Source organism: Rhizobium sp. NPDC090279, from assembly GCF_044769665.1.
GTDB lineage: Bacteria > Pseudomonadota > Alphaproteobacteria > Rhizobiales > Rhizobiaceae > Rhizobium.
On the sequence record NZ_JBIVYI010000014.1, the window covers coordinates 57,451 to 115,121 of the forward strand.

Sequence of the window (57,671 nt, forward strand, 5' to 3'; positions counted from 1 at the left end):
CCGGATCGCACCGGCCGACAAGGCATAGCCGCTACTGTCCTTGCCGGGATAGGTACTGCCGTGCGCGGCCGCGAAGATCACCACACGCGGCAGGCAACCATCGTCAAGGCGATCCGGAAAACCGAGAAAGGAAGGAGAGGCAGTCATTTTCAATGGCCCTGGAGACGGTTTCGCAGAGAGTCGCGTCGGGATGCGGAAATCAATCGATCGGCTGTCGCCCGGAAAGCACGGCCTGGGCGATGGCGCTCGCGCTGGTGACATGATCCATCGCCGCCTGATAGGCACCCTCGCCGTCACCGCGCCGGATGGCATCGACGATACGAGCCATCTGCGCTGGACCCTGGACATCGCGATTTTGCGTCTTAATCGTCATGGAGCGCAGATGATTGATGCGCACGGTCAGAAGGTTGACGACACCCCAGGCCACATGGCGGTCGACCATGCTGAACAGCGTCTGATAGAAGGACGATGTGTGGGCGAGCACGCCGGCCATGTCCTTCTCGCGATAGCTGTGCTTTATATCTTCCAGCGACTTGTCGAGGGCATCGGCGATCGCGGGATTGTTCTGCTCGGCGCAAAGCCGCGCCGCCATCCCTTCGAGCGCCGCACGGATCTCGTAGATCTGCTTGGCCTCGTCATGATTGAGCTGCGCGACGATCGGCCCCTTGTTCGGAAGGTTGGCGACGAGACCTTCAGATTCGAGGTGGCGCAGCACCTCGCGTACGATGGTGCGGCTGACGCCGAGCTGGGCGCAGAGATCACGCTCGACCAGCCGGTCGCCGGGGCGGAAATAGCCGTTGATGATTGCCTCTCGCACCTTGTCGAGGGCGAGCTCACGCAGCGTCTTGGCCGGACGCTCCACGCGAATTGCGGCGCTGTGCGCATCATCATTCATTTCCGCACCCTCGATCTTCGGATACCATAATATGGCCTACCAAGATCATCCATTGTCGGAATGAAGTCAATGCGGCAGAGCGAAGCTCAGAGCAAGGCCTGCTCCTGGATGCCGAGATGGTCCTTCAGCATCTTCCAGCCTTTCGGCGTGACGTCAACGGCGCGGGACGAAGGTGACCGCCTTATGCAGCCCTCGGCAAAGAGGAGGTTGGTAAAATGAACGCCGAGCGGTCCGGCAAGATGATGTTGCCGTTCCGTCCAGTCCAGGCACTGCCTGGCAAGCCCATAGCGCGTCGGTCTGATCCCGGCCGTGTTCACACCCATACGGCCGAACCACTCGGCGCCGGCCGGCGTCAGTTCGAACCGTTTCTGTTCGGCGGCGACGAGGAAGCCCTTCTCCAGCATCCCATGGGTTACGGCAATTCCGACGCGGCCGGCCAGATGATCATAACAGCAGCGAGCAAACCGGAGCTTGTGCGCTTCACGGGTCAGCGGCTTTCGTCGCACCGGCTCCGCCGGGCCGATCGAGGCAAGCGTCTCGAGGGCAAGCGCGACATGGGGGCCGGCGAGACGAAAGTAGCGGTGCCGACCTTCGGTTTCGACCGCCAGCAGACCACCGGTCAGAAGCTTTCCCAGATGCGAACTCGCCGTCTGCGCCGTCACGCCGGCGGCATAGGCAAGTTCACCCGCCGGCCGCGCCCGACCGTCAAGCAGCGCCGACAGCATGGCGACGCGCGCGGGATCTGCGATCAGAAAGGCGACGGCGGCAATATTTGGCTGTGGCATCATGTTCCGGCCTCCTTATATCCAGCATGATAGCACCGAAATAGTTCGCATGTTTCGACACACATCGAAACATCGGGCCGATTGCCGCCTTAAACTGGAATTGCACGCAATTGCCATGGAACCCGGTTATGACGAACACAACACTTGCTTTCCTCACCGACGCTCACCTCGGCCAGGCACTGGTTGCCAAAAGCGAAATCGCCGGCGACAAGATGGGCTACGAGGAAACACCGCGAGAGCACGAGCATCACCTGCGCGTGGTCCTCGACGACATCGCCCGCAAGGGCATCTCCAAGATCGTCTTTGGCGGCGATATCGGCACGGCGCCGTCGGTCGGCCGCTTCTTTGAACTTCTGCGCGACTATGCCTTCGAGATGTCGCTTATCCTCGGCAACCACGATACCTATGGCAATGTCGCGCAGTATTGCGATCCGGGTGAAAATATCGTCGACGGCAAGCTATGCTTCTCACAGCATGACCCGCATCTGAAACGGATCTTTCTCGATACGTCCGACAACATCCTTGGCGACAGCCAGCGCAAATGGCTCGCGCGCGAACTCGAGGGTGTGAAGAAGGCGGCAATCTTTCTGCATCACCCGATCCTGCCGATCGACACGCCCGTGGATCGAACCGGTGCCGCCCTGCGCGACCGGGACGATGTCAGGTCGCTTCTGATCGCCACCGGTTGCGAGATATCGGTGTTCTGCGGCCACTACCACATGCTCGACGAGGCCCGGGAGGCAAACATTCGGCAGCATGTCACGCCGGCGGTCTCCTACCAGATCATCAAGCAAACCGAGCGGCTTGAGGCCGATACCAAGACATTCGGCTATCGCATTCTGGAGATAGAGGATGCGGAGATCCAAACGCAGGTCGTCTTGTTTACGACGGCCTAGCCCGCGTAGCTACCTTGCGACAGCATGGGCAAAAGCACGTTCACTTCAGCGCGATGACATTATATCGTGGCGAAGCACCGTGGAATCGCGGGTTGATTTGAGGGATATGACAATGGGCATGCTTCTTTCTCCCGAACTCACGGTTTGTGGCATCGAGGAGCTGCCCGATCAGCGCGCGCGAAACGTTACGCACGTGCTTTCCCTCCTCGATCCGGAATATCCCGAGCTCGATGTGTTTCATTCCTATGCCAAGCATCATCGCACGACGATGCGCTTTCACGATATCATAGCAACGGCTCCGGGGCGGCTGATGCCGCAGCCGGAACATGTCGAAACGATCCTGAAATTCGGCTCCGAGTTTCAGGCACAACAAGATCCAGGGGCTTCGCGCCACCTGCTGGTGCATTGCCATATGGGCGTGTCGCGCTCGACGGCTGCCATGCTGTCGCTGATGGCGCAGGCCAATCCGGACGAGCCTGGCGAGAGCCTGTTCAGCCGCCTGGTGGCCATCCGTCCACAGGCCTGGCCGAACTCTCAAATGATCGGCTTCGCCGACGAGCAACTCGGCAGGAAGGGCGATTTGAAGACCGCGCTCGCCCGTCACTATGGCCGGCAGATCAAGCTGCGGCCGGACTTCGTCGAATGGATGACGCGTCTCGGACGTCAGGCGGAACTCGAAATGGCGGCTCCCGCATGAGGAGCGCGTCTCTGGCCTAAACACGGCCCACCCGCGCGAGACGACCGCACTATACATCTTCTTCCGGCGTGACAGTTCCCTGACAGGAATCGATGTCACCTTCGCTGCAATCTGTAGAGGACAGAGACGGTCGGCTCGTGAGCCGGCTGGCCATTGGGGAGGAGATATCATGAAAACCGCGCTCGGCCGCGACTAGCGCCTGTCGTTCGGCAATCGGCGCCGGCCACCATCAGCCCATCACATCCTATTCAACGGCCCTCCGTCAGGAGCGCCGCGCCGTCTGTGCATGTCCTTACGTCGGGGATGCAAACGGCAGTCAGACCCATGCAGCAGTCAACAGGGAGGAAACCAAATGTCACTGCTATTCAGAAAACTCAGCATTGCAGCCACGATCGCGATCGGCATCAACGGCACAGCCTTTGCGGCAAGCGAGGATCTGATCGCCGCCGCCAAGAAGGAAGGCGTGATCGCCGTCTACGCAGCGACCGATCTGTCACAGGCCCAGGCACTGCTCGACGCCTTCACCAAGAAATATCCGGGCATCCGCATCGACTATAACGATATCGGCACCAACGGCGTCTATAACCGCATCATCTCGGAGGCCGCAGCCGGCCAGGTCGGCGGGGATCTTGTCTGGACATCGGCGATGGACCAGACGGTCAAGCTTGCCGCCGACGGCTATCTCGCCTCCTATGCCTCGACGGAAATCGGCGCGCTGCCGAGCTGGGCCGTCTATGACAAGACGGTCTACGCCACGACGCTCGAGCCGATCGGCATGATCTATAACAAGATTGCCCTGAAGGAGAGCGATGTGCCGCGCACGCGCGCAGCCCTCATCGAGTTTCTCGGTAAACAGGATGTCGCCGGCAAGGTCGCGACCTTCGATCCGGAAAAGTCCGGCGTCGGCTTCATGATCCAGACGAACGACTCCAAGCAGCGCAACGACTATTGGGATCTGGTCACGGCATTCGGAACCGCCAAGGGCAAGACCTATTCCTCGACCGGTTCCATGCGCGAAACGGTGGTTTCGGGCGAAAACGTCATCGCCTTCAACCTCATCGGTTCCTATGCGCTCGATTGGGTGAAGAGCGCTTCCAATCTCGGCGTCGCCTTCGGTTCGGACTATACGCCGGCCTTCTCGCGCGTCGCGGCCGTCATCAAGAATGCGCCGCACCCCAATGCCGCCCAGCTCTTCCTCGACTTCATGCTGTCCCAGGAAGGCCAGAACGCCATCGCATCGAAGGGCATGCCGTCTCTGCGCACCGACGTCGACCAGGGATACAACCTCAACACCATCAACGCGCTGGTCGGCGGCAACCTCAAGCCCATCGCGCTCGACGACTCGCGCCTGGAGTTCATGGACCCCGCGAAGCGCCTCGACTTCCTCAAGAAGTGGCGCGGCTCGGTCAAGAGCTGACGCGACGCCTAATCGCCCGAGAGCATTTCCAGGAAAAGTGCGCAGCGGTTTTCCGTGCGGAATGCACTGTGAAACAAGAAGATAGAGCATTTTCGCCATTCGAATGAAGGCGAAAGTGCTCGAGAACAACAACCATCGAGAAGGAGGCGCGCCGATGTCGGCACCGTCGACGCCAGTATCGACCCTGTCTCACGCCGGGCGACCAGCGGCTCATGCGAGCCCAACATTCACATCGATTCCGCAGCCAGCCAATGCCCTCGGCTTCAGGCGTATCGTCATCGGTCTGCTTGCCATCGTCGTGCTGGCGCCGATCGTGCTCATCATCTACCAGAGCCTGCTCGATGGACCGTTCTTTGCGCCGAAAAGCAAGCTCTCCATCGAGGCCTATCGCTATATCCTGACCGACGAAATGTTCTACGACGCGCTCTGGAACACGGTCATCATGGCGGTCGGCATGGTGGCGATCGCAGTGCCGCTCGGCGCCGCGCTCTCCTTCCTTCTGACGAGGACCGATGTCAAGTTCCGCAAGGCGCTCGAAGTCGTCGTCCTCGTACCGATGTTCATTTCGGCCATCGTGCTTGCCTTCGGCTATACCGTTTCCGTCGGCCCGGCTGGCTTCATCACCATGCTGTCGCGCGACATCTTCGGGGCAGCACCTTGGAACCTCTATTCCCTGACGGGGATCGTCATCGTCACGGGGCTTGCGCATGTGCCGCATGTCTATCTCTATGTGTCGGCCGCCATGCGCAACCTGCCCTCCGATCTGGAAGAGGCGGCAAGGTCGATGGGGTCGCCGATCTGGCGTGTCTGCCTCGACGTGACGCTGCCCATGGTCTTGCCGGCGCTCGTCTTTGCCACCGCATTGAACCTCTTGATCGGCTTCGAGATGTTCGGCGTTCCCTACGTGCTCGGCGATCCGAGCGGCATCATCGTGCTCACCACCTATGTCTACAAGCTCACGACGCTGTTCGGGGTGCCGACCTACCAGCTGATGGCCGTCGTCGTCGTCCTGCTCGTGCTGCTGACGCTGCCGCTCGTCGGGTATCAGCGGCGTCTGCTGCGCCATAGCCGCCGCTATGCCGCCCTCGGAGGCAAGGGCGCACGCACAACCGTCATGCGGCTTGGAGCCACCGGCCAAGTCATCGCGTTGTCCTTCATCGGCTTCTGGCTCTTCGTTTCGGTACTGCTGCCGATCGGCGGCATCGTATTGCGCGCCTTCGTCGATGCCTGGGGCCAGGGGGTCAATCCACTGGCGCATCTGACCGTCGCGCATTTCGCGACGCTACTGGAGGTGCCGACACTGTTTCGCGGCATCGTCAACACCGTCATCCTCTCCGTCGTCGGCGGAGCTGCGGCCGTCGCGATCTATCTCCTGATCGGCCTTGCCGGGCACCGTCACAGAGGCATGTCCAACACCGTGCTGGACTATATGGTGCTTTTGCCGCGCGCCATGCCGAGCCTCATCATCGGTCTTGCCTTCTTCTGGCTGTTCCTGTTCGTGCCCTTCCTCATTCCGCTGAGAACGACGCTCATCAGCCTGTTCGCAGCCTATGTGATCGTCGGCCTTTCCTACGGGCTGCGCCTGCTGCAGGGAACGCTGATCCAGGTCAGCCCCGAGCTGGAAGAAGCCGCACGCACCACGGGCGCGACCATCGGCCGGAGCTGGCGCGACATCGTCATCCCGATCATCCGACCGGGTCTCGTCGGCGCCTGGGCGCTCATCATGATCGTGTTCCTGCGCGACTACGCCACCGGCATCTATCTGATGAGCGCCGGCACCGAGGTCATCGGCTCGCTCATGATGGCGCAACTCCAGTCCGGCGCCATGGATACGATCGCAGCCCTCGCTTTTGTCAGCATCCTTCTTACCGGCGGTGGCCTTGCCCTCGCCCTTCGTCTCGGAGCCAAGATCCATGACTGATCTCATCGTTCAAAACGTGCATAAATATCTCGGTGGCCTGCATATCCTTCAGGGCGCCTCGTTTACCGCCAATCGCGGATCGATCGTCTCGCTGCTCGGTGCCTCAGGCAGCGGCAAGACGACCCTCCTGCGCTGCATTGCCGGCCTCGAACAGCCCGAAGTCGGACAAATCAAGATTAGCGGTTCGGTGGTCTTCGACGGCGAAAAACGCACCACCGTCGCACCGGAAGGCCGCAATATCGGGTTGGTCTTCCAGTCCTATGCCCTGTGGCCGCACCGCTCCGTCGCGGAAAATGTCGCCTATGGCCTGAAGCTGCGTGGCGTCAACAAGGCGGATGCAGAAAAGCGCGTCCTCGACACGCTCGGCAAGATCGGCCTCGGCCACCTTGCCGAACGTTATCCGGATCAGCTTTCGGGCGGCCAGCAGCAGCGCGTCGCCATCTGCCGCGCCCTCGTCTACGAGCCGAAGATCCTGCTCATGGACGAGCCTCTTTCGAATCTGGATGCGAAACTGCGCGAAGAAGCCCGTTACTGGATTCGCAAGCTCGTTCTCGATCTCGGCATTTGCGGCGTGCTCGTGACGCACGATCAGGCCGAAGCGCTGGCGGCCTCGGACAATATCCTGCTGCTGCGCAACGGAAAGGTTGCACAGGAAGGCCCGCCGCAGGATATCTATTCGAAACCTTCGAGCTTCTACGTCGCCGATTTTCTTGGCGCGAACAATGTTGCCGCTGGACGCATCAAACGCGATGGCGCCGCGGCCAGCATCCATGGTAGCAACTGGCAGCTCGATGGCGTGATGATGGGGGATGGAGCGGAGAGCGAGGGCAAAGCCGTCATTCGCGTCGAGCAGGTGGCCGTTCACGATCAGCCGGCACCGGGCCGCATCGAGATGCAGCTGGAGGCATGCCTCTTCCTCGGCGATCGCTGGGAGTATCGCCTGTCCTACGGCGACTTCAAGGCCAAGGCGTTCGGTCCGAAGCTGATGGCGGCGGGCACAGTTTGGGCCGAGATACCGCGCGAGAGCGTCTGGCTCTACCCGGAAGCGGCCTAAAACAATACGAAAGCGGTTCGGAGATTCGGTGAAGAGCCGAACCGCTCGAGAAAGGGAGAAACTTTGCGTCTGCAATTCATGAGGATCGGGCAAGACCGCTGCCATGCGCATTCTGCTCGTTGAAGATACGCAGGATGTCGGCGAGGCTATCTGCCGGCGCTTCCAGGCGACGGGCCACACCGTCGACTGGCAGACAGATGGCGCCGTCGCGGCCGAGATCCTCGCCTTCACGGAGTACGACCTCGTCATCCTCGACGTGATGCTGCCCGGTCTCAACGGCTTCGAAATCCTGAAAGGCTTGCGGCGCGCCCGCGTCACAACGCCGGTCCTGATGCTGACAGCACGTTCCGAGGTAGACGATCGCGTCGGCGCCCTCGACCTCGGTGCAGACGACTATCTCGTCAAGCCCTTCGACTTTCGCGAGCTTGAAGCCCGCGCCCGGGTGCTGCTACGTAGGCGCAGCGGCGACGCCACCAATTTCGTCACCTGCGGTGACATCGTGCTCGATCGGGCCAGCCGCTCGGTGAAGGTCGGCAAGCGCGAGGTGCAACTGAAGCGCAGGGAGATGACGCTACTGGAAATCTTTGCTTCCCGGCCTGGACGTGTGTTCAGCAAGCAGGAGCTGCTCGACCAGCTCTACGGCTTCGACGAGGCCGTCAGCGCCAATGCGATCGAGCTCTATGTCGGGCGACTGCGCAAGAAGCTCGAAGGGGCGAAGGCCCGCATCGTCACGCTGCATGGCATCGGCTATCAGCTGGTCTCCGATGATACTTGAACGCTCGCTCTTTGCCCGCCTGGCGGTCGTCATGTCGGTTCTCCTGACAGCCGGCGCGGCGGTACTCATAACCGCAAGCTGGTATTCCGCACGCACCGCGGCCAACGATGCCTATGACCGCGTGCTGGTCGGCGCCGCATTGCAGATCGCCGACGGCCTTGCCGTGCAGGAAGGTGCCCTGATCGTCGATCTGAGAGCCTCGGCATTCGAAATGCTGGGGCTGGCCGACCGCGACCGCATCTTCTACCGCATCGTCGATCCCACGGGAAAGACGCTCACCGGTCACCGCGATCTGGAGACGGACATTGACCTCGCCACCGTTCACCGGGAGCCGATCCTGAGTTCCGGCCTCTACAAGGGCGAAGCGGTGCGTATCGCCGTCGTCGGGCGGGCTCTCTCGGACCCGGCAGCCTCGGGCTGGGCGCACGTGATCCTCGCCCAGACCGTCGAGGCACGCCGGGGGCTGACGCATGAGCTGACGCTCGGCGCGGCGATCACCATCGTCATCATGTGCTTCCTGGCGCTGGGGGTGATGATCCTCTCCATCCGCCAGGCACTGCGGCCGGTCAACCTATTGGGCGGGGCTCTTCGCCGCCGCGACCCTCAGGATCTGACGCCGCTTTCCGTCTCGGTGCCGCGGGAACTCCGCCCCTTCGTCGGCTCCATCAATCATTTCATGGGCCGTCTCAATGAACGTGTCGTCCTGCTGCAGCGTTTCATCGCGGATGCGGCACACCAGATACGAACGCCGCTGACGGCACTTACCGCCCAGCTCGATCTACTGAACAATGATAGGCTGAACGAAACGGACAGGCAGCATCTCGGGCGCGTGCAGCAGCGCGCCGACGAGCTGGCAAGGCTGACCAACCAGTTGCTGAGCCACGCCATGGTCATCCACCGTGCCGAATCCGTGCAGCTCGAACCCGTCGATCTCAACGAAATCGCCAGACGCGCCTTTCGCGTCGCGGTGCCGATCACGGTGGACCCCGATATCGTCGTCTCCTTTGAGGAGGCGGATACCGAACTGGTCGTCCTCGGCGATCCCGTTAGCCTGCGCGAGGCGATCGTCAACGTCATCGACAATGCCCTTCGCCACGGAACCCTCTCCAGGCTCGAGGTCCGGGTGCGCGATGCCGGCTCCTTTGCCCATGTCGAGGTCGAAGATGATGGCCCCGGCATTCCCTCGGAGGAATGGCCGCGCGTTACGCAACGCTTTCAGACCTCGAAGGCCGGCGAAGGAAGTGCCGGGCTGGGTTTTGCCATCGCCTCGGAAGTCGCGGCCGCCCATGGCGGCTCGCTGCAGTTTCGCGCCAAGGGTGAGGATGCGCACGGCTTTACCGTCCTCCTTGCGCTCCCACGCATTCACAGGGAGGGAAAATGAAACCTCGGCACCTCCTCGCTTCCTGTCTGGGCTTTGCGACCCTCGTTTTCGCACCGACTCTGGCAATGGCCGTCGAGGGCACGACAAAGCTCTTCCCGGCCGCCCATGCCGAGATGGCCCGCCTCTCAATCCACGGTGCGGCCGATCTTCGGGCCATGGAACCGCTGATCCGGGATTTTCAGGAGACGGCGCCGGATATTGCCATCGAATATTCCGACTATGTCACGAACGAGCTGCACCAGAAGGCAAGCGCCGCCTGCGAGCAAAACATGCCGCTTGGCGATCTATGGCTTTCCTCCTCGCTCGACCAGCTCGTCAGCCTGGCCAACAACGGCTGTGCCTCCGCCTACAATTCGTCGGAGACCGCCCAGGTGCCCAAATGGGCCAATTGGCGCGACGAGGTCTTCGGCTTCACTTTCGAGCCGGCGGTCTTCGTCTACAATGCGCGCTACGTGCCACCGGGCGACGTTCCGCGCACCCGCGCCGAGTTTGCCGATCTCCTGCGGCGCCGGCTCGATTATTATGAAGGGCGAGTGGGGACCTTCGACATCAGGACCTCCGGGGTCGGCTATCTTCTCGCCTTCAGCGATGCGCGCCAGGCAACCGCGACCTATGGCCGCCTTCTCGAAAGCATGAGCCGCGCCGACGTGAAGGTCAGCTGCTGCACCGGGTCAATTCTGCAGGAGATTGCCAGCGGACGGATCTATCTCGCCTACAATATGATCGGGTCCTACTCCTATGCCGCCGCCAAAGCCGATCCCGATCTGAAGGTCGTCATCCCGCGCGATTATACGCTGATCCTGAGCCGTGGCGTGCTGATCCCGAAGACCTCACAGCGGCCGGACCTCGCCCGGCGCTTTCTCGACTATCTTCTCTCCAAACGCGGTCAGGACGTTGCGAGGCGCAAGGCTTTTTTCTTTGCCGAGAAAGGAAGCATTCCGGAAGGGGTCGACGGCCCGTCGACCCTCGGAGAATTGAGCTTCGTCCAGCCGATCCGGATAGGCCCGGCACTGCTTGCCGCGCAGGACGAGGCGCAACGGCGGCGCTTCATAGACGACTGGAGCCATTCGATGCTGAGCCGTCCGGCATCGTCGCCCTGAGCAGGGAGATGATGCCGCTCGCCTACGCGCTCACGCAAACGATACCGGACGCAACACAAATTCCCGTTGAACCCGGTCGGGTTTGATTGTACCTCTCACGCCATGGGTAAAGCCTATCGAATCGCACTGAGCAAGTTGCTCCTTCTTGTGCGGCTGGCGATCATCGTATCGCTGGCGGGCTATACTATGTCCAATGCAAACGCAGCCATGCATGGCTCGGCATTTCCCGAGCCTCGTGCCGAAAAGCTTGTCGACCACGGCGATCATCATGCCATGCAGGCTGATGCCGACAACAATCATCACGACGATGCCTCGGGATTGGCGAAGGACAAGATCGGCAAGCAAGAATGCTGCAAGGATTTCTGCATCGGCTTCGGCATCATCTGCAATGGCTATGACGTCGGCGGATTTGCCGTCTCCTCCATCCGTCAATTCATCGACGATCGGCACGCGCTCGGTGAGCAGCCCAATCTCGATCGCCCTCCGAATATCTGAATAGGATCTGCCCGCATCTGACGGGTTCGCGTGGCTTTTGCCGGGATTTTCCCCGCGAAGGCCATTGGCAATCTCCTATTCGGATTTCTAAAGATGAAACCTTCCATAGTCGTGGTGGGGCTGCCCCTGTTCGTGGGCGGCTGCGCATCCACCTTTCCTCCTGACGTCGTCGCGTCATCGGATGTCGAACAGACGCGCTCTGTCGCTCCCTTCCAATTTAGTTCTCCTGTCTCGGGTTATGTGCCGCGCAAACCGGTTGATCCAAAACCCTGGCGCCAGCAGAACGATCAGCAGTCTCCAGCCAAGGGGGATGCGTCATGAGCTCACTTCGAACACTTGCAGCGGTTGCCGCATTTCCGATCATTCTCAGTGGCTGCGTCAGCGGCGCCGAATATGCCGGAAAGGAAGCCGGCTTTTCCACCGTGTCGACGACAACCAGATCCGTTATCGCAAGGAACGCCGTCTGGGTGCAAAACCAAGAGCAGGCAAAGGCGCTGTCCGCGCAGACCAGGGCTCTGCTTTCACACGAGAAGACGCTGGATGCCGATACGGCGGTGCAGATCGCGCTTCTCAACAACAAGGGTCTTCAGGCGAGCTATGCCGATCTCGGCGACAGCGCGGCCGATGCGTGGCAGACGACCATGCTCTTCAATCCGACGGCCTCCATCGGTCTGAATGGCATCGGCACGCCCGAGCTTGAAGCGTTCAAGGCAATCGAGGGGGTGCTGACCGCGAACATCCTCGCGCTCATGACCAAGAAACGCGATATCGCACTGGCCGATACGCGGTTCCGGCAGGCGCAACTCAATGCGGCGATCGAGACGCTGCGTCTCGCCGCCGATACGCGCCGCGCCTGGATCACCGCCGTTGCAGCCGACGAGAATGTCGCCGGGCTCCAGCGCGCTCAGACGGCCGCGGACGCGGCCTCGGAACTGGCGGAAAAGCTCGGGGAAACCGGAGCAATGGCAAAGGGCGCACAGGCTCGCGAACATGCGTTCGCCGCCGAGCTTGCCGCGGAAACCGCCAAGGCGCGGCTGACCGCCCGCCTTGCCCGGGAGGAACTGACCCGACGGCTCGGACTTTGGGGTTCGGACGCGAAATATCGGCTACCGAACCGCCTGCCGCCTTTGCCGAAGACGATAGCAAAGCGCGACAGCATCGAGGCGGATGCGCTTCGCAACCGGATCGATCTGAAGGTTGCGAGACTGGAGCTGGAGGCCGCGGCACAATCCTACGGCCTGACGGAGGCGACCCGCTATGTCACGGATCTGGAGCTTGCGACCGGGCTGGAGGCCGAGCGTAGCCGCGAGGACGGAGCCAGGAAACTCGATTTCGCGGGATCGGCTGACATCGGTTTTACCATTCCGATTTTCGATAGCGGCAAGGCCCGGATGAGGAAGGCGGAGCTCGCTTACATGCGCTCGGCCAACAAACTTGCGGAAAAGGCGGTGAACGTCCGCTCCGAGGCAAGATCGGCCTATGAGGCCTATCGCTCGAGCCTCGATATCGCGCGTCACTATCGCAACAATGTCGTGCCGCTGCGCACCAGGGTCGAGGAGCAGTCGCTGCTGACCTACAACGGCATGATCACCAACACCTTCGAGCTGCTGACCGACACGCGCGAGAAGATCAACGCCCTCGTGCAGTCCGTCGACGCCAAACGCGACTTCTGGCTCGCGGACGCCGGTCTCGCACCTGCCATCTATGGCGGCGGCTCTTCCTCCGGTGCCTCGGAAACCGCAACGACCGGCTCAGACGAGTAGAAAGGAAACCTCGATGTTCAACAGAAGACAGTTCTTCGGAGCGGGAGCGGTCATGCTCGCCGCCGGCGCATGGACCAAGACCTCAGCCATGGGATTGCCCGAGGCTCCCTCCATGGCCTCGGCCGACATGCAGCCGCCCGTTCATCCGTCATCGGGACCGGACTACCAGCCCGTCGTGACGCTCAACGGCTGGACCCTGCCCCACCGCATCAACAACGGCATCAAGGAGTTCCATCTTGTCGCCGAACCGGTCGAGCGCGAGATGGCAAACGGCATGACGGCCTATCTCTGGGGCTATAACGGCCAATCGCCAGGCCCGACGATCGAGGCGGTCGAAGGCGACCGGGTACGCATCTTCGTCACCAACAGGCTGCCGGAGCATACGACCGTCCACTGGCACGGCATGATCCTGCCCTCGGGCATGGATGGCGTCGGCGGCCTCAGCCAGCCGCATATCCCGGTCGGCAAGACCTTCGTCTACGAGTTCGATCTCGTGAAGTCGGGCACCTTCATGTACCACCCGCATTCGGACGAGATGGTGCAGATGGCGATGGGCATGATGGGCTTCTTCGTCGTCCATCCGAAGGACCCGAAATTCATGCGGGTCGACCGTGATTTCGTGTTCCTGCTCAATGCCTACGACATCGATCCCGGTTCCTATGTGCCGCGCGTCATGGAAATGACCGACTTCAACATGTGGTGCTGGAACAGCCGCGTCTTTCCGGACATCACGCCGCTGGTCGTTTCCAAGAACGACCGCGTCCGCGTGCGCGTCGGCAACCTGACAATGACCAACCATCCGATCCATATGCATGGCTACGACTTCGAAGTGACTTGCACCGATGGCGGCTGGGTGCGGCCCGAGGCTCGCTGGCCGGAGGTCAGCATCGATATCCCCGTCGGCGCCATGCGGGCCTATGAGTTCGATGCCAAATATGTGGGCGACTGGGCGATCCATTGCCACAAGTCGCATCACACGATGAACGCCATGGGGCACGACATCCCGACCTTCATCGGCGCCGACAAATCGAGGCTCGCCGCCAAAATCCGAAAACTTCAACCCGATTACATGCCCATGGGCACCAAGGGCATGGCCGATATGGGCGAAATGGAAATGCCCATACCCGAGAACACCGTCCCCATGATGACCGGCTGGGGTCCGCATGGCCCCATCGAAATGGGCGGCATGTTCTCGGTCGTGAAGGTCCGCGAGGGCATCGCCGCGGACGATTACACCGATCCGGGCTGGTACGAGAACCCGCCCGGGACGCAGGCCTTCGAATGGACCGGCGACATGCCCGACCAGACCAGGGCCAGGGATGCCGAAACCGGCATCACCCCGAAACCGACCCATCAATGACGATCAGACATCGATCAACTGCAAAGGAACTCACAGTGAAGCAACTCGCAATCGCACTTCTCATCGCAACGCTTGCCGGCCCCGCTTTCGCCTCGGGAAGCCATGCCGGTGGCCATGACGAAAAGCTCGCCGTCGGCGAACCCGGCGACAAGAGCAAGGTGACGCAGACGATCCGCGTGACCATGAAGGAAACCGAAGACGGCAGGATGCTGTTCCAGCCGGCCGTCATCAAGGTCCGCAAGGGGCAGACGGTGAAGATCGTGCTCAGCAATGCCGGCCAAAGTGACCACGAATTCGTCCTCGACGGGGAGGAGAAGATCCTCGAGCACAAGGCTGTCATGGCGAAGTTCCCGGAAATGGAACATGCCGACGCCAATTCGATCCGGCTTGCGGCCGGTGAATCCGGCGAGATCGTCTGGAAGTTCACCAATGACGGCGCGTTCAAATTCGCCTGCCTCATCCCCGGCCACTACGAGGCGGGCATGCATGGCGACGTGTCTGTGGCAACCAATTGAAACCTTGGATATCAGGAGAAGCCAACATGAAGAATCTCGCTGGAATTACCCTTGCTGCCATCCTCGCCATCGGCGCCGCCACAGGCGTCCATGCGGAGGAATTCACAAAAGGCGTGATCAACAAGATCGACGCCAAGACGAACAAGGTCACCATCAAGCACGAGGAACTGAAGAACCTCGACATGCCGGCCATGACGATGGTGTTTCGCGTCGAAGATCCCGCTATCCGTGCCAAGCTGAAGGAAGGCGCGGCGATTGAATTCGTCGCCGAGCGCGTGAATGGCAAGCTGACAGTGACGCAGATGAAGTAGGCAGCGGTCGCGGTCGGGCTCCCGGGGGAGCCCGACCAGCCATTGCGCTTCGAGCCCAAGATTTAACGAATTGCCCCACCCAGAAATGAATTCCCCTTGCCTGTTCGGGGTTGCTATCGCAGGTGTTCTATTTCGCGACGGTACGGGCCACCCGCACTCCTTTCCCGCTAACTCATCGTTCCAATTACACTATTAGCTTTAGATTTTTTAGTTGATACGAATCTTATGCCGTGCTCTTAGTTGCATGGGCGAGCGATCCATCGGCTGGAAACGGCTGGTGATGTTGGGGGGACACGATGCGCCATATCCAGAATCCAGGTGCGAAATCCGCCGTCATTTCCTTGAAGGCTGCGCTTGTGCTCGGAACAAGCCTCGTCGCGCCCGAGATGGCTCAGGCAGCGTGCACGAGCTTTACGCCAGCGAGCGGCCAGACGGCGACCTGCGATGCGACGGCGCCCAATCCGGTCACCACGGGCATCTATGGAGCTGCGGGAAGTTCCAATGTCACCATCGACATTCTCGGCGGCGCGATCGTCACCATTGCCCGCTCGCCGACCGCCAATGCCGGCGCTCGCGTCGCAGATTCCAGCGCCATCGTCAATTCCGGCGCCATCTCTCTCACCGGTTCCGGCAGCAGCGGCCTCAATCGCGGCGCAGGGCTGGTCGGCACCGGCAGCAACAACACCATCACCAATAACGGCTCGATCAGCACCACAGGCCAGTACAATGATGGCATGGCTGCCGACGGCAGCGGCAATACTTTGATTAACAACGGCTCGATTACGACGACGGGGCCGAATGCATACGGGATGACGGCGAGCTGGGGCCAGAGCGGCGGCGGTTCGCCCAACAACACCATTATCAACAACGGCTCCGTCTCGACCGGCGGCAGCAATGCGCGCGCGGTGTCGATCCTCGGCGCAAACGGCAGCGTTACCAACACGGGAACACTGACCACGACCGGAAACAGCGCGCCGACCGTCTACATTCAGGGCGGCAATGGCAGCCTGATCAACAGCGGCACGATCCACGCAAGCGGCGGCGCGGCTTCGGGCGGCCTGCCGTCGGACGGCGTCTTCTCCAACACGCTCGGCTCGACCTTCAATGCGACGATCGTCAATCTTGCCGGCGGACAGATCATCAGCGACCAGGGGCCTGCCATCCGCACGCTCAACGGCCAGACCTCCATCACCAATGCCGGCCTGCTGAGTGGCGGCAACGGCTTTGCCATCAGCGGCGGCAACGGCAATATCTCTCTGACCCTGCAAACCGGTTCGAAAATGATCGGAACGGCCAACGGCGGCGGCGGCAGCAACACCGTCACGCTGCAGGGACAGGGCGTGATCGACAACGCCTTCACCAATTTCCAGACGCTCTACATGACCGGAACGGACTGGACCTGGGCCGGCACCGGCGACTTTCATGACAGCTTCATCCAGAACGGCACCTTTCAGCTGCAGCGTGACCTGACCGGGAATGTGACGGTCTCGTCCGGCGCCAGCCTGCTTGCCGGTGGTGGCTTCAATCCTTCGATCACTCCCTATCCGGGCGGCCCTGCCGTGACGCTCACCAATTCGGGTGCGATCGATCTGACCAATGGCGGCTCCCAAACCACGAATAGCCTGACCGTGGTCGGAAACTATGTCGGTTCGGGCGGCTCCCTCCTTCTCGATACGGTGCTCGGCGGCGATGGCTCGGCCTCCGACAAACTGGTGATCAATGGAGGGACGGCGTCTGGCTCGACAAGCATCACGGTCACCAATTTCGGCGGCGGCGGCGCGGCTACCATGCTCGACGGTATCAACGTCGTCGAGGCCACCAATGGCGCTACCGCTACAAGCAACGCCTTCTACCTGAATGGCCGGGCCGCCGCCGGCGCCTATGAATATTACCTTTTCAAGGGCGGCGTCAGCGCCGGAACGAGCAACAACTGGTATCTGCGCTCGGCCTATGTCGCGCCGGTCCCAACACCCACCGATCCCGATCCGGAAGCCCCTATTCTGGTCACGCCTCCGGATGGAACCGGGGGTATCCAGCCGCCGCTGGTGACACCCAACAATCCAACGCCAACGCCGCCGAACCCCGGCGCAACCCCGGTCTCGCCGGAAATCATGAACATCGGCGGTGTCGACGTCGAGGTCATTCCGCTTATCCGGCCCGAGGTCGCGACCTATACGGCCGTGCCGCCGGCGGCCCAGATCGCAACCCTGACCACGCTCGGAACGTTTCACGAGCGCCGCGGCGAGCAAAGCATGGTGAATTCGGGCAATATAGCCTCGTCCGCCTGGGGCCGCGTCTTCGGCGAACATGTCGAACAGGGCTGGTCGGGTACGGTATCGCCATCGATCGACGGATCGCTTTGGGGTCTGCAAACCGGCGTCGACATTCTCGGCCATGAGAGCGGCAACGGTCATCGCGACGTTGCGGGCCTGTTCTTCGGCTACGCCGATCTCAGAGCCGATGTCACCGGCCAGGCTGTCGGCTGGAACAACGTCAAGACCGGCAAGTTCAACCTCGATGCCACAAGCGTCGGCGCCTATTGGACCCATATCGGCCCCACCGGCTGGTATCTCGACAGCGTGCTGATGGGGACCTGGTTCAGCGGCGATGCCCACTCGATCGGCGGCACCGGGATCGATATCGGCGGCAGCGGGATCACCGCATCGCTGGAAGGCGGCTATCCGATCGCGCTTGGCGGTGACTGGTCCCTCGAACCGCAGGCGCAGCTGATCTGGCAGAATATCTCGCTCGACGACAAGCGCGACGCCTTTTCAACGGTTTCGTTCGGCACCGATACGAGCTGGACCGGACGGATCGGCGCGCGCCTGCAGGGCAATTTTCAAACCTCCGCCGGCCTGCTTCAACCCTATCTGAAGACCAATATCTGGCACGATTTCGACACGACGGATACGGTGCGTTTCGGTACGGATGCCATGAATACTTCGCTCAAGGGTACATCCGTGGAAGTCGGCGGCGGCGTTGTCTACGCCTTCAACACATCATGGAGTGCCTTCGCGACAGCCGACTACAGGTTCGACGTCAGCGGCGAGCACCAACGCATGTTTCAGGGCAATGTCGGGGTGCGGTTGAAGTGGTAGGCTGAACGGCCGGCTGAAGCAATTCCGGGCAAAATGTGCAGCTACGTTCCGTCCGGAATTGCGTAAAATAATAGGATGCAACGGTTCCGTCATGCCATGAAACGCGGGGTCGTTTTGGATTGCCGACGGGTGTTCCATGCCGCAATGGGCAGCGAAACAGGGGGCGCCATGCGCTTACAGGCGCGTCGGCCGGAAGCTGGGCACCCCCTTTGCCTTGAGCTTCGTCCTGGCGACGGTAACATAGAAATAGTCCTTGAGTTCGGTCAGGCACGCTTTCACATTGCCTTCGACCGCATTGCGGTCCCAAGCCAGCGTTTCGATATCGCCATCGTGAAGTCTGACCAATTGATCGATGTTCTGATCGCAATCGGTCATGCGCTTCTGCAGATCGTCGGTCTTGCGCGCGGAAGCGATCGGCCATCTGGTAAACGCGCCGCTGGCTAACAGGACAACGCAAATCCCAGCGACGATCATCTTTAGAATGCCGGTCATCATCCCTCGCTAGAACCAGTATCAAATCGGTCGTTTGGCCGGCATTGATAGCACAATCCGGGCGATTTGAAGATCGACGCCACCAATCGCAAGCTTCAGAATTTCCCGATCGGCATCGTTCTCGTGCAGAGGCATGACTGATGCAACCTTCGCTGCAACAGGCAGCAATGCCCGCCCTATGCTCCTGTGGCATCGATAGGCGGGCCACGCCTCGGCCGGATCGCAATAGATAGCTACGCCGGCCGGCTCACTCAGTGCGTGGGGGCCGGCTCTGCTTCTGTTTCGGGCGCATCCTGCTTGTGGTGGTCCTCAGCCAGCAGCATGTAGACCGCGGGCACGACGAAGAGCGTGAACAGCGTACCAATGGCCAACCCCGTGGCAATCACCAGGCCCATGTTGTAGCGGGCTGCAGCACCGGCGCCGGTCGCCAGGATCAGCGGCACGACGCCCAGCACCATGGCGCCCGTCGTCATCAGGATCGGACGCAAGCGGATGCCACAGGCGCCCTCGATCGCTTCGCGCTTGGTTTTTCCGGACGCCTGCAGCGTGTTTGCCACTTCGACGATCAGGATACCGTGCTTGCTGATCAGCCCCATCAGCGTCACCAGGCCGACCTGCGTATAGATGTTCATCGTCGCGCCGCCGATACCGAGGCTGATGAAGGCGAGAGCGCCCGCGATCGACATTGGCACCGACACGAGGATGATGAACGGGTCGCGGAAGCTGTTGAACTGCGCCGACAGTGCCAGGAACACGATAATCAGGGCGAGGGCGAAGGTGGTCGCCATGCCGCTCGATTCCTGCACGTACTGACGCGACTGCCCGCCATAATCGACCGAATAACCCTGCGGCAGCGTCCGCGCCGCGATCGACTTGAGCGTATTCAGCGCATCGCCGACGGCAACGCCCGGCGCCGGCACACCGGAGATGGTGGCCGAATTCAATTGCTGGAAGTGCGCGACCGAGCGCGGCGTGGCCTCGAGTTTCGCGGTCGCGATCGCCGAAAGCGGAATCTTGTTACCGTTCACGTTTGCGATCGGATAGTTCATGATCTGATCGATGGTCTGGCGTGACCGCTGCTCCACCTGCGGGATGACCTGATACGAGCGGTTGTCGATACTGAAATAATTGACGTAGCCGCCGCCCAGCATGGCGGCGAGCGCCGAACCGACATTGTTCATGGACAGGCCGAGAGCCGAGGCCTTGCTGCGGTCGATCTGGATCGAATATTGCGGATTGTCGACGTAGAGATCCTTTGTGATGAAGATGAACTGGCCGGATTTCTGCGCTTCCTGCAGGAAGGTGTTCGACACTTCGTTGAGCTGTTCGAAGCCGCTGGTGCTGCCGATGGCGAACTGCACGGGCAGGCCGCTGGCGCCCGGCAGCGGCGGTATCTGGAAGACCACGGACTGTCCGCCTGCGATCTTTGCCAGATCGGCCTGCACCAGAGGCTGAAGCTGGTCCGCCGTTCTCGTGCGCTGATCCCAAGGCTTCAGCACCATGCCCTCGAAGGACGTGCCCGGCACCTCAACCTGCAAGGTCTTGTCGGTCTCGGGGAAACTGCGGAAGATCTTGGTGACCTGGTCGGAATTGAGCAACTTTTGCTGAAGCGTCGCGTTGGGGGCGTTCGTCACCTGCGCGGCGAGGAAGCCCTGGTCTTCGTTGGGAGCCAGTTCGCTCTTGGCGCTGGTATAGAGGAAATAGATACTGCCCAGCACGATTGCGGCAAAGACGAGCGCCACGGGTATGGTGTTCAGGCTGCCATGCAGCATGCGAACATAGGGGCGGTGAATCTCCGCAAAGCGGCGGTCGATGAAATCGGAGACGCGCTCTTCCCAGCCGCTGCGATCCGTCAAATGCGGCTTCAGGATGCGCGAGCACATCATCGGCGTCAGGGTCAGGGCGATGATCATCGACACGGTGACGGCGCCAACCAGCGTGAAGGCAAATTCGGTAAACAACGCGCCCGTCAGGCCGCCCTGGAAGCCGATCGGCACATAGACGGCGATCAGCACCACGGTCATGGCGAGAATCGGTCCGACCAGCTCGTGCGCGGCATCCAGCGCCGCCCTCATAGGCGTCGAGCCCTCTTCGATATGACGGTTGACGTTCTCCACCACGATGATGGCGTCGTCCACGACAAGGCCGATCGCCAGCACCAGCGCAAGCAGCGTCAGAAGATTGATCGAGAAGCCGAAGATCAGCATCATCGCGAAGGTGCCGACCAGCGACAGCGGTATGGCGACGACGGGAATGGCGACCGATCGCGGCGAACCGAGAAAGGCGAACACCACGAAGATGACGATCACCAGAGCTTCGAGCAGGCTCTTCACCACTTCGTTGATCGACGTGGTGACGAAGGTGCTGGAATCATAGACGATGTAGCCTTCGAGCCCCTGCGGCAATTGTTGCTGGATGGCCGGAAACACCGCGCGCACACCGGCGATCACGTCGAGCAGATTGGCCGTCGGCGCGATCTGGATACCCATGAACACACCGTCCTGCCCATCGAATCCGATCTGGACATCGGGGTTCTGAGATCCGAGCGCGACGGTGGCGACATCCTTCAGGCGCACGATCGTGCTGCCGATCTGCTTGACCACCATCTCCCTGAATTCGTCCGTCGAATGCAGATCGGTCTGCGCCGTCAGCACCGTCTGCGTCATCTGGCCACGCGTGGTGCCAATGCCGGAGATATAGTTGTTGGTCGTAAGTGCGGTCGAAACATCGCCGGCCGTCAGGCCATAAGCGGCGAGCTTGTCGGGCTGCAGCCAGGCTCTCAACGCAAAGGTTCGCGCACCAAGGATTTCGGCCGTCTGAACGCCGTTGACCGCCTGCAATTTAGGCTGCACCACACGCGTCAGATAGTCGGTGATCTGGTTACTGGCCAAAACGTCGCTGCGGAAGCCGATATACATGGCGTCGATCGACTGGCCGATGGAAACCGTCATGATGGGCTGCTGCGTGCCCGTAGGCAGCTGGTTGAGAACAGACGATACCTTGGCGTTGATTTCCGTCATCGCCGCGTCGGCACTGTAGTTGAGGCGCAGGTTGACGGTGATCGTCGACGTACCGCTGGTGCTCGACGAGGTCATGTAATCGATGCCGTTCGCCTGCGCGATGGCGTTTTCAAGCGGCGTGGTAATGAAGCCGGCGATGACGTCGGGCGCCGCACCCGGATAGGTCGTCGACACCGTGACCACGGCGTTCTGGGTCTGCGGATACTGGCGCACGGTCAGCGTGCGGAACGACTGGTAGCCGATCACGATAATCAACGCGCTTACCACGAGGGCAAGGACGGGGCGCCGGATGAAGATATCGGTGATATTCATCGCCACACCTTAGTTGGGGTTTGCCGGATTCGCATTGGGATCGTTCGACGGCTGCACCGAATTGTTGATGATGACAGGCGAACCGTTGTTGAGCTTCAGCTGGCCGGAGGTCACCACCACTTCGCCCGCATTGATCCCCTTTGTCACCGAGATCTGATCGCCGCGCGCCTGCCCGGTACTGACGAACTTCTGATTGGCGACAAGCTGCGGCTTTCCATCCGCGCCGCTGCCCTTGTCGGTGACCACATAGACGACATTGCCGTAAGGATTGATGGTGACGGCGGTCTGCGGCAGGGAGATGTACTCTTTGGGTTCTCCGACCACCACCGTTATGTTGCCGAACATGCCGGGCAGCAGCTTGCGGTCAGGATTGGGGAAGGTCGCCCGAATGGTGATGTTGCGGCTCTGCGTGTCCACCAGCGGGCTGATTGCCGTGATCTTGCCGTCGAAGGTCTGGTTCCCATAGGCATCGACGGTTGCCGTCACAGCCTGTCCGACCTTCAGCTGCGACAGAGCCTGTTGCGGCATCGAAAAATCAAACTGGATCGGATTGAGCGACTGCAAGGTCACGACGGCCGTTCCCGCGGACAGATACTCGCCAAGGCTGACCAGCCTGATACCGAGGTGGCCATCGAAGGGCGCGCGGATCGAATATTGATCGATCAATGCCTGCTGCGACGCGACCTGTGCCTGCGCCGCCTTCCAGGTCGCCAGATCGCTGTCGACCTGGCTTTGCGCAATGGTGTTCGCCTTGATCAGCTTGGAGTCGCGATCATAGGCGATTTGCGCATTGGCCATCGTCGCTTTGTATTGATCCAGCGTTGCGATCTGCTGATCGGCAAGCAACTGCACGATGAGATCGCCCTTCTTGACATCCTGACCATCCTCGAAGCCGATCTTCTGGACGATGCCCTGGACCTGCGCTGAAAGGTTGGCGCCTTCGACGGCGTTGAAGCTGCCAATCGATTGCAGCGTCGTCTGCCACGGGCTCATTGCCGCGGTAAGGGTCGACACCGTCTGCGGTGGCGACTTGAGGTTAGCCAGATACGCCGCGATCATGCGGTTCTTGAATGCCTGGAAGCCGAAGATCCCGCCAAGGATCAGGCCTATGACGATCAGCATGATGATCATGCGTTTTATCATGAGTGTTAGCTCTACTCTTCGGTAACAGGTCGATAGGAGTTGTTATGATGTGGGTGCCGCTGGATCTTATGGCAACCCTTCGGCGCCATGGGGGTCGCACGCATACTCTGGCTTGCAAACAGCGAAAGCGTGACAACCGATTATTGACGGGATTGGTAAGATCGAACGGGTAAACTGTCGGGCAAGGCAACTCATCACAAGACAGTGCTTCGCCGTCATTGAAGGCGGTTCCTATGTCGTGATGATTGGAACTGGCGGCGTTCCGTGCGGCCATCCTCTGCAAACCTCACCAGTCAAACGCCATCGGCCTGCCTCGATTTTGGTCAAGCATAAGTTGTTATTGCTCGGTCCACAACAGCCGATTTGTCATGCGGAATTCATATTTAGTAGAGTCTTGGACAAAAGCAATGCGGATGCCGCTGCGGCAGCCATGCTAAATCAGCATGGCCAGAGCATCGGCTACTCCGATAGCAAGGCGCCTTTCGCATCATCAATCTCAGCCGCGTCGAGCCGCTTCTATCCTTGCAACATCGATCTTCTGCATGGTCATCATCGCGTCGAAAGCACGCTTTGCCTCGCCGCCGCCTGCGCGCAGCGCCTCCATCAGTGTACGCGGCGTGATCTGCCAGGACACGCCCCATTTGTCCTTGCACCAGCCGCATTCGCTTTCCTGGCCGCCATTACCGACGATGGCGTTCCAATAGCGATCCGTCTCTTCCTGATCTGCGGTGTAGATCTGAAATGAAAAGGCTTCGTTATGTTTGAACACCGGACCGCCGTTCAAGCCGACGCAAGAGACGCCGGCGACGGTAAATTCAACCACCAGCACATCCCCCTGCTTGCCTTCCGGATAGTTTCCAGGAGCGCGGATGATCGCACCCATGGCGCTGTCGGGGAAAGTCTCGACATAAAATTTGGCGGCGGCCTCTGCATCCTTGTCGTACCATAGGCAGATCGCGTTCTTTGCCATCGCTTCACTCCTCTTGCGCGTCGTTTCCCATCTTCCTTGTCAATTAGGCGCGGAATCACACTTCTCCACCCCATCAAAATGCTATTTCAGCTGGGCAAAGGCCGGGCTCCCATCGTAGCCTCGACATCCGACGGGCTGTGAAGCGCCCGGCATGTCGGGGTCGCGCCACGGAAGGTTACGGCAAGGCCGCCAAGCAGGCATCATTCCAACCAGCCAAGCCCGATTGGAGCTTGCAATGCTAATCAACATAAGCGGATGGCCGGGTGTCGGCAAGTTGACGACCGGGCGTGAGTTGCAAGCAATCATGGGCGGAAAGCTCCTCGACAACCATACTATCTTGAATGTGGGACGCGCCTTGGCCGAGGGTGGAACATCCGAGTATTACGATTTGGTCCGTGCCGTCAGATCTGTCGCATTCGCGGCAATTCTAAAACTGCCATCAACTCTGCCCGTCATTTTGACAAGTGTTGTTGCCCGCGGGGGAACAAGCGGATTTCTCGAGGAGAACTGGCAAGCGGTCATCGACTTGGCGCAAGCGCGAAATTGCCCGCTCTTTTCTGTTACGCTGATTTGCTCTCCTGACGAGAATGCCCGTCGCATCGTGAGCGAAGATCGGGGCAACCGCGGAAAAAGTCGGAAAGCGGAGATTTTAAACAGGCTTGTTGTCGAGCGCTCGCTTTTCGACGATGGAGCGACACATCGGATGACTGTCGATAATACGAACTCATCTCCCCTGCAAACAGCGCAGCATATTCAAGACTGGATCGAGACTTTCCGATAAGGGACGTGGATCGTAGGTAGCCATATGCGGAAGAACGACCTTGGCCGGCAAATCCAGCCACTTGACTTTGATGCCGGCCAGACGACTGAGCGCCCAGCAAGATTGCAATGATGATAAACGTCGAAGAAATCCGGAATAGCCTGGACAGTCCAACCAAGGACAGCATCTGGCTTAACCTTCGGGATGGATATCATTTGATATGATGATTGGCGCGAACTGAAGCGCGGAGGTTGCTCCTTTGGTTTTTTGGATAGCGAGCATGGCCGGATTGGTTATCGCCTATCTTATCGGCTCCACGCCCACGGGCTATTTGGCGGGCAAACTGCTTGCTGGTATCGATATCCGCGAGCACGGCTCCAGATCCACTGGAGCGACAAACGTGTTGCGTACGTTGGGCAAGTGGCCGGCGTTGGCGGTTCTCGCGGTAGATGTGCTGAAAGGTGCTGCGGCGATCGTCTTTGCTTACTGGTTTTACCCCTGGCTTTCTGCATCGCAGGCTGTCACGCTGCCGACAGGGTTCGATCCGCAGGGCTGGGGAGCCTGGGCCGTTTGTCTGGCAGGACTTGCCGTGCTGTTGGGGCACGGACGTTCGATCTGGCTGAATTTTACCGGTGGCAAATCCGCGGCTACGGGACTGGGTGTCTTGCTGGCGATGTCATGGCCGGTCGGCCTCGGCGCAGTTGCAGCCTTTGGCATCATCCTGGCGATATCCAGAATTGTTTCCATCAGCTCGATGCTTGCCGCTTTAACTGCCATTGCGCTCGTTCTCGCCCTGGAGCAACCTTTGCCCTATCGGCTATTGGTGATGGCCGGCGGCGCCTATGTGATTGTGCGCCATCGCGCCAACATCCAGCGGCTGCGGGCTGGAACGGAGCCACGTTTGGGCCAAAGCAGCCCGAAGCGCAAAGCATCATCCGATATCCCGGCCTAGGAGCCAGCGATATCCTTCGGGTTGCTGGCCGGATCGTGGCTGTGGTTGCGGACGATCGCGGAACGTTCGTAGTCGCTGCGGCGTCAATGCCGTAGTCATTGTGATAATCGCGAAACATTGCTCTGCGACATCGCAACATCTCGCAGAGCATGCAATTGTGCCCTATCGCCAACGTGAGATGAAAACCCGTTTCTCGCGAAAACATTCGCGAGAAACGTGCTCCCTTGTCCGTGATCTGCGCAACGAAGACCTCCCGTAGTGGCGATAGAGCGGCTCGCGCCATGGGCACGCATTCATCAGGACGAAAGCCTAATGCCTATCATGGCCGCCGCCATGGCCATGGTCATGACCGTCGCCGTGAGTGGGCTGCGAGGTGGATGACGTAAACAGGCCAACATTGCCTGAATCAACCGAGTCAGCAGAGGAAGCGGTACGGGCAAGCAGTCCGTCGACTCGATCCAGGTCTCCCTCGCATCGTCCCTCCTGCCTATTGCGATGTGCGTCGATCGCGGCGGAATAAAGTCCCATCGCGTCTCTCTTCTGTTGATCCATCGGAGCATCACGCAACTCCACTCCGGTCAGCTGAAGACTTTCCACACAGCTCAACGCAGCGAAACTCGGAACGGATGAGACTGCAAGAGCAGTAAAGGTCGTTCCGAGCACGGCAAACATGATCGTCGGTTTGGGCATTTTGAACATTTCAACCTCCATCAGGAGCAAACGCCGGCTCTATCGAACAAGCGTGGTTTTAAGTTTCCGGACGCGCGGCGGTTGATGAGAAAGCCGGCGTGCTTGACTCTGAGCCTCCGCATGCCGCCTCGATATGATTTGGATCAATGGATTTGAACCTTTTGACGTCACAAATTCCAACCGGCGCCCGAAGTTGATCTGCCGTTAGCCGCCAAATCGATCCCGCGTGGCCGCTAAGGCCGTAGCATTGCTCATGGCGCGCGGCATCGGCAGCAGCCCGCAACGCTGCCTTATGTGTTGTTTTTGATACGAAACTTTCCTCGGCACAAACCGAAAGGCCTACGGGCGCCGAATAGCCTGATATCGATCGGCTCTTTTCCCGCTGTTGTGTGCCGCGACACTGCTTGTAAGCAGACCATCACAACCGCTTCACCAACAAGTGCTTGGCTCGTGATATCCCCCGCCTGCGCCGATAACATCCCTAAGCCGTTATAATATTTAAGAAAAACTTCAAATCATCGCGAAAGAGACGGCTTGCCTCCGCTCAATTGTTAATCCGAGTTAAGTTTTGGAAAGAGCAATGTCCGTTATAATGTTTTCCATAAGGGGTAGTGTGCCGATCTCGAACCTTGAAGGCATCACTTATGCCACATGATCTGTTCATGCCCGAAGACAAAGCTGGCGTTTCCTCTAGCTCCACAGGCCGAAATTTACGTTATCTTGTCTCCCATAGTACCTATTTGGCTGCGATTGGAAAAATTCCGGATACGCTTCCCACTCACAAGCGCACCTTCATGAAAGGCCATGATCTCATTCATGAAGGTCAACGGGGACAAAATGCATATCTACTCAGGGATGGCTGGGCTTGTTCCTATAGGATTTTGCATGACGGAACACGGCAAATCATCAACTTCCATATACCAGGTGATCTTGTCGGCATTCGACGACTTATAACCTTTGCTTCCGATGATAATCTATGCGCCATAACACGCATGGAAGCAGAAGAGATATCCGTCGATGATCTGTCTATAGCTCTCCGTGGTAATAGTTGCCTTGCCATGTCGATCCTTTGGTCGGCGTTTCGGGATGAGGCGATTGTAACTCAACACCTGATTGATGTCGGTCGTCGTCATCCCATCAATAGAGCAGCCCATCTCTTTCTTGAACTCGGCTCCAGATTGAATCTGGCTGGTCTCGGCACGAAGACCGCATTTGAGTGTCCGTTGACTCAGTCGCTGGTTGCCGATGCATTGAGTCTGACCACCGTTCATTTCAATCGCGTTCTCAGGCAATTGCGCGAGCTGAATGCCATGACATTTCATGATGGTCGAGTTGCGTTTCTCGATAGCAGAAAGCTGGAGCATCTGGCTGATTTCGACTCGTCGTACCTGCGATAACCGATACTCGTGCATGTCGATCGACCGGCGGCCGTCACCCTATATGTAACGTGGACAATGAAGCCACACCGTGAAACTGCGGTTCCATCGAACACCAGCTAGACCGTTCCTGACTTTCGATAGTCGATCCCGTTTGCCGAAAATTGTTCCCGAAGCCATTTCGCCGCCGGACCGGCCGGGCGCTGCTTGTGCCAGACGAGTTCAAGCGCGACCGGATGCGCACCTTCGTCGAATTGCAGCACCGGGGTCGCCAAGCTCGAAGTAAGCGGCGAATTTTCAAGAATATGGGCGGGGATCAGCGCCCATCCGATCCCCTGCTGCAGGATCTGCAAAATGACCCAATGGCTTTCGACCCACCAGACCTCGGCGGCAACACGCAATCGGTGGGTCTCCATGCCGTCGCTCCGTTTCGTCACCATGATCTGGCGGTGGCGCTTGAGCTCCTCCCAGGTGACGGGGAACCGCGCCAACGGGTGGTCGCGGCCGCACACCAGAATGAGGGGCACCCAGCCGATCGTGTGAAAGCCGAGCATGGGCGGAAGATCTTCCTGCCTCCACATAACGCCGAGATCGGCCTTACCATCCAGAACCAGCCCGACGACATCCTTGGTCGGCGGAAACAGCAGCTCCAGTTCGACATGCGGGAAACACTCGGCAAAAGCGGCAAACAGCGCTCCGGTCGACGGCTCTGGGTACAATTCGTCGATCGCGACGACAAGCCGCGTCTCGACATGTTCCTCGAAGCTCCTCGCAACGCCGATCAGATGCTCGCGACGGTCGAGAAGCAGCCTCGCCTCCGGCAACAGCCGCTTGCCCGCCGCAGTCAATGTCGGGTTTCGTGTCGCCCTGCTGAAAAGCTTGATGCCGAGATCGTCCTCCAATGTCGAGACGAGAAGGCTTACCGCCGACTGCGCCTTGCGCAGATGCCGCGCAGCCGCCGAAAACGAGCCTGTTTCCACGGCAGTGACGAAGGCCTCCAATTGTTCAAGCGAAACACTCATCTATCAGATTTCCAGATACTATCTAACTTTACCTATCATAAATATCAGATAGAACAGCCATCGACAACAACAGAGGACTTTGAAATGCGTAGCTTTAAAGACCGCGTCCGACATGCGGTCATGTTCGAACTCATCGGCTTGGCGATATTCACGCCGAGCGCCGCTTTGCTGTTCGATCAGCCCGTTGAGCATATGGGCATTGTCGGCATCATCTCCGCCACGGCGGCGACGGTGTGGAATTTCATCTACAATTTCGGATTCGACAAGGCGATGTTACGCATCCGGGGCAGCGTGAAGAAGACCATCCCCATCCGCATCGCCCACACCGCCCTGTTCGAGGCGGGCCTGATCATCGTGCTCATCCCCTTCATCGCCTGGTATCTCGGGATCAGCCTGATGGCCGCACTGGCGATGGATATCGCGATCGTCGCGTTTTACCTGGTATACGCCTTCGTCTTCAACATCGCGTATGACCGCGTGTATCCGATTGGAATGCAGCCGATGCCGCAGGCGTCGTGAGATGCCGGCCCACTCCGTGACGGGAGATGACGCGCTTGGCTAGCGCGTCGTCCAGCCGCCATCCAGGATGAGGTTGGCACCCGCCATGAAGCTTGATTCATCGCTGGCAAGGAAGAGTGCCGCATCCGCGCACTCTTCCGGCGTGCCCAGGCGGTTGAGAATCATGCGTTGCTCGAAACTGCGCCGCATTCCTTCAGGATCGTCACTTGCCAGGAACACATCCTCCAGCAGTTTGGTTGCGACAGGTCCGGGGCAAAGGCAATTGACGCGAATGCCCTCGGGGCCGTGGTCGATCGCCATGGCCTTGCTCAACATGACGACGCCGCCCTTGGAGGCGCAATAGGCTGCCACATTCGCCTCGCCGACCACGCCCAATTCGGAGGCGACGTTGACGATGACGCCGCCGGATTGCCGCATCGCTGGAATGGCCGCCTTCGAGCACAGGAAGACACCCTTGAGGTTCACCCTCATCAGCCGATCCCACTCGTCCTCGGTCGTCGTTGTCACCGGCTTATAAAATTCAATGCCGGCATTGTTGACGAGGACGTCGATCCGGCCATGCTCGGCAATGACGGCATCGACCATGCTTTTGACATCGCGCTCGGAACCGACATCGGTTTTGATGAAACGAGCTCTATTTGCCCCTGCCGCAGAGAGCGAAGCCGCTTCCTCCGCTGCATTGCCGATATCCGCGATGATGACATGAGCGCCTTCGCATGCGAACTTCCGCGCAATGGCAAAACCTATTCCTCTCTGCCCGCCGGTGACGATGGCAACCTTGTCCCGCAATCTCATCAAACCACTCCCAAATGCAGCATAGATGACGCGGTGCTAACATGATGGGCAACACCCCTCAAGCAGTCGATGACGAAAGGAAACAGGCGGCAGGCATGGATTGACAGGCGCTCTGGTGTGACGGTTCGCTGGTTGAGGTCTGTCTGCTGGCTAGATTGCCGAAGAAGCAGGCGATTGGCATCGACGCGGAGAAGACGGGACGATAGATTAGGCGCATTTTCCGCGATAGTCTTGTGCGGTGGAACGCGGCAATCCCGGGGGGGAACAGATGACGGACAGGCTCAAAGGCAAGATTGCCATCATTTCAGGCGGCGCGACCGGCATGGGAGGCGCGGCATCGCGCCTGTTTGCGGCGGAAGGTGCGAAAGTCGCGATCGTCGATAGAAACGGCGATGCGGCAGCAGAGACTGTGCGCGCCATCCGCGATGCCGGTGGCACCGCCGACCATTGGGTTGCCGATGTCTCGGACGAAACAGCCGTCAACGCCGCGGTCAAAGACATCGAGGACCGTTTCGGTGCGGTGACCGTGCTCTTCAACCACGCCGGCACCATCGTCATCAAGCCGTTTCTCGAAACGACGCTCAAGGAATGGGAGTGGCTGCACGGCGTCAACGTGCGATCGATGTTCCTGATGACCAGAGCCGTGCTGCCGGGCATGATCGCTGCGGGTGGCGGTTCCATCGTCTGCACGTCATCCATCTCGGCAGTTGCCGCGACGCCGATGGAGGTGCTCTATGACACGACAAAGGGGGCAGTCCACATGTTTGCCCGCGCCATCGCCGTCGAATTCCGCGATCGCAATATTCGCTGCAATGCCGTTTGCCCCGGCTTCATCCGCACACCGCACGGACTGCGCGAGGTGGCCGAGTTGCAGGCCCTTGGCGTCGATGTCTCGGATGCGGCGATCGCGGCGCAGCAGGGCCGGATCGGCGAACCCGAGGACGTGGCCCGCGCCGCCCTCTATCTTGCGTCTGACGAATCCAACTTCGTCAACGGCATCCATCTCTTCGTCGACAATGGCTTTACCGCCATCTGACTGCGGGCAGTATCTCCTTTCGATGCATATGCAGATCGGTGTGAAATCAGCGACCTGCCCAATGGGCTGATCGCGGTTCACATGGCGAGCGCGTATGTCGCCTGCTCGGCCCGAAGATGCTCCAGCATCCGCGCAATCCCCTCCTCCAGACCGACCAAGGGGGTCAGCCCATAGGAGCGCTGCAGGGCCGTGTCTCCGCAACGATAGAAAACTCCTTCCGGCTGGCTCGACCGGCCGGTGACGGCCGGTTGCCAGCCAATCTGCCGGCTGATCGTCTCGGCCAGTTCGATAAAGGAGGTGGCAGTGCCGGTCGATAGATTGAGGCTTGCCCCGTCCGGAAGCAGTTCCCTCGTCTGCCAGATGAATTCGATACAGTCCGAAATATGGATGAAGTCCCGACATTGCCGGCCTGAGCCCCACACGAAGACTTCGGGCGCACCCTTTTCCGCAAGCAACCGGCGGCAAATTGCCGGGAATGGATAGGCAAGATCCTGGTCTTCGCCATAGCCGCTGAACGGTCTGTAGGCGATAGCCCGTCGACCATAACGCTCGACATAGAGTTTCATCAGATATTCGCCGGTCAACTTCGCCCAGCCGTAGCTGAGATCCGGGACGCCGACGACAGCGTCGAAATTGATCATATCCTCCGACAGCAGCCGATGATTGGCGGCCGTCTGCAAAGACACCGGATAGGCCGCGCTGGAACTGAAGAATATCACCGAACCCGGCCTGGCGTGCGATGCCCACTGCCACAGTTCCGCATCGACTGCCAGGTCCTCGGCGACATCGAGCGCCCGCGTCTCGAGCGTCAAACGGCCGCCGACGAGCGCGGCCAGATGGAAGACATAATCGAAATGCTCCGGAGCGCGTGCGAAGAACGCCCGGCAATCCTCCTCGCAGAAGGTGAAGCGGGAACGCTGAAGCCGCTGCCATAGGTCTGGATGGAGCGCGCCCGTTCCCGCAACCAGCGAATCGACGCAGACGACGTCCAATCCCTCGGCAAGAAGCCGCCGGACCAGATGCCGGCCAACGAAACCACAACCGCCTGTCACTAATGCGCGCGCCATCGTCCATCCCCCAACTAATGTGCAGAAAAATCACCCCGTCCCATATAGATATCCACCATGCGCCGCCCCCACTCCGCTCTGCTCGGCGCAATATGCTGGCCAAGGGCCAATGCACCCGCGCTCAACCGGCGCATCAAATGGTCGTCATCCGTCGCCGCCAATTTCTCCGCCAGCGAATCTGCATCGCCGCTATCAAAAACCAGGCCGGCGCCGTTCTCCTCGACCTCTGTCGCAATCAGCGCATTGCTGCTGACGATGACCGGGATGCCGGACATCAACGCTTCGGCCGCAACCAGGCCATAGGGCTCGGGCATGCGCGACGGCATGACGAAGACGCGCGCTTCACCGGCGATGCTGGTGACCTCTTCATCGCTCAGCCAACCGGGCACGTAGCAATGCGGCAGCAGCTGCTGCATTTCGGCAAGCAATGGCCCGCGCCCGATCAGCGTCGCCGTTCTGCCCGTCTTGTTGAGCGCGTCGGCCAATGTCCGAACGCCTTTTTCCCAGCACATGCGGCCGAGAAAAACAGTGCGGCGGTTGCGCCATGCCTCCACCGGCTCGGGGGTCAACGGCTGTGTCGGCGTTCGCAGTGTCGTGAAATGCCGCAAAGCGCTGCTGCGCAGGAGCACCTCCATGTTTTCATGCGCCAGCACGATGTCGACCTGGCTCCAAAACCCCTCGCCCACACCCTGCTGCGTCAACGTGCGACGGAAACGCCAAAGCTTGTGGAAATAACTGCGCTTGTCGCAATTGGTCGTCAGGCATGCGGCGGACAACGGTTTGATGTCGCAAACCTCGCCGCTGCGGAAATTGATCAGTCCCCCGTTCGGACAGTTCAGGAAAAAATCATGCGCCGTAACGATGACCTTGGCCCGATGCTTGGCAAGCGCATAGAAGATCGAGGGCGAGAGGATCTGCGACCAGCCGTGTACATGGACGACAGTTTCCTCATCCGATTCCCGAAGCAAGCCCTCCAGAGCCTCATAGGCGCGACGATTGTAATTCTTCGCAAGGATATCGGTCATTGCCGGGCCTTCCCGAAGAGGGCGCTCGCCAAGCGCAACCGTCCGGATGCCCGCAAAGCGCGGCTTGAGGCCTTCGCCGTTATCGCCGACCAGTATGGCGCAAGTCAACCCGGCATCCCTGCTTGCCTCAAGACATTGCAGCGCCACCTTGGTCGCACCACCGCGAACGGTCGAAACATCATTGACAAGTATGAGACGCATGAGATCAGCAACTCGCCCGCTTGCGTTAACCGGACGCGGCGAAGGAAACCATCCTCTTACGTTTCGCGCCCGATATATAAGGCGCCCTAACGCAGTCGCTTTTCAATTCATCCATTCGCACGAGAGCATCCCGCTTTCAGGTTGAATCAACAGGTTCGCATCGATGCAAATGATGGAAACGCACGCCGGCGCGTGCTTACCAAGCTATCCGCCTTGGCTTGGTCGCTTGCGCGACTGCCGGAATGGCTTATCCGAACCAGAGCGCCAACGCGCAACCTGCTCCGGCGACCCTTGCGCTAACGACGACGGCAGCAGCGCGCCCATGGCGCGTAGTCATCACGAACTCACCGGCAGCAGCAGGATCGACGACATGAGAGAATGATGCTTTGGCATCCTTTGAGCTGATCATTGTCATGGCAAGCTCCTGAAGAGGTCATGAATGACCCCTTCTTTGGGCGCGCATTCAAGCAAATATAGATACCCAATACTGGTTCCCGTGAACCTCGTATCGCTGCCTTCGACATGGAACAAAGACGCTTGCCGCTCTCATCCCCTCGCTTTCTTGACGGCGATCTCCATTTCCTTGAACGGCCGGCGAAAGGTCGGCACGCGCTCGGCAACGGCAGGAAAGACACCGAACGGCCTATGCGGCTCGGCCTGATACCAGAACGCGACCGAGGAGACATCGTCGGAACGGCGATTGGCGTGGCCGTGTTCGATCGAAACGCGAATGCTCTTCTGGAAGATCGCCGGATCTTCGATGTGCCAGCGGTAGAGCGTCACCGGCTCGGTCCAGTTCGGGCCGCCAGCGGCGATGATACCATGATAGGGTGCGCTATACTCCTGCGTCGGGCACCAGGCCGTATTGAAGTAGTCTTCCGTGCCGGTGCCATGCAGCGTCGGCGGCCAGGCATCGTTGGCGCCGGGCGCGGATTCTGATCGCGGCTCGATCAGCGCCGCCTTCGGCCCGATGCGTGGGTCAGGTTTGCGCACCGTGTCCAGCACCGAGAGCCCTTCTTCGCCATCGATGAAAATCATGTCGTCGCCTTCGCCATACCAGTCCCATACCTCGGAGCGGCGGCGCGAGTAGACGCTATAGAGAACGCCGACATAATGCCCCCGGCCCTCGGCCTCAAGGATCGTATAGTTTTCCTTGCCGTCAACATTTTCACCGCCGAAGAGATATTCCTCATTCGTCAGGCCGGCGTCGCTCATTCCTTGCGGGCGCGATTGGCGATAGTGCGCGTGGAAGCGCCCCATGCCTTCTTCGAGCTCGTCATGCAGTTCGAGGTCGACATAGTAGTAGAACAGCAGATCGTGTTCGGCCTCGTTGGTGACAGTCAGCTTCATATGGGAACCGAAGGGCATCGGGAAATAGCAGTTGAACGCCTTGCCGTCCTCGGGGCTCGCCTGCATCGGCAGACTGGCGTAGTTTGCCGTGCGGCCATGGCCCATGCCGAAGAAATCGCCGATCGGGGCCTCGATGCTCGGCTCCGGCTCGCCGTCCCAGTAGCCGCGCAGCACGATCTTGCGCAGGAAATTCTCGCTCTCGCAGGCAAGCGTCGCCCAGATATGGGTGACGATGCCGGCGCCCGAGTGCTCGGCGATGACCTCGGTCTTGCCCGGCTCGATATGGAAGCGATCGTCGTTGCCGCCGGTGCGGTCGTAGCTCGAAAAGCGGCGCGTCTTTGCCTGGCGCAGTTTTGCCAGCCCGCGCAGGGGTGAAAGGCCGAGATTGCTCATGAATGTCTCCTGTCTTGAACGAGGCCGGCTATTTCAGGCCGCTGGTCTTCAGCGAATCCATGATCTGCCGCTGGAAAATCACGAAGAGGATGAGAGTGGGGATGGCGACGATGGTAGAGGCGGCCATCATGTAGTTCCACGAGGCCGAATACTGGCTTTTGAAGTTGGCTATGCCGACCTGCACCATCCAGAGGTTCGGATTGGAGGTGATCGTCAGTGGCCAGAGGAAGGAATTCCAATTGGCAAGGAAGAACAGGATGGCGAGTGCCGACATCATCGGCCGGCTCAAGGGCAGGATGATGCTCCAATAGATGCGCCAATAGCCCGCGCCGTCGATAACAGCGGCTTCCTCGATCTCGCGCGGCAACGAGAGATAATATTGTCGCAGCAGGAAGATGCCGAAGGCATTGAAGATCGCCGGCACAATCAGCCCCGCATAGGAATTGATCATGCCCATCGCCTTGACGATGATGAATAGAGGGACAATCACGACGGGCAGCGACACGAGAAAGGTGGAGAAGATCGCCAGAAAGATGATCTCTCGTCCGGGAAAGCGCAGGCGCGCCAGGGCATATCCGGCCATGGTGTGGAAGACGAGCGCCACGATCGTCACCGTTGCCGAGACAAAGAAGCTGTTGAGCATGTAGCGGATGAACGGCACGCCGGTCAGCACATAGATGAAATTGTCGAGCGTCGGCGATTCCGGTACGAGCGCCGATGAAAAGGATTCGGCGGCCGGCTTGAAGGCGATAGAAACCATCCAGAGCAGCGGAAACAGCGTCATCAGCGCGAGTATGGCTGATATCAGCATCCAAAGGCAGCGCACTAGTGTTACCTGGGACCGCGCGAAATAGGCGTTGGAAGGATCATTCCGCATGATCGAAACGCCCTCCGCGCGTGACGGCAAAGAAAACGGCCGTGACGACCATGAGGGCGACGACGAGGATCGACGACATCGCGGCCGCATAGCCGAAGGCACCGAAGGAAAAGGCCTGCTGGTAGATATAGACGATCAGCACGGCGGTCGAATTGGCCGGACCACCCCTGGTCATGACATAGATGATGTCGAAGGCCTGGGCGCCGGCAACGGCAGCAACCATCGAAACCATGAGAACGAAGAAGCTGGTTGGCTTCAGAAGCGGCAACGTGATGTATCGAAAACGCTTGACCGGGCCTGCGCCGTCGATCATCGCCGCCTCGTAATATTCCTTCGGGATGTCTTGCAGGCCGCCCAGGAAGATCAGCATGTAGAAGCCCATCAGAAACCAGACGCTGACGAGGACGACGGTGATCAGCGCAAAGTTGGGATCGCCGAGGAAGGAGATCGCGGGAAGGCCGAGGCTTGCCATTGCCTGACTGACGACACCGATCTTGTCGATGACCATGAATTGCCAGACGAGCGCCACGACCACCAGGCTCACCATGTTCGGCGCGAAGAACATCGAGCGGATGACCGCATTGAAGCGATTGGTCTGCTGCACGAGAAGTGCCAGGCCCAAGCCGGTTACATAGAGCGACGGCACCAGCATGACGGCATAAAGCGCGGTTACCCTCGCCCCCTTCCAGAACAAGGGATCATGCCATATGCGGATATAGTTCTTGGCGCCAACGAAATTGTAGCCACCGAAGCCGTTGACTTCATAGGCGCTCAGCACCAGCGACAGAAGCATCGGCACGCCAAGAAACACAAAGAGGCCGAGCGCATCGGGCAATACGAAGAGATAGCCCGCAATCCATTCGCGATGCCGGGCGGAAAGGCCTTTGCGCGTGCTGTTTGCACGGCTTGTCGTCACATCAGTAATTGTCGTCATCATCTCGTCCCGAAAGGAGACGGCCGCTCGAGCAAATCACGCAGCGGCCATCGATTTTTCCTAGAGAATGGGCGCGCCGCTGTAGGAGCCAAGAAACGCATCAAGCTGCTGTGAGGCAGATGTCGCCGTCGCCTGAGGATCGGCGCCGCCGAGCTGCGTCTGCTGGATCGCATCGGAGATGATCTTGTAGACCTCCGGCGGCACGCGCGGTTCGGCACGCGCTCCCGGATAGACCTCGGTGGCGAATTTGCCGATCATGCCGGTCTTGAACGCATCGCCGCCGGCAGCAAGCGCGCTTTCGCGCGGCGGCATGTCCGACTTGCCCCTGGTGCACCAGTCGGCGACGCGCTGGACGGAGCCCTTGTCCTTGGAGGCAAGTGCCCAGGCACAGAACTGTGCGGCCGCATCCGGGTTCTTGCTCTTGGCATTGGCGACGAAGGCCCAGCCGCCGCCAACGGTCACATATTTGCCGTTCGGCGGCGTCGGCAGGCGAAAGACGCCATATTCGAAAGCCTTGGCGTTGCTCTGCAATTGCGAGATGCCCCAGATACCGACATTCTGGATGGCGCAATAGCCCGATGCGAGATTGGCGACGGTGTCGTTGGCGCCGCTACCCATCACCTGACGCGGGGCGGCCCCAGAGTTGACCGCATCTTGCCAGAACTTTAGCGCCTGCACCGTTGCGGGTGAATCGAAGGCGCTCTTGCCGTCCTTCGTCTGGAATTCGCCGCCGCCCTGCCAGAGGAACGGATACCAGGTGAAATTCTGATAATAGCCCGGCTGGGTCTCGAACAATACGCCGAAGCGCTTCGGCGTCGTGAGCTTCTTGGCGAGTTCGAGCAGGTCGTCCCAGGTCTTCGGAACGTCATTCTCGTTCAGTTTCGCCTCTTCGAAAGCCTTGACGGAATAGTACATCGCCATCGGTTCGACTTCCATCGGGATGCCATAGATCTTGCCGTCGACCATCCGGCTGGCAATCACGCTTTCCGGAAAATCCTCCTTGGCGTCGATATGCGGCGTCAGATCCTGCAAGACGCCGCCATTGTAATAACGCAGGAAATCGCCCGGAGAGATGAGGAAGATATCCGGCCCCTCCCCCGAGGCGAAGGCGGTGGCGAGCTTCGGACCGTTGATGTATTCGGCGTTCGGGACATATTCGAGCTCGACCTTTTGCGGATGACTGTCGTTCCAGGCCGCAATCGCCTTTTCGAACCAGTCGACCTGGCTCGGCACTGTGCCGCCCGGCGCGTAGAATTGCCAGAATTTCAACGGCGCGCCCTGAGCCCGCACCGCCATGCGCGACACGTAGGGAAAACCGCTCAAGGTGGCAGCAGCGCCGGCGGCGAGGATCGCGCCACCTTTCAACACGCCGCGACGGGTCGCGGCAATGGATTTGTCCTTACCAGTCATGATTTCCTCCCTCTTTTGCCTGGTCGTCACCACAGCTCCTCCCGGGTGACGGCACCTCATTTCATGCGGTATCGAAAGCGTGCAGATTGCAGGGGATGATCTCCGAACGCGGCGGCCCTGCATAAGCTCCAGAGAGCCTTGCCATCAGCATTTCGGTTGCGCGATGCGCAAGCAGCGACGGCGCATTGCCGACCCTGGTGATCCGCGGCCTGATATATTCGAGCTGCGGCTGATCGCCGAAGACGGCAATGCCGATATCCTTGGGAACGTTGATGCCGCGATCGAAGAAGGCGGCGAGCGCGCCTGCCGCCATCAGATAGTTTCCGAAGAAAATCACCGACGGCAGATCGGCACCATGGTTTGCCAGAAGCCAATCCACCACATCCTCGCCCGACGGACCGAGATAGCTGCCTTCGCGCCGCAGATCAGCAATCGGCTCGACGCCACTGTCGCGCAGGCCCTGCTCGAAACCGGCAGCGCGCGCCATCGCTTCGGCAAAGAAGGATGGGCCGGTCAGATGCGCGATCCGGCGATGACCCTTCCGGGCCAGATAGGCGCCCATCTGGTAACCGCCGCCGAAATCATCGATCTTGACGCTATCGACCGCCTGGTTCGGCAGATCGCCGATGAACACTGTCGGCAGATCGACTTCAAGCAACGCATCGTGCATGCCGTGCAGCGCGAAATCGCCGACGATGAGGCCGTCGATGCGCCGGCTGCGGATCTGGCGGAGATAGTGCTCGCCGTGCTCCTGCGAATGGCCGCCCGGAACATCCGTATTGAAGATGAGGAGATCGACCCCGATGGCCTCGAGATCGGACTGGGCCGCCTGCACCATCTCCGGATAAAAGGGGTTGCGGATATCGGGGATCAGCATGGCAACGAGATTGGTGCGGCCGGTCCTGAGACTCTGTGCAAGCGGGTTCGGCACATAACCCAGTTCGGCGATCGCCTCCTGGACGCGCTTGCGCAGATCAACCGACACCCGATCGGCGTGATTGAGCACATGCGACACGGTGGTCGGCGAAACTCCGGCGCGTTTGGCAACTTTGGCGATTGTGGTCATGCAGGCACGCTACGGCATTGTAAATCGATTTGCAAATGCTTTTGCAAATCGATTTATCTACCCAGTGGAGGCGCTTCGGGAGGGATTGCCGAGGCAATTGCAAACCTAGCCCCGATTAGGCGCGGCGGCGCCATCCTCTACCCAGGCCTGCCGGCCTGATGGCGGCCTTGCTGGGCGGAAGAACGGCAGCACCATGCGAACCCATCAGATCTTTCGCGCCTTGCGCCCGGTATTGACGCCGGCCGGTGGAGTAACGGATGCGCGTTTGACAAGCGAGCATTCGAGCTTGGTGATCTGATAGCGGCGCTGGCGCGGCAGGACGGCGGTTTCAAGATGTTCGATCGCCCATTGGCCCATCGCCATGTGGGGAAGGATCGAGGTCGTCAGCGGCGGCACGAGATGGCGGCAGATATCTTCGTCGTCATAGCCCATGACAGACATGTCCTGCGGAATGTGGAGCCCCGCCTCCTTCAGCGCTTCGTAGCAACCGATGGCGGTGCGGTCGTTCTGGCAGAAGATCGCGGTGGGACGCTCACGGAGCGAAAGCAGCTTCATGGTGCCGGAATAGCCGGCACTCGCCGACCAATCGCCTTCGATGACAAGCTCCGGATCGAAAGGAATGTCGGCCGTCGCCAGCGCTCGGCGATAGCCGGTCAGCCGATCCTGAGCCGCCTGCATCCACGGTTCGCCCGTGATCGTCGCGATCCGGTGGTGGCCGTGCGAGATCAGATGCCGGGTCGCGGTCTGACCGCCGGCGATCTCGCTCGGAACGACGGACGGAAACGCATAATCGGACGTGTAGCAATTCAGAAGAACGATCGGAATATTGAGATCGTAGAGATAGTCCGGCACCTCCACCTCGCGGGTGAAAATCGTCATGTAGATGAGGGCCGAGATCCCGCTGCTGCTGAGCGCTTTCAACGCTCGCGGCTCCATGATCGGGTCGCTCATGGTCTGCGCGACGAGCAGAACGTTGCCGGCGTTCCAGGATGCCTGGCGCGCGCCCTCGATCGCGACGACCGCCTCCGGACTGGTGGCGAGCTGGTCGACGGCAAAACCGATGACGCCATCCAGTTTCGAAGGCAACAGCAGCGCAGGCGGTGTGGCAAGCACCGGCGCGACATAGCCGAGCTGGCGGGCCGCCTCGATGACCCTCTCGCGGGTTTGCTGAGACAGGCGCATGCCGGGCGTATTGTTGAGGACGAAGGATACCGCGCTCTGCGAACATCCGGCCGCCTTGGCAATGTCGGTCATCGTGACCCTGTTGCCGGGACGGCGGCCGTTTCGCTTCGCTAGCCTGTCGTCGTCGGCCGGCTGATCGCCGTTGGCGGCCGATATCTTCTTCATAACTGCGTCTCATCTCCCGTAAAGCGAAACCGGCGGCAATCCCCATCGCCGTCTTCGCGCGCTAATATTTATTATCATCAATACAGCGATCTCGGCAACTCCCGCAGACACGAATGCAATCACCGCCCACATCTTCGAGCGCAAGAACGCTTACAATTGAAGCAAATAGCCAGATTTACAGTGTTTTGGCGGTTCACGCCTGCGAAATTGTATTACTAATTCTATTTACTAATTGAAATTAGTCGTATACCGTCGCTGTCGTGGCTGGACGTGCCGTGTCTCGCTTTGCGAGAAACCCTAGGAGGGGGTGCTGGACCGGTCTGCCGCAAGTTGCAACTAGACCCCGACAGTGGGTCTATGGGAGGATGATCATGAAGTACCTAACACGGGGCACTGCTGCCTTTGCGGCAGGGCTGATGCTGAGCTATGCGACGGCGACCTATGCCGCCGACAAGCCGACACTCGCATTTGTGGTCAACGGCGCATCCGACTTCTGGAAGGCGGCCGAAGCCGGCGTCAAGAAGGCTCAGGCCGAGCTGCCGGACTTCAATATGGAACTGAAATATCCCGAACAGTCTTCGGTCGCGATCCAGCAGCGACTGATGGAAGACCTGGTGGCGGCCGGCGTCAAAGGCATCATGGTTTCCGCCGTCGATCCCAAGACCTCGACCGACGGGCTGAACAAGATCGGTTCGGAAACCGCGCTGTTCACCACCGATAGCGACGCGCCGGATACGAACCGCGTCGCCTATATCGGCTCATCGAACGTCGACGCCGGCAAGCAAGCCGCCGAAATCGCCAAGAAAGCCATGCCGAACGGGGGCAAGTGCATCGGCTTCGTGGGGCTTCTCGGCGCCGACAATGCCAAGGAACGCATCCAGGGCATGAAGGACGGCCTGGCCGGCACGAAGATCGAATTGACCGACGTGCGCGGCGACGACATCGACCAGACGAGAGCAAAGAAGAACGTCGAGGACGCGCTCGTTGCAAGCCCTGACGTGACCTGCATGGTCGGTTTCTACTCCTACAACACGCCGCGCATCTACGAAGCGCTGCGAGAAGCCGGCAAGCTCGGCCAGATCACCGTCGTCGGCTTCGATGACGATCCGATCACGCTTGGCGGCGTCAAGGAAGGAACGATCGCTGCAACCGTCGTGCAGCAGCCCTATCTCTGGGCCTACCAGGGCATGAAGCTGATGGCCGCCTATCTGAAGGGCGACAAGTCGGGAATTCCTGCCGGCAAGCTGATCATCATCCCGACGAAGATCATCGGCAAGGACGATGTCGATGCCTATGCTGCCAATCTGAAGGCTATGGCCGGCAATTAAAGCCAGCCCGCAGCAGCGCCGGTTGCGGGGACCGGCGCTGCTCGAATGCAATTGCTCACGTCGCCGCGGCTTTCAAAGCCACATCGTACAGGCATGATATTCGTTATGAACCAAAGCTCGGATACATTGGTATCGACTGAAACCACCGTGCCCTTTCTCAGCCTTTCGGGAATCGGCAAGACCTACCCCGGCGTCGTGGCGCTCGATAATTTCTCGATGGATGTCAGCCCCGGCGAGGTGATCGGCCTGGTCGGCGAGAACGGCGCCGGCAAATCGACGCTCATGAAGATCCTTGGCGGCGTCGTCAAACCGGATCGCGGCAGCATTCGGCTCGATGGCGCCGAGCACGGCGCCTTCACGGTCGAAAGCAGCATCGCGTCTGGAATAGCCTTCGTCCATCAGGAGCTCAACCTGTTTGAAAATCTCGATGTTGCCGCCAATATCTTCCTCGGCCGCGAGCCGTTGCGCGGTGGCGCTCTGAAACTGGTCGACCGCGCGCGCCTGCGAGAGATGGTTGCTCCGCTTTTGAAGCGCGTCGGCGCGAATTTCTCGCCGGATACGCCAGTGGCGTCGCTGTCGCTCGCGCAGCAGCAGATGGTCGAAATCGCCAAGGCGCTCTCCATCAATGCCCGCCTCGTCATTCTCGACGAGCCGACCTCAAGCCTGCCGCTTGCCGAAACCGAAAAACTGCTGGCCGTCATCTCCTCGTTGAAGGCCGATGGCATCAGCGTCATCTTCATTTCGCACCGCCTGCATGAGGTTGAGCGTGTGGCCGACCGCGTCATCGTTCTGCGCGACGGCACGCTTGTCGGCACATTGCCGAAAGATTCGATCGACCACGATCGCATGGTGAAACTGATGATCGGCCGCGCATTGGCCGCGCGCTCCGTGGAAGCGGCACGTCCGCCGGGCGATGTCGCCTTGCGGGTTTCGGCTATCCGCACCGCCGCCTATCCGACGCGTCAGGTCGATCTCGATATCCGCTATGGCGAGATCCTCGGCCTCGCCGGCCTTGTCGGGTCAGGCCGGACGGAGCTTGCGCGCGTCCTTTTCGGGGTTGACCAGAGCTACGGCGGCGGCATTGCCCTTGGCGGGCAAGACCTGAAACTGCGATCCGCGAGGGACGCCGTCGCCAATGGCATTTTTCTTGTCCCCGAGGATCGCAAGCTGAACGGCATCCTCCTCGATATGCCGATTTCGCAGAACATATCCCTGCCAAACCTTCCGGCCTTCGCGCGCCGCTCCATGGTTTCGCCGGAACGCGAAAATGCCGCGGCCGAAGCGCAACGCAGGCAGCTCGCCATCAAGGCCCCATCGATCTCGACCCGCACCGGAACGCTTTCGGGCGGCAATCAGCAGAAGGTCGTTCTCGCCAAGTGGCTGGCGATGAAGCCGAAGGTGTTGATCTTCGACGAGCCCACCCGCGGCATCGATATCGGCGCGAAAAGCGAAATCTACAGTCTGATGCGCAAGCTTGCCGATGCCGGCGTGGCGATCCTGATGATCTCGAGCGACATGGAGGAAGTGATCGGCGTCTCCGACCGCATCGCCGTCATGCACGAAGGCCGGATCTCAGGCATCCTCGAAAAGGATCAGTTCAGCCAGGAAAACGTGCTTTTGCTGGCCGTCGGCAAGACACTACACTAGAGTGGTTCAGCTATTCATGGAATCTTGAACCGCTCGATCTCATTGTTTTTACGCAATTCCGGCCGGAAAACCGCTTCGCACTTTTCCTGGAATTGCTCAAATGGCTGCGGCCGATGGGAATTGATATCGATGAGTAAGAAAGATCTGGGCCTGCTGCTGTTGATCGTCGTCGTCGGCATTGTCGTGACGATCATCAATCCGCGCTTCCTTTTGCCGATCAACCTCGCCAACACGTCGAACCTCATCGGCCTTTTCGGAATATTGTCGATCGGCCAGGCCTTCGTCATCATCACCGGCGGCATCGAACTGTCGGTTGGCTCGCTCGTTGCCCTGCTCGGCGTCCTGTTCATCGATTTCATCGCCGTCCAGAATATGCCCTGGGCCATTGCACTGCCCTTGATCCTGATCCTTGGCGGCGTGCTGGGAGCGATCCATGGCTGGCTGATTACCCGGCTCAATCTTCAGCCTTTCGTCGTCACGCTCTGCGGCCTCTTGATCTATCGGGGTGCGGCGCGCTTCTACACGGCTGATGGTACGGCCGGCTTCGCCTTTGGCCAGAACTTTCCGACTCTGGAATTCTTGACCGCCGGCCGCTTCTACGGCGTGCCGAACACCTTCATCGCGCTCGTGATCATTGCCGCCGTCATGTGGATCGTCCTGCACCGGTCCGTCTATGGCCGCTATCTCTACGCGATCGGCAAGAATGAGGAGGCGGCGAAATATTCCGGCATACGCACGACGAAGATGGTCACGGTCGCCTACATCATCTGCGGCGTGCTGACGGCGCTTTCGGCGATCTATTTCGCCATGTACACGCGCTCCATCTCGCCGGCGAGCCACGGGCAGTTCTATGAACTCTATGCGATTGCCGCTGCGGTCCTCGGCGGCTTCTCGCTGCGCGGCGGCGAAGGCTCTCTGGTTGGCGTGATATTGGGGACAATTCTGCTGCAGGAATTGCAGAACCTCGTCAATCTTCTCGGCATCCCCTCTTCGCTCAACTTCGCCGTCATGGGCGGCGTCATCCTGATCGGCGTGCTGATCGACCAGCAATGGAGCGCCATCCGGGCGCAACGGCGGCTGGTGTCGGCCGCGCGCCAGGCGGAGACGCGCCAGCCTGCCGAGCAACCGCAGTCATGATGATCGCTTGAGCCGGGTCGACGCAGACCGCTCAGGTCATCCATTTGCGATGCTCAATAAAGCGCTCGGCCAGAAGGTCGATGAACAATCGCACCTTGCTCGGCAGATGGCTGCGGTTTGGATAGATTGCGCTGATCGTGAATTCCACGGCGCGATAGTCGGGCATGGCGCGCACCAGACGACCGGCGGCAACATCTTCGAAAACGATGAAGCTCGGGGCAAGAAAGATGCCCTGGCCGCTTGCCAGCAGAAAGCGTAGCGTCTCCGCGCTGTTGGAGACGACATTGCCCGAAATCTTGACACCCAGCTGCTTGCCACCGGCATCTTCGAAACGCCATTCGTCGCCGTAAGGGTAATAGGTATATTGCAGGCAATTGTGCTCCGCGAGATCGGCCGGTACCTTCGGCATGGAATGCGTATCGCGATATTCGGGTGAGCAGACGAGCATATGGCGCCAGGGCGCCAGCTTGCGCGCGACGAGCGTCGAGTCCGGCGCCGGCAAGGTTCGGATCATCAGGTCGTACCCCTCCTCAACCATGTCGATCGACCGTTCGCCGACGTTGAAATCGAGCGAGATCGCCGGGTACTGCGTCATGAACTCATCGATGACCGGAAGCAGGAAGCGGACGATAGCGCCGCTGGTGTAGATCTTCAGCGTGCCGCGCGGCATGGTGCTGAGCGCGCCCGCCGCCCGGTCGGCCTCATCGAGATCGGCAAGGATCTGGGAAGAGCGCTCATAATAGTACTTGCCGGTTTCCGTCAGGCTGACCCTGCGCGTCGTCCGGTTCAAAAGCCGCACGCCAAGGCGATCCTCCAGGGATTGCACATGGTTGCCCACCATGGTGACCGACATGTTGAGCCGACGGGCGGCCGCGGAAAAGCCGCCGCATTCCACCACCCGGCCAAAGACTGCGAGGCTGGTCAACCGATCCATATTGTCCTCGGATTATCCACTGTGACTTGATGATCCTTCCAAATTTGAGGAGATTATCAGAAGGACCGTTCGGACGCATCTTCATCGCATCAAAAATGACCCCATGCAAAGGGGTGGCGATACCGAAGGAAACGGACAATGGTCGAACTACCGCGCAACGAGGCGTTCAAAACTGCAAGCCAGGCCGATGCTGCTCCAGCAAGCGAGGTGGCCAAGTCCCCCGTTACCGAGGCTCCGCAAGGCGTAGCGGCCAAAGCGCCTGTCGCTGCCGCCACACCCAAGCCAGACAGAAAGCTCATCAAGCGCGGCGTGCTGATTGCTGCGCTGCTGGCCGGTGTCGCGGTCGCAGCAGACTTCGGCTATCGCTACTGGACGGTCGGACGCTTCATCGAATCCACGGACGATGCCTATGTGAAGGCCGACTACACCACCATCGCCCCGAAGGTCGCCGGCTACATCAGGGACGTGCTGGTCAGCGACAATGAGAAGGTTAAGGCTGGCCAGGTGCTCGCACGCATAGACGACCGCGACTTCCAGGCCGCGCTTTCCCAGGCGAAGGCCGATCTCAAGTCCGCGGATGCGGCAATTTCCAACATCGACGCGCAGATCCAGTTGCAGCAATCGCTGATCGCACAGGCAAAGGCCACGGTTGATTCTTCACAGGCCTCGCTGAACTGGGCCGTGTCGGACGCAGCCCGCGCGGCCCGCCTGACGACCAACGGCGTTGGCAGCCAATCACAAGCTGAACAGACACAGTCGGCTCGCGATCAGGCCGTTGCCGCGCTCCAGCGCGACCAGGCCGCCGTCGTTGCCGCCCAGAACAAGGTACCGGTGCTGCAGACCCAGCGTGATCAGGCTGCCGCCCAGCGTGACCGCGCCGCCGCCGCCGTCCAGCAGGCGGAACTCAATCTTTCCTATACCGACATCATCGCCGCCGTCGACGGGACGGTCGGCGCCCGTTCGATCCGCGTCGGGCAATACGTCACCTCGGGCACACAGCTGATGGCGGTGGTGCCGCTGCACTCGGTCTATGTCGTTGCCAACTTCAAGGAAACGCAGCTGACCTTCGTGCGCCCCGGCCAGTCGGTCGAGATCAAGGTCGACAGCTTCCCCGACGAAACCATCAAGGGCCATGTCGACAGCATCTCGCCGGCAAGCGGGCTCGAATTCTCGCTACTGCCGCCTGACAACGCCACCGGTAACTTCACCAAGATCGTCCAGCGCATCCCGGTCAAGATCGTCATCGACGACGAGCACTTCGCGGGGCTACTTCGCTCAGGCATGTCCGTCGAACCCGAAATCGATACCAAGGCAGCGCAGATCTCGACTGCCAGCGCCGAAGGATCATCTGGCCACGCCGGATAGTCCCTCCCGTCATTCGTCTCGCTATCGGCATGAGATTATTTCGGCTTCGGCCGGAAGGAGAAGCATCGTGACCACCCTTCAGATCGCCGCAAACAACAATTCCGCCGCACCCGCAAGCGCTGCGCCCGCTCCCGCTGCCCGACCCGCCATGAGCCCGTTGCGGATGTGGACCGCCGTCATTGGCTCCACCCTCGGCGCCTTCATGGCGGTTCTGAACATCCAGATCGTCAACGCCTCGCTTGCCGACATCCAGGGTGCGATCGGCGCCGGAACGGATGACGGCGGCTGGATCTCGACCTCCTACCTGATCGCCGAAATCGTCGTCATTCCGCTCAGCGCCTGGCTTGCCCGCGTCTTTTCGGTCCGCCTCTATCTGCTGACCAATGCCATCCTCTTCCTGCTCTTCTCGGTGGCCTGCGCCTTTGCCGCAAACCTGCAGCAGATGATCGTGCTGCGCGCCATACAGGGCTTCTCCGGCGGCGTGCTGATCCCGATGGCCTTCACCATCATCATCACAATGCTGCCGAAGCCCAAGCAGCCGATAGGCCTTGCCCTTTTCGCCCTTTCGGCGACCTTCGCGCCGGCGATCGGCCCGACCATCGGCGGCTACCTCACGGAAAACTGGGGCTGGGAGTATATTTTCTACGTCAATCTCGTACCCGGCATTCTGATGATCGGCATGCTCTGGGCCTCGCTCGACCGCGCGCCGATGAACCTCTCGCTGCTTGCCAAGGGCGACTGGCCAGGCATCATCACCATGGCGGTCGGCCTTGCCGCGCTGCAGACCGTGCTTGAAGAGGGCAACAAGGATGACTGGTTCGGTTCGCCCTTCATCGTCCGTCTCTCCGTTATCGCCGCAGTCTCCTTGACGCTCTTTCTCATCATCGAGCTTCGCGCCGCCCATCCGCTCCTCAACCTGCGCCTGCTGGTGCGCCGCAATTTCGGCTTCGGCATCGTTGCCAACTTCCTGCTCGGCATCGCGCTCTACGGTTCGGTCTTCATCCTGCCGATCTACCTCACACGCATCCAGGGCTATAATTCCGAGCAGATTGGCATGGTGCTTGCCTGGACCGGCATTCCGCAGCTGATCCTGATCCCGCTGGTGCCGCGACTGATGAAACGCATCGATTCGCGTCTGCTGATCATCGTCGGTTTTGCGCTCTTTGCCGCTTCGAACTTCATGAATGTCTACATGACCAGCAACTATGCCAGCGACCAACTCTTCTGGCCGAACATCGTGCGCGCGGTCGGCCAGGCGCTCGCCTTCACGCCACTGACCGCGATTGCGACTGCCGGGATCGAACAGGAAAATGCCGGCTCCGCCTCGGCGCTCTTCAACATGATGCGCAATCTCGGCGGCGCGGTCGGTATTGCGGCACTGCAAACCTTCCTAACCAAACGCGAGCAATTCCACTCGAATATTCTCACGAATTCCGTGTCGATGTTCGAAGAGGCTACCCGCGCTCGTATTGCCAATCTCACCAGCTACTTCATGAACCATGGGGTGAGCGATCAGGCGCTTGCCACGCACAAGGCCATCGTCGCCATCGCCTCCGATCTGCGCACGCAGGCCAACATCATGGCCTTCAGCGACACCTTCTATCTGCTCGGCGTCGCGCTGGTCGTCGCCCTCATCGCCAGCCTACTTCTGAAGAAACCCGGTCAGCTTTCCGGCGGCGCCGCCCACTGAATGCCGCACCTCAAAGAGGAGGAGATAATCATGACCTTGCTGCACGACATGCCGAAGACGACGACCACCAACTCCAGGGTGACGCGCAGCGGCGTCAATACCGCGGCAACCTTGAGCCTTATCGAATGGCTGACGGGGGACGAGTGCCACGCTCTCGACGAGGCAGGCCTCGTCGCCGGGCTTGGCCGTCGCCTGCAGGCCCTTGGTCTCCCCGTCGATCGACTGACGCTGCATCTGACGACGCTGCATCCGGAACTCATTGGCCGCACTTTTGCCTGGGCGCCGGGCGAACCGATCGAGATCCATGACCGCGAACATGGCTCACGCCTGATGTTGGCCAATACACCGCTCGTCAGGGTGCAGGAAATGCGCGAGCCGCTGATCGTCGGACCCGGCGAAAGCCCCTATGGGCCCTGGCAGCACATCGACATCTTTTCCGGCCGCGGGTTGGTTCAGCTGATAATAGCGCCGCTGTGCAACGCCGACGGGCCGATCAGCACTGCCGTCTTCGGCACGCGACGACCCGGTGGCTTCACATCAGCCGAACTGGATCTGGTCGAGCGCATTCTGCCGGCATTGCGCAACACCTGCGAGCTGCGCGTTCTCAGACAATGCGAACTCAGCCTCCTCGACACTTATATTGGCCCGATGACGGCGAGCCGCATCCTTGCCGGACACATCCGCCGCGGCGAAATCGAATCGATGGAGGCAGCACTTCTGTTGTGCGACCTGCGCGGCTTCACCGAACTCTCCAATCGACTGCCCGGCGGAACCGTCCTCGGACTTCTGAACGCCTATTTCGACAAGGTCGTGCCGGCGATTACCCATGAAGGCGGTGAAGTGCTGAAGTTCATGGGCGATGCGGTTCTCGCATTCTTTCCTGGCATTGATGCGGCCGGCGCCTGCAATGCCGCGCTGACGGCGGCAAAGACAATCCTCGATGAAATAGGCGGCTTCGACTATGACGGCATTCACGTCAAGGTCGGCATCGCATTGCACTATGGCGAAGTGAGCTACGGCAATGTCGGGTCCGGCAACCGCCTGGATTTCACTTTGATCGGCCCTGACGTCAATATCGTCAGCCGCATCCAGAGTGCCTGCAGCGAAAGGGGCGAAGCGCTGCTGATGTCGGCTTCGTTCCAACAAAAGGCTGGTATCACCGATGCAATCTCGGTCGGCCGGCAGCAGCTGAAAGGCTTTGCCGAGGCAATGGAACTGTTTGCGATCGCGCACTGAAGTCATCCATGGGATGCAGGCGATGGTACAGAACATCCCAGCATTCGGTCGACACGCTGATTGCCTCGTAACAACCTGCCGTCTGAATTTTCTCGCCAGGCATGTGTTGCATGAAATCAACAACCATTTTTTCCGTTTCCGAACGTTCCCGGAATCCATTTACAAACAATCTGAATGTATCTAATTGTGTCAGCAGAGCTTAGTTAGCTTGCGATCTGGTGGGGTGTTGTTTCAGCCGCCAGCTAACGAGGTTCCAGCGGGGTGGGGATAGTACCGGCAATCTATTGCAGATGCAGTGCCTGGTTTTTGCTTCCTGTTTGCGGGGGAGCAGGTACAGGCCGGCCTATTATGCTCGCTCCTTGGATTATGTACGAATAGCTACAACCAGGAGTTTAATAATGAACATCAAGAGCCTTCTTCTCGGCTCCGCTGCTGCGCTGGCAGCAGTATCGGGTGCCCATGCAGCCGACGCAATCGTTGCCGCTGAGCCCGAGCCGCTGGAATACGTTCGCATCTGCGACGCATACGGTGCTGGCTACTTCTTCATTCCGGGCACGGAAACCTGCCTCAAGATCGGCGGCATGGTCCGTACCGAAGGGAAGTGGTACGATGCCTACAATGCCAACAGCCGGAACGGCACTCTCTGGCATACCCGTGCTCAGCTGGCCCTCGACACCGCAACCGACACCGAATACGGTCCTCTGAAGACCAACACCGTCATCCGTTGGGATTGGCAGGAAGGCAACAGCACCAGCACCAAGCTGCTCTGGGCCAACATCAGCCTCGGCGGTTTCCTCGTCGGTAAGGCCGATTCGCAGTTCAACTACTACACAGGTTATGCCGGCGACGTCATCAACGACGACGTGATCTATGACGGCCCGTACGAACTCAACCAGTTGACCTACAACTACGACGCCGGCAACGGCTTCACCGCTGTCGTCTCGCTCGAAGACAGCAACTCCAGCGGCTCGGGCGCTGGCTATGGCGCAAGCTGGGCGTCAGACGACAAGGCCAACCACTACGCTCCTGACGTTGTCGCCGGTGCCGGCTTCAAGTCCGGTGCATGGGGCTTCAAGGTCGTCGGCGGTTACGACTCGATCAAGTCGGAAGGCGCGATCAAGGCTCGTGTAGACGCAGACTTCGGCGTGTTCTCGGCCTTCTTGATGGGCGGCTGGAACACCGATGGCGACAACCTGAACAAGTACGCCGGCACCAACCTGGCTCGCTCTTCTTGCCCGGCTAACGATGCATCGAAGTGCGGCTGGGGTGACTGGGCAGTTTGGGGTGGCGTTGGCGTTCCGATCAACGAAAAGCTGAAGTGGAACCTCCAGCTCGCCTACACCGACTCGAAGATCTTCGCCGCGACCACGAACCTCAAGTTCAACCCGGTCAAGAACCTGCTCATCGAGCCGGAAGTCTCCTACACCAACTTCGATTCTGTGAACCAGGATCAGTGGGCTGGTATCCTGCGCTTCCAGCGTAGCTTCTAATACCGATTTACCTGGTCTACCTGGGACCAGGTACGAGGAGCCTGATGTACCGATCCATCAGGCTTCTCAAAATGATCTATTGATTTCCGATCAGAATAGAGGATCTGGCTTCCCTCCGGGTCCTTCTTGTTGTCCAGGAGAGATCGACAGTCTTCTGCTCATCGAATGCCGAACGGCGTCAATCCGGCGCGTAGAATCCAGCCTGGTGGGCCGCCCGGTCCAATCCCTCGCGGAAATCGGGGTGAGCCAGCGCAATCAGCGCCTTCGCACGTTCGGCCACGGACTTGCCCTTGAGATTGGCCCAACCATATTCCGTGACGACAATATGGATATCGTTGCGTGATGTCGTCACCGGGCCTGTCAGCGTCGGAACGATACGCGAGAGCGTCCCTTTGGCCGCCGTCGCATGACAAGCAATGATCGAGCGGCCACCACGCGAGGCATAGGCGCCGCGCACGAAGTCCACCTGACCGCCCGATCCGCTGAACTGCCGTCCATTGACGAATTCGGAATTGCACGCACCGTTGAGATCAACCTGCATCGTCGCATTGACCGACACCATACGGTCATTTTGCGCAATGACGAATGGATTGTTCACATACTCGACGGGATGCGCCTCGACATCGGGATTGTTGTTCAGGAAGTCGTAGAGCGGCTTGTCGCCCAGCGCGAAGGTGAAGACGGTTCGTCCGACATGGATCTGCTTGCGGCTATTGTCGACCACGCCTGCCCTGACCAGAGCGGCAAGCCCCGATGTCATCATTTCGGTATGAATACCGACGTGGCGATGCTGGGAGAGGCCGGCGCAAACGGCGTCGGGTAGCGCACCGATGCCCATCTGCAAGCAATCGCCATCATCGACCAGCCCGGCAATGATGGCGCCGATGGTATCATCGACTTCCGAACGGGGCGCGGCAGGCAGCGCCGGCAGGCTTGCGTCATTCTCGACAAAGGCGGCGACATCCGACACGGGTATCATGCAATTGCCGCGCACATAGGGCATGTTGGCATTGACCTCGAGGATCAGCCGGGTTCCCGGCTTTCGGGCAACCGCAAGCGCATAATCCGTACTGGCGCCAAGACTGAAATTTCCGTCCGCGTCCATGGGCGAGACGGTTGCCACCAACGTGTCGACGCCGACATGCTCGACCAGCGAGCGCGGCACCTGGCTGAAGTGGCACGGCACGAGATCGCCTGCGGGCAACATCTCCGCCATTCGCTTCTTGTCGAGGGTGCGATCCACCGCTCCGTGAAAATAACTCATGGGAATGATGCGGTCGCGCAGGTCGAAGTCGAACACGCTGGCGCCGGCAATCCCCGTGCAGAGCAGGTAGTAGAGCCGGAGGTTCTCCACCGCCCCCGCCCGGGCGCGCTCGGCTAGCGCTGCAAGGATGGCAGGCGGCTGGCCGGCTGCGATCGGCATGGCGATCTTCGCGCCGGATGGTATCAAGGCAACGGCCTCATGTGCAGAGCGCACGCGTTCGCGATACTGCGTCTGATAGTTAGCGGCCATCGAGTCCTCCCCTTGAATGCCACTGCCAGCACAAACTGGCATCCCTTGCGAGATCGCATTCGGCCCTCCTCCGTGGCCGCTGCGAGCGCTTTCGCTGCAACAGGATGCGCTTACATAAAAGCGCATCCTCATGTTTGCGCAAGACCCGAACATCACGCTCGCGCCGGCGAAGGCAAAATCGGCCGCATTCCTTGCCATCGCGGCGCGCTTGCGGCGACGCTCGGATTGAGCGTCGTCATCATTGCGACCCTTACCGATCCGAGGTCGCCGGGTAGCCGGCCTCGTCCAGAACCCTGCGGAGGGCAATCCCCGGTGCGGTCGTGTCGACCTTGACCGTGCGGGCGGCGGGATCGGCCTCCACCTTTGCATCGGGATCGACCGATTGGATCGCCTTGGTGACGGATCTGGCGCAGCCGCCGCAGGTCATGTTTTCGATTTTGAGTTCCATGAGAAATCTCCTTGGTTTTGATCTCACGGCCTTCAAAGTGGAGTTTCCAACCATGGGAAGGTCAAGTGTCACGCGACGAAAAAAATGCTATTGACCTTCCCATGGTTGGAAGCCCCATCTTCCGTTCGAACTCGAATTTCGGAACGAGAAAGGAGGCGGCTATGAATGCCCCCGTTCGAAAGACAGATCTATCTGCTGCAATAACGCTCCCCATCGAGGGCATGAGCTGCGCATCCTGCGTCGGCCGCGTCGAAAGGGCCTTGAAAGCCGTACCCGGCGTCGAGACCGTGTCGGTCAACCTCGCCACCGAGCGGGCAAGCATCATGGCAAACGCGGCCGTCGACCGCGGCAAACTCGTCGAGGCTGTCGAAAACGTCGGCTATTCGGTGCCCGCGAAAGCCGCATCCCCCATCAGCACCATAGAGCTCTCGGTGGAGGGCATGACCTGCGCGTCCTGCGTCGGCCGGGTGGAACGCGCCCTGAAAGCCGTACCTAGCGTCACGGAAGCTGCCGTCAATCTCGCAACCGAACGGGCGACGATCAAGGGATCTGCCGATGCAGCCAACCTGATCGCCGCAATCGAAGACGCCGGCTACGAGGCGACGGCAATCGGCGCCTCCGCACTCAGCGGCGGGATCGAAGACGACGAAGCGGGGCGTGCGGAGAAAAAGGAAGCCGAACGCCGGGAGCTCAGCCGCGATTTCACCATTGCGGCGGTGCTGACCGCGCCGGTCTTTCTCATGGAGATGGGATCGCACCTCATTCCCGGCGTGCATGGTATCATCGAGGAAACGATCGGCATGCAGTGGAGTTGGTACATCCAGCTTGCGCTGACGACGCTCGTCCTTTTCGTTCCCGGCATCCGCTTCTATCAAAAGGGGCTTCCGGCCCTCTGGCGGCTTGCACCCGACATGAATTCGCTTGTCGCCGTAGGCTCTTTGGCGGCCTATGCCTATTCGCTGGTCGCGACCTTCGCGCCCCACCTTCTGCCATCGGGCACGATTAACGTCTATTTCGAGGCGGCCGCCGTCATCGTCACGCTGATCCTGCTCGGGCGGTTGCTCGAAGCCCGGGCCAAGGGACGCACGTCCGAAGCGATCAAGCGCCTGGTCAACCTTCAGGCCAAGACGGCGCGTGTCCGCCGTGATGGCGAGGTCGTCGACCTGCCAGTCGGCGCGGTCGGCTCCGGCGACATCGTCGAGGTTCGTCCCGGCGAACGTGTTCCGGTCGATGGCGAGCTCGTCGAAGGCGAAAGCTATGTCGACGAATCGATGATTACAGGCGAACCTATCCCGGTTCTGAAGACGATCGGCAGTGACGTCGTTGGCGGCACGGTCAACCAGAAGGGCGCCTTTGCCTTCCGGGCGACCGCCGTCGGCGGCAACACCGTGCTGTCGCAGATCATTCGCATGGTCGAGGAAGCGCAAGGATCGAAGCTGCCGATCCAGGCCATGGTCGACAAGGTGACCATGTGGTTCGTGCCGGCCGTGATGATCGTGGCGGCTCTCACCTTCGCGGCCTGGCTCTACTTTGGCCCGTCGCCCGCTCTCACTTTCGCGCTGGTCAATGCGGTCGCCGTCCTGATCATCGCCTGCCCATGCGCCATGGGGCTTGCCACCCCGACCTCGATCATGGTCGGCACCGGCCGCGGCGCAGAACTGGGCGTACTTTTCCGCAAGGGCGAAGCCCTGCAGCTGCTCAAGGACGCAAGCGTCGTCGCCGTCGACAAGACGGGCACCCTGACCGAAGGCAAACCTGCTCTGACCGACCTGGAACTGGCGGCGGGCTTCGATCGTCCTGGCGTACTGAGCCTGGTGGCGGCGGTCGAAGCAAAATCCGAGCATCCGATTGCCCGCGCGATCGTCGAAGCGGCCACCTCGGAAAATCTGGTGCTGCCAAGCGTTTCGGAGTTTGAATCAGTGACGGGGTTCGGCGTCAGGGCAAGGGCCGGCGACAAGCGCATCGAGATCGGCGCCGACCGCTTCATGGTGGAGCTTGGGCTTGACGTCGCAGGCTTCTCCGATGCCGCCGAACGTCTCGGTAACGAGGGCAAGTCGCCGCTCTATGCAGCGATCGACGGCAAGCTCGCCGCGATCATTGCTGTCGCCGATCCAGTCAAGGAGACGACGCCGGCCGCGATTAGGGCACTGCACGCTCTGGGCCTCAAGGTGGCGATGATCACCGGCGACAATGCCCGCACGGCCAAGGCTATCGCAGCACGGCTCGGCATCGACGAAGTCGTGGCCGAAGTACTGCCCGACGGCAAGGTCGAGGCGGTTCGTCGGCTCAAGCGCGGGTACGGCAAGGTGGCCTTCGTCGGCGATGGCATCAACGATGCCCCCGCGCTGGCGGAAGCCGATGTGGGTCTTGCCATCGGCACGGGCACGGATATCGCGATCGAGGCGGCCGACGTCGTCCTCATGTCGGGCAGCCTGCAGGGCGTACCGAACGCCATCGCTCTGTCCAAAGCGACGATCGGCAATATCAGGCAAAACCTGTTCTGGGCCTTCGCCTACAACACGGCTTTGATCCCGGTCGCCGCCGGCGCGCTCTATCCGGCCTTCGGCGTCTTGCTCTCCCCGGTCTTTGCCGCCGGCGCCATGGCCTTGTCGAGCGTCTTCGTTCTCGGCAATGCACTGCGGCTGCGCCGCTTCAAGGTATAAACCAGCAATCGGACGCAGCCGGCCCTTCCCGGGCCGACTGCCTAATGTCAGGAGAAGTTTCATGAATATAGGACAGGCAGCGAAGGCATCGGGTGTTTCGGCCAAGATGATCCGCTATTACGAAGAGACGGGCCTCATTCCCGCAGCCGGCAGAACAGCGTCAGGCTATCGCGACTATTCCGACACCGACGTGCATATGCTGCGCTTCATCCGCCGCGCGCGAGATCTCGGCTTCGCGGTCGCCGAGATTGGGGAACTCCTTGGGCTCTGGCGCGACGAAACCCGTCAGAGCGTCGAGGTCAAGCGCCTGGCTCAAGGCCATATCGAAGCGCTGAAGAAAAAGATCGAGGACCTGCAGGATATGGAGCATACGCTCACCATGCTCGTGAACTCCTGCCAGGGCGACCATCGCCCGCATTGCCCGATCCTGCAGCGGCTCGAGAGCGATCAGGAGGACGAAAACCTGGCGATCCGGCCTCGGACCGGCGCGATCCCGCGTCCCTTGCAATGACCTCTGCCCGGCAACACAGCAACGATCCATGCCTTGGCGTTGCTGAATGGCAACAGCTGCGCCAGAACATGATATTTCCAGTCAAGATAATCTTCCGACTGAGATGGAGCAAATTGAACGAAAGCAAACACTTATTCGATCAAGCCGGTTAAGGTCGGGCAAAAAGCCGTGTCAATTTTAGAAGCGCTCTAAAATATTGAGATTGCAAGGAATTTATCGATCCCCTACTGCCGAGGAATGGGCTTTGCCCGCTTGCAGTCCGGACGCAGTCGATGAACTCCAAGACCTTAGACATTGCTGGCTTGTATACGTCGGAGCAGGGGCGACTGCGCCTGCTGGTCAGGCGGCTTGTCGGCAGCAGAGCGACAACGGAAGACCTTGTCCATCAGACCTTCGTCAAATTGCTGGCGGCCGTAGACGGCGGCAATATCGACAATTGCCCGGCCTATCTGAGAGCGACGGCGCGCAATCTGGCGCTCAATTACTTGC

The 57,671-nt window shown here is 60.2% G+C and carries 52 protein-coding genes (2 of these 52 only partly in view); 30 read left to right on the plus strand and 22 right to left on the minus strand.

Annotated elements, in window-relative coordinates:
* The 3 genes from ACIQWP_RS28055 to ACIQWP_RS28065 all read right to left on the minus strand — a co-directional run.
* Positions 1-147, minus strand: partial view of an agmatinase gene (locus ACIQWP_RS28055; protein ID WP_402794687.1) — the beginning only. The gene continues 765 nt to the left of window position 1, outside the view; the window shows 147 of its 912 coding nt (coding positions 1-147); its start codon is at positions 145-147; the stop codon falls past the left edge of the window.
* A 52-nt stretch (positions 148-199) separates the two neighbouring features.
* The gene (locus tag ACIQWP_RS28060) at positions 200-895 is read right to left on the minus strand and encodes a GntR family transcriptional regulator (protein ID WP_402794690.1); all 696 of its coding nucleotides are present in this window, start codon (positions 893-895) and stop codon (positions 200-202) included.
* Between the two features lie 86 nt (positions 896-981).
* Positions 982-1,683 (minus strand): ArsR/SmtB family transcription factor, encoded by a 702-nt coding sequence (locus ACIQWP_RS28065; RefSeq protein WP_402794693.1) that lies wholly within the window; start codon positions 1,681-1,683, stop codon positions 982-984.
* A gap of 125 nt (positions 1,684-1,808) precedes the next feature.
* Here ACIQWP_RS28065 and ACIQWP_RS28070 point away from each other — a divergent pair, with 125 nt between their 5' ends.
* The 15 genes from ACIQWP_RS28070 to ACIQWP_RS28140 all read left to right on the plus strand — a co-directional run bounded on the left by ACIQWP_RS28070 (position 1,809) and on the right by ACIQWP_RS28140 (position 18,463).
* A complete protein-coding gene (locus ACIQWP_RS28070; protein ID WP_402794696.1) occupies positions 1,809-2,576 on the plus strand; it encodes a metallophosphoesterase family protein in 768 nt (255 codons plus the stop codon).
* 118 nt (positions 2,577-2,694) lie between these two features.
* Positions 2,695-3,273: a tyrosine phosphatase family protein gene (locus ACIQWP_RS28075; RefSeq protein WP_402794921.1), complete on the plus strand. Its 579-nt coding sequence runs from the start codon at positions 2,695-2,697 to the stop codon at positions 3,271-3,273.
* A 352-nt stretch (positions 3,274-3,625) separates the two neighbouring features.
* Complete coding sequence (locus ACIQWP_RS28080; protein ID WP_402794699.1) at positions 3,626-4,690, plus strand: ABC transporter substrate-binding protein; 1,065 nt, start codon at positions 3,626-3,628, stop codon at positions 4,688-4,690.
* 154 nt (positions 4,691-4,844) lie between these two features.
* The gene (locus ACIQWP_RS28085; RefSeq protein WP_402794701.1) at positions 4,845-6,611 is read left to right on the plus strand and encodes an ABC transporter permease; all 1,767 of its coding nucleotides are present in this window, start codon (positions 4,845-4,847) and stop codon (positions 6,609-6,611) included.
* Positions 6,604-7,665, plus strand: coding sequence for an ABC transporter ATP-binding protein (locus ACIQWP_RS28090; protein ID WP_402794703.1), 1,062 nt, complete (start codon positions 6,604-6,606; stop codon positions 7,663-7,665). The genes ACIQWP_RS28085 and ACIQWP_RS28090 overlap by 8 nt, the downstream gene beginning before the upstream one ends.
* A 103-nt stretch (positions 7,666-7,768) precedes the next feature.
* Positions 7,769-8,440: a response regulator transcription factor gene (locus tag ACIQWP_RS28095; RefSeq protein ID WP_402794706.1), complete on the plus strand. Its 672-nt coding sequence runs from the start codon at positions 7,769-7,771 to the stop codon at positions 8,438-8,440.
* Positions 8,430-9,821 carry a sensor histidine kinase gene (locus ACIQWP_RS28100; protein ID WP_402794708.1) on the plus strand — a complete coding sequence of 464 codons (1,392 nt, stop codon included), beginning with the start codon at positions 8,430-8,432 and terminating at the stop codon, positions 9,819-9,821. Before ACIQWP_RS28095 ends, ACIQWP_RS28100 begins: the two co-directional genes overlap by 11 nt.
* Entirely contained in the window at positions 9,818-10,921 is a 1,104-nt protein-coding gene (locus ACIQWP_RS28105) for an ABC transporter substrate-binding protein (RefSeq protein WP_402794710.1), read from the plus strand. Before ACIQWP_RS28100 ends, ACIQWP_RS28105 begins: the two co-directional genes overlap by 4 nt.
* 102 nt (positions 10,922-11,023) lie before the next feature.
* Complete coding sequence (locus ACIQWP_RS28110; RefSeq protein WP_402794713.1) at positions 11,024-11,416, plus strand: hypothetical protein; 393 nt, start codon at positions 11,024-11,026, stop codon at positions 11,414-11,416.
* 93 nt (positions 11,417-11,509) lie between these two features.
* Positions 11,510-11,737 (plus strand): hypothetical protein, encoded by a 228-nt coding sequence (locus ACIQWP_RS28115; RefSeq protein WP_402794714.1) that lies wholly within the window; start codon positions 11,510-11,512, stop codon positions 11,735-11,737.
* On the plus strand, positions 11,734-13,179 hold the full coding sequence (locus ACIQWP_RS28120; protein ID WP_402794717.1) for a TolC family protein: 1,446 nt from the start codon (positions 11,734-11,736) through the stop codon (positions 13,177-13,179). Before ACIQWP_RS28115 ends, ACIQWP_RS28120 begins: the two co-directional genes overlap by 4 nt.
* Before the next feature lie 13 nt (positions 13,180-13,192).
* Entirely contained in the window at positions 13,193-14,539 is a 1,347-nt protein-coding gene (locus ACIQWP_RS28125; RefSeq protein ID WP_402794720.1) for a multicopper oxidase family protein, read from the plus strand.
* Positions 14,540-14,574: 35 nt separating this feature from the next.
* Positions 14,575-15,054, plus strand: coding sequence for a plastocyanin/azurin family copper-binding protein (locus tag ACIQWP_RS28130; protein ID WP_402794722.1), 480 nt, complete (start codon positions 14,575-14,577; stop codon positions 15,052-15,054).
* Positions 15,055-15,080: 26 nt separating this feature from the next.
* Positions 15,081-15,365 (plus strand): copper-binding protein, encoded by a 285-nt coding sequence (locus tag ACIQWP_RS28135; protein ID WP_402794725.1) that lies wholly within the window; start codon positions 15,081-15,083, stop codon positions 15,363-15,365.
* Between the two features lie 296 nt (positions 15,366-15,661).
* Positions 15,662-18,463: an autotransporter outer membrane beta-barrel domain-containing protein gene (locus tag ACIQWP_RS28140; RefSeq protein ID WP_402794727.1), complete on the plus strand. Its 2,802-nt coding sequence runs from the start codon at positions 15,662-15,664 to the stop codon at positions 18,461-18,463.
* A gap of 174 nt (positions 18,464-18,637) precedes the next feature.
* On the opposite strand, the gene ACIQWP_RS28145 is transcribed toward ACIQWP_RS28140, so the two are convergent.
* The 4 genes from ACIQWP_RS28145 to ACIQWP_RS28160 all read right to left on the minus strand — a co-directional run bounded on the left by ACIQWP_RS28145 (position 18,638) and on the right by ACIQWP_RS28160 (position 24,400).
* The gene (locus ACIQWP_RS28145) at positions 18,638-18,955 is read right to left on the minus strand and encodes a hypothetical protein (RefSeq protein ID WP_402794728.1); all 318 of its coding nucleotides are present in this window, start codon (positions 18,953-18,955) and stop codon (positions 18,638-18,640) included.
* A gap of 251 nt (positions 18,956-19,206) precedes the next feature.
* Complete coding sequence (locus ACIQWP_RS28150; protein WP_402794730.1) at positions 19,207-22,287, minus strand: efflux RND transporter permease subunit; 3,081 nt, start codon at positions 22,285-22,287, stop codon at positions 19,207-19,209.
* A 9-nt stretch (positions 22,288-22,296) separates the two neighbouring features.
* Positions 22,297-23,430 (minus strand): efflux RND transporter periplasmic adaptor subunit, encoded by a 1,134-nt coding sequence (locus tag ACIQWP_RS28155; protein WP_402794733.1) that lies wholly within the window; start codon positions 23,428-23,430, stop codon positions 22,297-22,299.
* Positions 23,431-23,926: 496 nt separating this feature from the next.
* Entirely contained in the window at positions 23,927-24,400 is a 474-nt protein-coding gene (locus ACIQWP_RS28160) for a VOC family protein (RefSeq protein ID WP_402794735.1), read from the minus strand.
* 235 nt (positions 24,401-24,635) lie between these two features.
* Between ACIQWP_RS28160 and ACIQWP_RS28165 the strand changes: the two genes are divergently transcribed.
* Both ACIQWP_RS28165 and plsY read left to right on the plus strand, forming a co-directional pair.
* Positions 24,636-25,181, plus strand: a complete 546-nt coding sequence (locus ACIQWP_RS28165) for a hypothetical protein (RefSeq protein ID WP_402794738.1) — start codon at positions 24,636-24,638, stop codon at positions 25,179-25,181.
* Positions 25,182-25,419: 238 nt separating this feature from the next.
* Entirely contained in the window at positions 25,420-26,112 is a 693-nt protein-coding gene (gene plsY / locus ACIQWP_RS28170) for a glycerol-3-phosphate 1-O-acyltransferase PlsY (protein ID WP_402794741.1), read from the plus strand.
* Between the two features lie 309 nt (positions 26,113-26,421).
* On the opposite strand, the gene ACIQWP_RS28175 is transcribed toward plsY, so the two are convergent.
* A complete protein-coding gene (locus ACIQWP_RS28175; protein ID WP_402794743.1) occupies positions 26,422-26,811 on the minus strand; it encodes a hypothetical protein in 390 nt (129 codons plus the stop codon).
* Positions 26,812-27,464: 653 nt separating this feature from the next.
* Here ACIQWP_RS28175 and ACIQWP_RS28180 point away from each other — a divergent pair.
* The gene (locus ACIQWP_RS28180; protein ID WP_402794746.1) at positions 27,465-28,199 is read left to right on the plus strand and encodes a Crp/Fnr family transcriptional regulator; all 735 of its coding nucleotides are present in this window, start codon (positions 27,465-27,467) and stop codon (positions 28,197-28,199) included.
* A gap of 98 nt (positions 28,200-28,297) precedes the next feature.
* Here ACIQWP_RS28180 and ACIQWP_RS28185 read toward each other — a convergent pair whose 3' ends face one another.
* The gene (locus ACIQWP_RS28185; protein ID WP_402794749.1) at positions 28,298-29,200 is read right to left on the minus strand and encodes a LysR family transcriptional regulator; all 903 of its coding nucleotides are present in this window, start codon (positions 29,198-29,200) and stop codon (positions 28,298-28,300) included.
* 84 nt (positions 29,201-29,284) lie between these two features.
* On the opposite strand from ACIQWP_RS28185, the gene ACIQWP_RS28190 reads away from it, so the two are divergent.
* Positions 29,285-29,719, plus strand: coding sequence for a PACE efflux transporter (locus ACIQWP_RS28190; protein WP_402794924.1), 435 nt, complete (start codon positions 29,285-29,287; stop codon positions 29,717-29,719).
* A gap of 39 nt (positions 29,720-29,758) precedes the next feature.
* Here the strand turns inward: ACIQWP_RS28190 and ACIQWP_RS28195 are convergent, their stop codons facing one another.
* The gene (locus ACIQWP_RS28195; protein WP_402794752.1) at positions 29,759-30,514 is read right to left on the minus strand and encodes an SDR family NAD(P)-dependent oxidoreductase; all 756 of its coding nucleotides are present in this window, start codon (positions 30,512-30,514) and stop codon (positions 29,759-29,761) included.
* Between the two features lie 268 nt (positions 30,515-30,782).
* Here ACIQWP_RS28195 and ACIQWP_RS28200 point away from each other — a divergent pair, with 268 nt between their 5' ends.
* Positions 30,783-31,550, plus strand: coding sequence for an SDR family NAD(P)-dependent oxidoreductase (locus ACIQWP_RS28200; RefSeq protein ID WP_402794754.1), 768 nt, complete (start codon positions 30,783-30,785; stop codon positions 31,548-31,550).
* A 77-nt stretch (positions 31,551-31,627) separates the two neighbouring features.
* On the opposite strand, the gene ACIQWP_RS28205 is transcribed toward ACIQWP_RS28200, so the two are convergent.
* From ACIQWP_RS28205 to ACIQWP_RS28245, 9 genes are all read right to left on the minus strand, one after another.
* The gene (locus tag ACIQWP_RS28205; protein ID WP_402794757.1) at positions 31,628-32,617 is read right to left on the minus strand and encodes an NAD-dependent epimerase/dehydratase family protein; all 990 of its coding nucleotides are present in this window, start codon (positions 32,615-32,617) and stop codon (positions 31,628-31,630) included.
* A gap of 14 nt (positions 32,618-32,631) precedes the next feature.
* A complete protein-coding gene (locus ACIQWP_RS28210; RefSeq protein WP_402794760.1) occupies positions 32,632-33,843 on the minus strand; it encodes a glycosyltransferase family 4 protein in 1,212 nt (403 codons plus the stop codon).
* A gap of 247 nt (positions 33,844-34,090) precedes the next feature.
* Positions 34,091-34,258, minus strand: a complete 168-nt coding sequence (locus ACIQWP_RS28215) for a type II toxin-antitoxin system prevent-host-death family antitoxin (protein WP_402794763.1) — start codon at positions 34,256-34,258, stop codon at positions 34,091-34,093.
* Positions 34,259-34,389: 131 nt separating this feature from the next.
* Positions 34,390-35,586, minus strand: a complete 1,197-nt coding sequence (locus ACIQWP_RS28220) for a glycoside hydrolase family 172 protein (protein WP_402794766.1) — start codon at positions 35,584-35,586, stop codon at positions 34,390-34,392.
* Positions 35,587-35,614: 28 nt separating this feature from the next.
* The gene (locus tag ACIQWP_RS28225) at positions 35,615-36,463 is read right to left on the minus strand and encodes a carbohydrate ABC transporter permease (protein ID WP_402794769.1); all 849 of its coding nucleotides are present in this window, start codon (positions 36,461-36,463) and stop codon (positions 35,615-35,617) included.
* Positions 36,453-37,397: a carbohydrate ABC transporter permease gene (locus ACIQWP_RS28230; RefSeq protein ID WP_402794772.1), complete on the minus strand. Its 945-nt coding sequence runs from the start codon at positions 37,395-37,397 to the stop codon at positions 36,453-36,455. Before ACIQWP_RS28230 ends, ACIQWP_RS28225 begins: the two co-directional genes overlap by 11 nt.
* A 60-nt stretch (positions 37,398-37,457) precedes the next feature.
* On the minus strand, positions 37,458-38,807 hold the full coding sequence (locus ACIQWP_RS28235; RefSeq protein ID WP_402794774.1) for an ABC transporter substrate-binding protein: 1,350 nt from the start codon (positions 38,805-38,807) through the stop codon (positions 37,458-37,460).
* A gap of 61 nt (positions 38,808-38,868) precedes the next feature.
* Positions 38,869-39,873: a LacI family DNA-binding transcriptional regulator gene (locus tag ACIQWP_RS28240; protein ID WP_402794776.1), complete on the minus strand. Its 1,005-nt coding sequence runs from the start codon at positions 39,871-39,873 to the stop codon at positions 38,869-38,871.
* A gap of 204 nt (positions 39,874-40,077) precedes the next feature.
* On the minus strand, positions 40,078-41,220 hold the full coding sequence (locus ACIQWP_RS28245; protein ID WP_402794778.1) for a LacI family DNA-binding transcriptional regulator: 1,143 nt from the start codon (positions 41,218-41,220) through the stop codon (positions 40,078-40,080).
* 371 nt (positions 41,221-41,591) lie between these two features.
* On the opposite strand from ACIQWP_RS28245, the gene ACIQWP_RS28250 reads away from it, so the two are divergent.
* From ACIQWP_RS28250 to ACIQWP_RS28260, 3 genes are all read left to right on the plus strand, one after another.
* Positions 41,592-42,548 (plus strand): sugar-binding protein, encoded by a 957-nt coding sequence (locus ACIQWP_RS28250; protein ID WP_402794781.1) that lies wholly within the window; start codon positions 41,592-41,594, stop codon positions 42,546-42,548.
* A 105-nt stretch (positions 42,549-42,653) separates the two neighbouring features.
* Complete coding sequence (locus tag ACIQWP_RS28255; protein ID WP_402794784.1) at positions 42,654-44,195, plus strand: sugar ABC transporter ATP-binding protein; 1,542 nt, start codon at positions 42,654-42,656, stop codon at positions 44,193-44,195.
* Between the two features lie 129 nt (positions 44,196-44,324).
* Complete coding sequence (locus ACIQWP_RS28260) at positions 44,325-45,332, plus strand: ABC transporter permease (RefSeq protein ID WP_402794787.1); 1,008 nt, start codon at positions 44,325-44,327, stop codon at positions 45,330-45,332.
* A 31-nt stretch (positions 45,333-45,363) separates the two neighbouring features.
* Here ACIQWP_RS28260 and ACIQWP_RS28265 read toward each other — a convergent pair whose 3' ends face one another.
* On the minus strand, positions 45,364-46,266 hold the full coding sequence (locus tag ACIQWP_RS28265; protein WP_402794789.1) for a LysR family transcriptional regulator: 903 nt from the start codon (positions 46,264-46,266) through the stop codon (positions 45,364-45,366).
* Positions 46,267-46,404: 138 nt separating this feature from the next.
* Between ACIQWP_RS28265 and ACIQWP_RS28270 the strand changes: the two genes are divergently transcribed.
* The 4 genes from ACIQWP_RS28270 (at position 46,405) to ACIQWP_RS28285 (ending at position 52,047) form a co-directional block, all read left to right on the plus strand.
* Positions 46,405-47,631: an HlyD family secretion protein gene (locus tag ACIQWP_RS28270; RefSeq protein ID WP_402794791.1), complete on the plus strand. Its 1,227-nt coding sequence runs from the start codon at positions 46,405-46,407 to the stop codon at positions 47,629-47,631.
* Between the two features lie 67 nt (positions 47,632-47,698).
* Complete coding sequence (locus tag ACIQWP_RS28275; RefSeq protein ID WP_402794793.1) at positions 47,699-49,321, plus strand: MDR family MFS transporter; 1,623 nt, start codon at positions 47,699-47,701, stop codon at positions 49,319-49,321.
* Between the two features lie 48 nt (positions 49,322-49,369).
* Positions 49,370-50,557, plus strand: coding sequence for an adenylate/guanylate cyclase domain-containing protein (locus tag ACIQWP_RS28280; protein ID WP_402794927.1), 1,188 nt, complete (start codon positions 49,370-49,372; stop codon positions 50,555-50,557).
* Between the two features lie 398 nt (positions 50,558-50,955).
* The gene (locus tag ACIQWP_RS28285) at positions 50,956-52,047 is read left to right on the plus strand and encodes a porin (RefSeq protein WP_402794801.1); all 1,092 of its coding nucleotides are present in this window, start codon (positions 50,956-50,958) and stop codon (positions 52,045-52,047) included.
* Positions 52,048-52,225: 178 nt separating this feature from the next.
* Here the strand turns inward: ACIQWP_RS28285 and ACIQWP_RS28290 are convergent, their stop codons facing one another.
* Together ACIQWP_RS28290 and ACIQWP_RS28295 are read right to left on the minus strand one after the other, a co-directional pair.
* Positions 52,226-53,560 (minus strand): acetyl-CoA hydrolase/transferase family protein, encoded by a 1,335-nt coding sequence (locus tag ACIQWP_RS28290; protein WP_402794804.1) that lies wholly within the window; start codon positions 53,558-53,560, stop codon positions 52,226-52,228.
* A 250-nt stretch (positions 53,561-53,810) separates the two neighbouring features.
* Positions 53,811-54,008 (minus strand): heavy-metal-associated domain-containing protein, encoded by a 198-nt coding sequence (locus tag ACIQWP_RS28295; protein ID WP_402794806.1) that lies wholly within the window; start codon positions 54,006-54,008, stop codon positions 53,811-53,813.
* A 161-nt stretch (positions 54,009-54,169) separates the two neighbouring features.
* Here ACIQWP_RS28295 and ACIQWP_RS28300 point away from each other — a divergent pair, with 161 nt between their 5' ends.
* The 3 genes from ACIQWP_RS28300 to ACIQWP_RS28310 all read left to right on the plus strand — a co-directional run.
* Positions 54,170-56,671, plus strand: coding sequence for a heavy metal translocating P-type ATPase (locus tag ACIQWP_RS28300; protein ID WP_402794808.1), 2,502 nt, complete (start codon positions 54,170-54,172; stop codon positions 56,669-56,671).
* Between the two features lie 61 nt (positions 56,672-56,732).
* Entirely contained in the window at positions 56,733-57,182 is a 450-nt protein-coding gene (gene cueR / locus ACIQWP_RS28305) for a Cu(I)-responsive transcriptional regulator (RefSeq protein ID WP_402794810.1), read from the plus strand.
* A gap of 272 nt (positions 57,183-57,454) precedes the next feature.
* Positions 57,455-57,671 carry the 5' portion of an RNA polymerase sigma factor gene (locus tag ACIQWP_RS28310; RefSeq protein ID WP_402794811.1) on the plus strand. Its footprint extends 290 nt past the window's final position, so only the first 217 of its 507 coding nucleotides appear in the window; the start codon lies at positions 57,455-57,457; the stop codon falls past the right edge of the window.

Bases quoted from the DNA above. Each gene is read 5' to 3' on its own strand.
- ACIQWP_RS28060 (WP_402794690.1), bottom strand. From the start codon at position 895: ATGAATGATGATGCGCACAGCGCCGCAATTCGCGTGGAGCGTCCGGCC.
- ACIQWP_RS28065 (WP_402794693.1), bottom strand. From the start codon at position 1,683: ATGATGCCACAGCCAAATATTGCCGCCGTCGCCTTTCTGATCGCAGAT.
- ACIQWP_RS28070 (WP_402794696.1), top strand. From the start codon at position 1,809: ATGACGAACACAACACTTGCTTTCCTCACCGACGCTCACCTCGGCCAG.
- ACIQWP_RS28075 (WP_402794921.1), top strand. From the start codon at position 2,695: ATGCTTCTTTCTCCCGAACTCACGGTTTGTGGCATCGAGGAGCTGCCC.
- ACIQWP_RS28080 (WP_402794699.1), top strand. From the start codon at position 3,626: ATGTCACTGCTATTCAGAAAACTCAGCATTGCAGCCACGATCGCGATC.
- ACIQWP_RS28085 (WP_402794701.1), top strand. From the start codon at position 4,845: ATGTCGGCACCGTCGACGCCAGTATCGACCCTGTCTCACGCCGGGCGA.
- ACIQWP_RS28090 (WP_402794703.1), top strand. From the start codon at position 6,604: ATGACTGATCTCATCGTTCAAAACGTGCATAAATATCTCGGTGGCCTG.
- ACIQWP_RS28095 (WP_402794706.1), top strand. From the start codon at position 7,769: ATGCGCATTCTGCTCGTTGAAGATACGCAGGATGTCGGCGAGGCTATC.
- ACIQWP_RS28100 (WP_402794708.1), top strand. From the start codon at position 8,430: ATGATACTTGAACGCTCGCTCTTTGCCCGCCTGGCGGTCGTCATGTCG.
- ACIQWP_RS28105 (WP_402794710.1), top strand. From the start codon at position 9,818: ATGAAACCTCGGCACCTCCTCGCTTCCTGTCTGGGCTTTGCGACCCTC.
- ACIQWP_RS28110 (WP_402794713.1), top strand. From the start codon at position 11,024: ATGGGTAAAGCCTATCGAATCGCACTGAGCAAGTTGCTCCTTCTTGTG.
- ACIQWP_RS28115 (WP_402794714.1), top strand. From the start codon at position 11,510: ATGAAACCTTCCATAGTCGTGGTGGGGCTGCCCCTGTTCGTGGGCGGC.
- ACIQWP_RS28120 (WP_402794717.1), top strand. From the start codon at position 11,734: ATGAGCTCACTTCGAACACTTGCAGCGGTTGCCGCATTTCCGATCATT.
- ACIQWP_RS28125 (WP_402794720.1), top strand. From the start codon at position 13,193: ATGTTCAACAGAAGACAGTTCTTCGGAGCGGGAGCGGTCATGCTCGCC.
- ACIQWP_RS28135 (WP_402794725.1), top strand. From the start codon at position 15,081: ATGAAGAATCTCGCTGGAATTACCCTTGCTGCCATCCTCGCCATCGGC.
- ACIQWP_RS28140 (WP_402794727.1), top strand. From the start codon at position 15,662: ATGCGCCATATCCAGAATCCAGGTGCGAAATCCGCCGTCATTTCCTTG.
- ACIQWP_RS28145 (WP_402794728.1), bottom strand. From the start codon at position 18,955: ATGACCGGCATTCTAAAGATGATCGTCGCTGGGATTTGCGTTGTCCTG.
- ACIQWP_RS28150 (WP_402794730.1), bottom strand. From the start codon at position 22,287: ATGAATATCACCGATATCTTCATCCGGCGCCCCGTCCTTGCCCTCGTG.
- ACIQWP_RS28155 (WP_402794733.1), bottom strand. From the start codon at position 23,430: ATGATAAAACGCATGATCATCATGCTGATCGTCATAGGCCTGATCCTT.
- ACIQWP_RS28160 (WP_402794735.1), bottom strand. From the start codon at position 24,400: ATGGCAAAGAACGCGATCTGCCTATGGTACGACAAGGATGCAGAGGCC.
- ACIQWP_RS28165 (WP_402794738.1), top strand. From the start codon at position 24,636: ATGCTAATCAACATAAGCGGATGGCCGGGTGTCGGCAAGTTGACGACC.
- ACIQWP_RS28175 (WP_402794743.1), bottom strand. From the start codon at position 26,811: ATGTTCAAAATGCCCAAACCGACGATCATGTTTGCCGTGCTCGGAACG.
- ACIQWP_RS28180 (WP_402794746.1), top strand. From the start codon at position 27,465: ATGCCCGAAGACAAAGCTGGCGTTTCCTCTAGCTCCACAGGCCGAAAT.
- ACIQWP_RS28185 (WP_402794749.1), bottom strand. From the start codon at position 29,200: ATGAGTGTTTCGCTTGAACAATTGGAGGCCTTCGTCACTGCCGTGGAA.
- ACIQWP_RS28190 (WP_402794924.1), top strand. From the start codon at position 29,285: ATGCGTAGCTTTAAAGACCGCGTCCGACATGCGGTCATGTTCGAACTC.
- ACIQWP_RS28195 (WP_402794752.1), bottom strand. From the start codon at position 30,514: ATGAGATTGCGGGACAAGGTTGCCATCGTCACCGGCGGGCAGAGAGGA.
- ACIQWP_RS28200 (WP_402794754.1), top strand. From the start codon at position 30,783: ATGACGGACAGGCTCAAAGGCAAGATTGCCATCATTTCAGGCGGCGCG.
- ACIQWP_RS28205 (WP_402794757.1), bottom strand. From the start codon at position 32,617: ATGGCGCGCGCATTAGTGACAGGCGGTTGTGGTTTCGTTGGCCGGCAT.
- ACIQWP_RS28210 (WP_402794760.1), bottom strand. From the start codon at position 33,843: ATGCGTCTCATACTTGTCAATGATGTTTCGACCGTTCGCGGTGGTGCG.
- ACIQWP_RS28215 (WP_402794763.1), bottom strand. From the start codon at position 34,258: ATGACAATGATCAGCTCAAAGGATGCCAAAGCATCATTCTCTCATGTC.
- ACIQWP_RS28220 (WP_402794766.1), bottom strand. From the start codon at position 35,586: ATGAGCAATCTCGGCCTTTCACCCCTGCGCGGGCTGGCAAAACTGCGC.
- ACIQWP_RS28225 (WP_402794769.1), bottom strand. From the start codon at position 36,463: ATGCGGAATGATCCTTCCAACGCCTATTTCGCGCGGTCCCAGGTAACA.
- ACIQWP_RS28230 (WP_402794772.1), bottom strand. From the start codon at position 37,397: ATGACGACAATTACTGATGTGACGACAAGCCGTGCAAACAGCACGCGC.
- ACIQWP_RS28235 (WP_402794774.1), bottom strand. From the start codon at position 38,807: ATGACTGGTAAGGACAAATCCATTGCCGCGACCCGTCGCGGCGTGTTG.
- ACIQWP_RS28240 (WP_402794776.1), bottom strand. From the start codon at position 39,873: ATGACCACAATCGCCAAAGTTGCCAAACGCGCCGGAGTTTCGCCGACC.
- ACIQWP_RS28245 (WP_402794778.1), bottom strand. From the start codon at position 41,220: ATGAAGAAGATATCGGCCGCCAACGGCGATCAGCCGGCCGACGACGAC.
- ACIQWP_RS28250 (WP_402794781.1), top strand. From the start codon at position 41,592: ATGAAGTACCTAACACGGGGCACTGCTGCCTTTGCGGCAGGGCTGATG.
- ACIQWP_RS28255 (WP_402794784.1), top strand. From the start codon at position 42,654: ATGAACCAAAGCTCGGATACATTGGTATCGACTGAAACCACCGTGCCC.
- ACIQWP_RS28260 (WP_402794787.1), top strand. From the start codon at position 44,325: ATGAGTAAGAAAGATCTGGGCCTGCTGCTGTTGATCGTCGTCGTCGGC.
- ACIQWP_RS28265 (WP_402794789.1), bottom strand. From the start codon at position 46,266: ATGGATCGGTTGACCAGCCTCGCAGTCTTTGGCCGGGTGGTGGAATGC.
- ACIQWP_RS28270 (WP_402794791.1), top strand. From the start codon at position 46,405: ATGGTCGAACTACCGCGCAACGAGGCGTTCAAAACTGCAAGCCAGGCC.
- ACIQWP_RS28280 (WP_402794927.1), top strand. From the start codon at position 49,370: ATGCCGAAGACGACGACCACCAACTCCAGGGTGACGCGCAGCGGCGTC.
- ACIQWP_RS28285 (WP_402794801.1), top strand. From the start codon at position 50,956: ATGAACATCAAGAGCCTTCTTCTCGGCTCCGCTGCTGCGCTGGCAGCA.
- ACIQWP_RS28290 (WP_402794804.1), bottom strand. From the start codon at position 53,560: ATGGCCGCTAACTATCAGACGCAGTATCGCGAACGCGTGCGCTCTGCA.
- ACIQWP_RS28295 (WP_402794806.1), bottom strand. From the start codon at position 54,008: ATGGAACTCAAAATCGAAAACATGACCTGCGGCGGCTGCGCCAGATCC.
- ACIQWP_RS28300 (WP_402794808.1), top strand. From the start codon at position 54,170: ATGAATGCCCCCGTTCGAAAGACAGATCTATCTGCTGCAATAACGCTC.
- cueR (WP_402794810.1), top strand. From the start codon at position 56,733: ATGAATATAGGACAGGCAGCGAAGGCATCGGGTGTTTCGGCCAAGATG.